The following is a 51608-nucleotide window of genomic DNA, read 5'->3' on the forward strand; positions in this document are numbered from 1 at the left end:
GGCGCTCACTTCAACAACCTTTTGCGCGACAGCTACCACGTGAACGAGGCGAACCTGGACTTCGTGGCCCACGCCCGCAGCATGGGGGCCAATGCGGTGAAGGTCGCCAGCATCGCCGAGCTGGAAACGGAAATGCAGAAGGCCAAGACCGCGACGATCCCGACGGTGATCGTCATCGACACCGACCCGATCCCCGGAACCGGCGCTGGCGGCACCTGGTGGGAGGTCGCCGTGCCCGAAGTCTCTGACCGGGCGGAAGTGAACGAGGCCCGCAAGGGCTATGAAGCGGCCCGCAAGGCCCAGTGGCTTTTGAACTGAGGACAAGATGAGCATCAAGATCGGGATTTCCCCCATCTCCTGGCAGAACGACGACCTGCCGGACCTGACCGCCGCCTACACTATGGAGCAGGCGCTGAGCGAAGCGCGGGAGATCGGCTATACCGGCGTCGAACGCGGGCGGCGGATGCCCAGCGACACCGAGGGACTGCGGTCCTACCTGAACGCAAACGGACTTTTCCTTTGTGGCGGCTGGTGTTCCGGCAATCTCCTCGTCAACGACGTGAAGACGGAAATCGAGGCGGTGCGCCAGCAGGTCGAGCAGTTCGCGGCCCTGAATGCCCCCTGCATCGTCTATGCGGAATGTTCCAACACGGTGCAGGGCAACATCGCCGTGCCGGTGAACAACCGCCCGAAGTTCGCGGCTACGGACGTGCGGGCTTATGGCGCGAAGCTGTCGGAACTGGCGAAGTGGATGGCGGATCAGGGCGTGACGCTCGCCTACCATCACCACATGGGGTCGTTCATTGAATCGGAGGACGACGTGAACGCGCTGATGGAAGGCTCCACGCCGGACGTGAAGCTGCTGTTTGACACCGGGCACCTCCTCTTCGGCGGGGCGGACGTCATGCGCGTGTTGAACACGTGGGCTGACCGGGTACACCATGTCCACTTCAAGGACATCCGGCCCGAGGTCGTGGCGGACGTGCGGAAGAACAACCGCAGCTTCCTCGACGCCGTGATCTCCGGGGCCTTCACCGTGCCGGGCGATGGCTGCATCGACTTCCAGGCGGTGGCCGACAAGCTGAAGGCAATGGACTACAACGGCTGGATCGTGGTCGAGGCCGAACAGGACCCGGCAAAGGCCCCGCCCTATGAGTATTCCAAGCTCGGCTACGAGCACATCCTGAAGGTCTGCGCCCAGGCGGGGCTGACCATCGACACCTCCCGTCCGTAAGGGGAACCCGATGCCCAACCTCCTCCGCCACCCGACCGGCACCCGCGGCAAGGTGCACGAGATCACCGCCGAAAGCGCCGGCTGGGGTTATGTCGGCTTCTCGCTCTACCGGCTGGAGCCGGGCGACGTGGCCGAGGAGGTGACGGGCGACCGCGAGGTGATCCTGGTGATCGTCGAGGGGAAGGCGCGTGTCCAGGCGGCGGGGCAGGACTGGGGCGAGATGGGCGCGCGGATGGATGTCTTCGAAAAGACGCCGCCCCATTGCCTCTACGTCCCGAACGACAGCCAGTGGAAGGCCGTGGCCACCACCGCCTGCACGATCGGGGTCTGCACGGCCCCCGGCAGGGGCGGCTACCCGGCGCAAAGGTTGGGGCCGGAGGGGATCGAACTGACCCCGCGCGGCAAGGGGACGAACACCCGCTACGTCAACAACATCGCGATGGAGGGGCGGGAGGTCGCGGACTCGCTTCTCGTGACCGAGGTGTTCACTCCGGCCGGGCACTGGTCCAGCTACCCCAGCCACCGGCATGACGAGGATGACTTCCCGAACATGACCTACCTGGAGGAGACTTACTATCACCGGCTGAACCCCGGCCAGGGCTTCGGGATCCAGCGGGTCTATACCGAGGATGGGGCGCTGGACGAAACGATGGCGGTGAAATCCCACGATGTCGTGCTGGTCCCGAAGGGCCACCATCCCTGCGGCGCGCCTTACGGGTACGAAATGTACTATCTGAACGTGATGGCCGGGCCGATCCGGAAATGGCGGTTCAAGAACGACCCCGACCACGACTGGATCGCCAAACGCGACGCGTGATCTGTCCACGCAGGACAGGACCTTCACGGCCAATCCTTTCAAGGGGTTGGCCGTTTGCGTTTACGTGGTCTTAACCGTGATCCGCCGCAATCGTCCGGACAAGAGAGGCTCGTCGTGCGACTTCGTCTTCTCCTCGCGTGCGACCCGCGCTAGGCTTGGGGCTGGTCATCAAGGGGTTGCCTATGGTTGGACGTCGCAGTCTTCCCGGTCTTCTGGTCGCGCTTGCCGCCCTGCCCGCCTTGGCCCAGGACCTGCCCGAGCTGCAGCGCGGCGATGTGATCTTCCAGAACTCGCAGTCCGCGCAGTCGCTGGCGATCCTTCTCGCGACGGACAGCCCCTTCACCCATGTGGGCATCGTCGACTTCGACGACAGCGGCAATCCCGTGGTGCTGGAGGCGGTGAGGACCACGCGCGCCACGCCTCTGGCAGACTGGGTTGCGCAGGGCAAGGACGGCGCGGTGGCGGTCTACCGTGTGGAGGGGCTGAGCGAGGATCAGGCGCTGGCCGTGACTGAAGCGGCGCGAAGCCACCTGGGAAAGGGCTATGACCCCTACTTCTACCGGACCGAGGACGCGCTTTACTGCAGCGAGCTGGTGCATGTCGCCTTCCGCGACGGGATCGACGTGGCCCTGGGGCGGGAGCAGCGGCTGGGCGAGCTGAACCTGGACAGCGCTGCGGTGCGCGGGCTGATCGAACAGCGTTGGGCGCAGCACCCGGCCTGCGCGGAGGGCCAGGCCGACAGCGCCGAAAGCTGCCTCGCCGTGATCCAGGACGAGCCGCTCGTCACCCCGCAGGCGGTGGCCGAGGACGAACGGCTGACGCTTGTCTACACGAGCTTCGCGCCCTGACGGGGGCAGCTCGTCGATGACTTCCTCACTCCTCGCGTGCGGCGAAGCCTGCGACGAGGAGACGAAGTCGGACGAGGAGCCGCCCTTTGCCGTTGAAGGTGGCCTGCGGCTCGTCTAATCAGGGGCAAGCCGGAAGGAACCCCCCAGACCATGCGCATCCTGATCACCAACGACGACGGCATCAACGCGCCGGGGCTTGAGGTTCTGACCCAGATCGCCACCGAAATCGCCGGACCCGAGGGCGAGGTCTGGACGGTCGCGCCCGCCTTCGAACAGTCGGGCGTCGGGCACTGCATCAGCTACACCCACCCGATGATGATCGCCGAGCTCGGTCCCCGCCGGTTCGCCGCCGAAGGCTCGCCGGCCGACTGCGTGCTGGCCGCGATCTACGACGTGCTGGATGGCGCGAAGCCGGACCTCGTCCTTTCGGGCGTCAACCGGGGCAACAACGCGGCCGAGAACGTGCTCTACTCCGGCACCATCGGCGGCGCGATGGAGGCCGCGCTGCAGGGCGTCCCCGCCATCGCGCTGTCGCAGTTCTTCGGGCCGGAGAATGCCAAGCTGGCCGATCCCTTCGAGTCCGCCCGTGTCCACGGTGCCGGCGTCGTGCGGGCGCTGCTCGACAAGGGGATCTGGACCACCGGCGACTACCGGACCTTCTACAACGTCAACTTCCCGCCGCTGCCCGCCGCCGCCACCAAGGGCATGATGGTCGCGGCCCAGGGCTTCCGCCGCGACACGGCCTTCAGCGTCGAGCCGCACATATCGCCCTCGGGCCGGAAGTTCCTGTGGATCAAGGGCGGCCATCAGCACACGCCCACCCTTCCAGGGTCGGACGCGGCGGTGAACCTGGATGGCTACATCTCGGTCACGCCGATGCGCGCGGACCTGACCGCGCATGACCTTCTCGCCGATCTTCAGGCGAGCCTCGCATGACCGAAGGACCGGAGGATCGTCCCACCTCCGAGGAACTTGCCGAACGCAAGATGCGCTTTCTCTTTGCCCTCCGCTCGCGCGGCGTGACCGACACCCGGGTCCTGACCGCGATGGAGAAGATCGACCGCGGTCTTTTCGTGCGCAACATCTTTGCGGACCGCGCCTACGAGGACATGCCGCTGCCCATCGCCTGCGGTCAGACGATCAGCCAGCCCTCGGTCGTGGGCCTGATGACCCAGGCGCTGCAGGTGAACCCGCGGGACACGGTGCTGGAGGTGGGAACCGGATCGGGCTACCAGGCCGCCGTCCTGTCGCAGCTGGCCCGTCGCGTCTACACCGTGGACCGCTATCGCCGTCTGGTGCGCGAGGCGTCCGAATTGTTCCGCCAGCTCGACCTGGTGAACATCACCGCGATCACCGCCGACGGTTCGCACGGGCTTCCCGATCAGGCGCCCTTCGACCGCATCCTGGTCACGGCCGCCGCCGAGGACCCGCCCGGCCCGCTTCTGGAACAGCTGAAGCCCGGCGGGATCATGGTCGTCCCCGTGGGCCAGTCGGACGCCGTGCAGGCGCTGATCAAGGTCACGCGGACCCAAAGCGGTTTCGATTACGAAGAACTTCGCCCGGTGCGATTTGTCCCACTGGTCGAAGGGCTCGGCTCCGAGTAGACTGCGCCGCAGAAACCGGGCCAACCCGGACAGGCGATCATCAGGCGGGACCACATGGCGAACACGGGCAGCAGACTTCGGGCGACCCTGGTGCTGGGCGCAAGCGCACTGGCATTGGCGGGGTGCATGGACACCGGCAACCTGGACTGGGACCTGCGGCAAGGCCGGGGCGACACCTCGGAAGCCGCGCGGCAGGCGACGGCCGCCGCCCCCACCCCGGATGCGAACGGCATCATCTCCTACCCGGATTACCAGCTGGCCACCGCCCGGCGCGGAGAGACCGTCGCTTCGATGGCAGGACGGCTTGGGATGCCGCCCGAAGAACTGGCGCGCACCAATGCGCTGCGCTCGACCGATCCCTTGCGCGAAGGCGAGATGCTGCTTCTGCCGAAGCGGGTCGCGGCCACGCCGCAGCCGGCGGTGATCGCCGGGTCCACGCTGCCCTCCGGCGGCGGGGTGGACATCACCTCGATCGCGACGACCGCGCTGGACGAAGCCGGGCCGACCCCCGTCGCCGCGGCGCCCGTGGCGTCGAAACCCATTTCGGGCCAGCCTGCGACCCACCGCGTTGCGCGGGGCGAGACGGCCTTCACCATCGCCCGGACCTACAACGTCTCGGCCAAGGCCCTGGCCGACTGGAACCAGCTTGGCCCGGACATGGCCGTCCGCGAGGGCCAGACGCTCATCATCCCGATCGCCACCGCCCCCGCGCCCGACCCGGAACCGGTGGTGACCGCTCCTGGTGCAGGAAGCCCGACGCCAGAGCCGCCCTCGGCCAAGAAGCCCCTGCCCGACGAGAAGACCGAGGCTGCGGCGACCAAGCCCAAGGCCACGCCGCCCTCGCCCGACCTTGGGGCCGAGAAGACGACTGCGGCGAGGATGGTGATGCCGGTCTCTGGCAAGATCATCCGCGGCTATGACGCGAAGAAGAACCAGGGGATCGACATCGCCGCAGCCGCCGGCAGCCCGGTGAAGGCCGCCGATGCCGGGACGGTGACGGTGCTGTCGTCGGACACGAACGGCAAGGGGATCGTCATCATCCGCCATGCCGGGGACCTTCTGACGGTCTATGTCGGCGTCTCGGGCATGGTGGTGAAGAAGGGCGACAAGGTCGCGCGCGGGCAGGAGATCGGCAAGGTCGCCCCCGGCGATCCGGCCTTCGTCCACTTCGAGGTGCGCAATACGTCGAAACAGAGCTTCGACCCAGTGGGCTATCTGCAGTAAGGCGCGCCCGCGTCAGTCCGGAAGCTTGGCCACCAGCACCTTGTCGATGCGGCGGCCGTCCAGGTCGATGACCTCGAAGCAGTAGCCCTCGGCGTTGAAGCTGGCGCCGAGGTCGGGAATCTGGCCCAGCTGGTGCAGGACCAGCCCCGCGACGGTGTCGTATTCCCCCGCCATCTCGCGCGGGAGGCCGAGACGGTCGCAGAATTCGTCCACCGGCATCCAGCCCGCGACGAGGAGGCTGCCGTCGGCCCGCTCGACGATGGCGGGTTCGTCCGCTTCCGAGGCGGCGACCGCTCCGGTAATGGCTTCCAGCACGTCGCCGGTGGTCAGGATTCCTTCGAAGTGGCCGTATTCGTCATAGACGAGCGCGAAGTGGTGTTCGGATTTCTGCAGGATTTCCAGCACGTCAAGCGCCTCGGTCCGGTCCGAGACCACGGGAACCTCCTGCACCAGCGCCTTGATCGACAGGGTCTCGCGGCGGGAGACGACCTGGAAGGCGTCGGTCAGAAGGACGATCCCCACCACCTCGCCCTCGGCATTGGCGACGGGCATCCGGGGGCGGGCGATCTTGCGGACGGCGGCGACGGCCTCACCCCCGGTGGCGTCCAGCGGAAGCATCTCGACCTCGTGCCGGGGGGTCATCAACGCGCGGGCCGTGCGGTCCGAAAGGCGCATGACGCCGGTGATCATCTCGCGTTCTTCGGTCTCGAGGACCCCGCCCTCATGCGCCTCGGCCAGAAGGACATGCACCTCTTCCTCGGTGACGCGGTTCTCGCTTTCGCCGCCCTGGCCCAGAAGCCAGAGAAGCCCGCGGCCCGACCGTTCTAGGAACCACACCAGAGGCGCCGCCACGATCGACAGAAGCGTCATCGCCGGCGCCATGCGGATCGCGATGCCCTCGGCGTTGCGCAGCGCCATCTGTTTCGGGACCAGTTCGCCAACGATCAGGCTGACGTAGGTGATCACGACGACGACCCCGCCGACCCCCAGAGTGGCGGCCCAGTCCGGGTCCATCCCGCGCCCCTGCAGCCAAAGCTGGAGCCGCAGGCCCAGCGTCGCCCCCGAAAGCGCGCCGGACAGAACGCCGACGGCCGTGATGCCGATCTGCACGGTCGAAAGGAACCGCCCGGGGTGTTCGGCCAGCCGCAGGGCCATGCGGGCACCGCGGCTTTTGCCTTCAAGCGGTTTCAGCCGGGCGGGCCTTGCGCTGACGATGGCAAGCTCGGACATCGCAAGCACGCCGTTCAGAACGATCAGGGCAAGAAGGACCAGAATTTCGGTGAACATGATCTAGGGCTAAGCCGTGACGCCGCCCCCCGCAAGCCCGAACACGCGTCAGAGCCGGATTCGGACACCTTCCCGCGCGGCGAGGTCGCAGAAGAACTGCCAGGCCACCCGGCCCGACCGCCCGCCGCGCGTCGCCTGCCATTCGATGGCCTCGGCGTGAAGCCGTTCCTCGGGCACCTTCACCCCATGCGCCGCGCAATAGCCGCTGATCATTTCCAGGTATTCGTCCTGGGTGCAGGGATGGAAGCCTAGCCACAGGCCGAAGCGGTCGGAGAGTGACACCTTCTCTTCCACCGCCTCGCCCGGGTTGATCGCGGTGGAGCGTTCGTTCTCGATCATGTCGCGGGGCATCAGGTGGCGGCGGTTCGAGGTGGCGTAGAACAGCACGTTCCCCGGCCGCCCCTCGATCCCGCCGTCCAGGACCGCCTTGAGGGACTTGTAGTGCTGGTCGTCATGGCTGAACGACAGGTCGTCGCAGAACAGCAGGAACTGGTATGGCGCGGCCCGCAGATGCGCCAGCAGGCGCTGCACCGACGGCAGGTCCTCGCGGCTAAGCTCGACGATCTTCAGGTCGTGCCCCTCGGCGCGGACCGCCGCGTGGACGGCCTTGACGAGAGACGACTTCCCCATCCCCCGCGACCCCCAGAGAAGCGCGTTGTTGGCGGGCAGGCCTGCCGCGAAGTGACGGGTATTCTCCAGAAGCGTATCGCGCGACCGGTTCACCCCCACCAGGAGCGACAGGTCCACGCGGCTGACATGGGCCACCGGCTCCAGCCGGTCGGGGCCGGTGTGCCAGACGAAGGCCTCGGCCGAGAAATCGGGGGCGGGCATGGGTGCGGGGGCCAGACGCTCCAGCGCCGCCGCGATCCGGTCAAGCGCGTCGGTCACTTGTCCGTCGCCTCGTCACCGTCGGGGATGTCGACCCACAGCCCCTCGGCCCGAAGCTCGGCCTCGCGCGCCTTTTCCATCCGCTTGATGATGAAGATCGACACCTCATACAGCGGGTAGATGCAGGAGAAGAGCATGAGCTGGCTCATGATGTCGGGGGGCGTGACCAGTGCCGCGACGAAAAGGATGATGACGATGGCATACCGACGCATGTTCGCAAGGCCCGCCGACGTCGCCAGCCCCGCCTTGCCCATGAGGGTCAGAAGGACCGGAAGCTGGAAGCAAAGCCCGAAGGCCAGGATCAGCTTGAGGCTGATGTCCAGCGTCTCGTTCACCTTGCCCTGGAAGACGATCTCGATCCCTTCCTTGGGCGCATCGGGGGCGACGATCAGGGCGTCGGCGGGGGCGGTGCCGAAGCCGGGGATCAGTGCGGTCAGGATGGACGAGGTGTCGGCATAGCCCAGGAAGAACTTCATCGCCATCGGGGTGACGATGAAATGGCTGAAGGCGGCGCCAATCAGGAACAGGACGGGCGAGGCGATGAGGAACGGAAGGAACGCCTGCTTTTCCGACTTGTAGAGGCCGGGGGCGACAAAACGCCAAAGCTGGTAGGCAATGACCGGGAAGCTCACCATCAGCCCGCCGACCATCGCGATGTGCATCAAGGTGAAGAAGTATTCCTGCGGCGCGGTGTACTGCATCACCGGGTTCGGGTTGCCCAGTTCCCGCATCGCCTCTTCGATCGGGTGCAGCATGAAGTCGAGGATCGGTTCCGCCACGATGAAGCAGAGGACCATCCCGACCAGGAAGGCGCAGACCGACCAGATCAGGCGGTTGCGCAGCTCGGCCAGGTGTTCGACCAGAGGGGCCGAGCTGTCGTCGATCTCGTCCTTGGCGGTCATTCCTCGTCCTCGGCACTGCTGGTCTCGGGCCGGACCCGGCGGCGCCCGGGCGACCGGCGCACGGCCGAGGCGGGTGGGGCTGCGGGAGTCGTTCCCGGCTGGCCCGGCTGGGACAGGGCGCGCAGCTTGGACGCGGCCTCATCCACGACGGCCTGCCGGGCGGCCTTCTGTTCGTAAAGCGCCGCCGTTGCCGGTCCGACCGGCGCGGCCGGGGCCGCGGGTGCGGCGGCGGCCGCAGGGGCAGCCGGTGCGGCGGCGGGGGCCATCGCGGCGGGCATCGGCGGCGGCGTCAACGGCTTCGTCGGCACCGCGGCGTTCTTCAGCGGGTCCCATTTCTCGAACTTGTCGGCGGCGGTCTTCAGGCCGGTCCCGACCGGATTGCTGACCGCACGCAGACCGTCAGCAGCATCCTTGACACCGCTTTCCTTGGCCGCCTGTTCCATCGCGCGGCTGAATTCGCGCCCCATCGAGCGGATCTTGGCGGTAAAGCGCCCCAGTTCGCGGAACATGCCGGGCAGGTCCTTGGGACCGATCACGATCAACGCGACGATCCCGACCAGCAGCATCTCGGACCAGCTGAAGTCCATTTCTTCTCTCCCGAAGGATCAGGTCGGATCAGACCTTGTCCTTCTCGGGCGTCACGTCCTTGGCAGTGTCCGCGGCGGCCTTTTCGATCTCTTCGTTGCCGTCCTTGATGCCCTTCTTGAAGGCGGTGATGCCCTTGCCGACCTCGCCCATCATGCCGGCGATCTTGCCGCGGCCGAAGAGGACGAGAAGGACGATGGCGATCAGCAGAAGCTGCATGGGTCCGGGAGCGTGCATGGTTTTCTCCTGTGGCAACCCGCACTGGCGGGCGGAAATCGGTGTCTGGTGCCCTCAATATGTCCGATGGCAGGCGGTGTCCAAGGCCGAAGCGGGTTGTGCGGCACAGTCAACTGACAGTATTTTGTCAGTAAGGTGGGCAATACTGCCCCCCTAGGCAGGGAATGCCCATGAAACGCGACGCCCGGCTTTACGACATCGTCCAGTCCCTGCGCGACGGGCGGCTGCACACGGCGTCCGAACTGGCCGCGCGACTCGGGGTCTCCACCCGCACGATCTGGCGCGACATGGAGATGCTTGCAGCCACAGGCCTGCCGGTCGAGGGCGAGCGGGGCCTCGGCTACATCCTGCGCTCACCCCTGATGCTGCCGCCGACGATGCTGACGCCGGAAGAGCTGGAGGCCCTGGTCGAGGGGCTGCGGCATGTGGGCCAGGAGGGCAACCCGCGGGCCAGGGCGGCGCGGAGTCTTCTCTACAAGGTCGCAACGCTCTTGCCGCAGTCGGGGATCGAAACCGACGGCTAAGCCCGGGGGCGCAAGATCCTTCGAAGGGGTTTTTGCGCCGCGCCCACCAAAGGGCCAGCCCCGTGCTCTACACCCCGAATACGAAGCAGCGGTCGCGGCGGATCATCAGCCACAGGACCGTCCCCGGCTTCGGCAGGAACACCCCCGGCACGCTGGCGGTCAGCTTCGCCCCTTCGAAGTCCATCGCGAAATCGACCAGGCTTTCCCGGCCCAGATAGCGGCTGCGGACCACCGTACCGCGCGCGGGGACGCCGTCCTCGGGCGTCGGATTGGGGCCGCGCCCACCCCGGTCGAAGTCGATCCGCAGGTGTTGCGGCCGGATCACGATCTCGACCTCGCCACCGTCGGCATGGCCCGGGGTCAGGAAGGCACCAAAGGGAGTCTCGGTCAGCGCGCCCTTCGACACACCCCGGATCACGTTGATATCGCTGAAGAACGCCGCCGCGGCCTTGTCCACCGGGGCGTTGTAGACGTTGTAGGGTGCCCCCCGCTGCACGACGCGACCCTGCCGCATCAGGGCGATCTCGTCGGCCATCCGCATCGCCTCGTCCGGCTCATGCGTCACCAGAAGAACGGCCGCGCCTTCCTCTTTCAGAAGCTCCAGCGTCCGGTCGCGGATCCCGTCGCGCAGCCGGTTGTCGAGGCCCGAGAACGGCTCGTCCATCAGCATCACCTTGGGCCGAGGTGCCAGTGCCCGCGCCAACGCCACCCGCTGCTGTTCTCCGCCCGAAAGCTCGTGCGGGTGCTTGGGACCGAAGCCCGTCAAGTCGACCTTCTCCAGAAGCTCGCCCACGCGCCGCGCCTTCTCGACCCGGTCGACCCGCAGACCGAAGGCGACATTCTCGGCCACCGTCAGATGCGGGAAAAGCGCAAAGTCCTGGAACATCAAGCCGACCGACCGCCGCTCGGGCGGGACGTGAAGCCCCGGCCCCGCGACGACCTGACCGTCCAGCAGCACCTCGCCCGCATCCGCCCGCTCCACCCCGGCGATCATCCGCAAGGTGGTGGACTTCCCGCAGCCCGAGGGACCGAGGAGACAGGTCACCTGCCCCGCCGCGACCGCCAGCGACACGTCATCCACCACGCGCCGCCCCCCGAAGGAGCGGACCAGGTGGCGGACCTCAAGACGAAGGGGGGCGCTGTCGGGCATGGTGTCCAAGAGTTTCACTCAGGTTTCTCTAGCAGCGCCCCGCCGCCACGACAACCGCCCGCGCCCGGCCGTATGACCGCAAAAATGGCGTAAACTGTCCACGTTTTGCCCAGAATGGTCTGCTACGGCGACACTGTCATCCGTTTCTGGACAGGAAGGTCCGGCCATGCTGTTTCGTCCGCTCGCACTTCTGTGCGCCGTTGCCATACTGGCAGCGCTCTTCCTTCCCTGGGTCGCGACGCCGCTCGGGCCGAACATCGCGCCCTGGGATGCGCTTCCCGCCTTCGACCGCGCCTCGATCGAAGCCTACCTGACCCAGGCGCCGACCGAAGTCCGGATGTTCCTCTTCTCCTTCGTGCTGGCGGCGCTTTTCGTCCTTCTGTCGCTGGTCGGGTTGGAAAAGCGGTCGCTCGCCTTCCTGACCGGCGTCAGCATCGTGGGTCTTGCCGGCGTCCTCGTCTGGCGCGTGCGCGAAACCCTTGGCATCGTCGAGCCGCAATGGACGATGGAAGAAGCCAACCGCCTCTTCGCGCTGGCCAATGACGTGCTCGGCACGGGCGGCTGGGCCTGGATCGGCGGCGGCGTGCTGCTGCTCCTTCTCGGCGTCTTCGACCCCGGTCGGCCGAAACCGCGCCCGGCCGCTACAGCGTCGCGTTGGTAGCCCCGCCGTCGAGCAGGATGTTCTGCCCGACGATGAAACCCGCGTGCTGGGAACACAGGAAGGCGCAGGCCGCCCCGAATTCGGCCGGCGTCCCGTAACGGCCCGCCGGGATCGTGGCCGACCGCTCTTCTATCGCCTGCTCCATGCTGATTCCCCTGGCCTTCACGACGGCCGAATCCAGCGCGATCGCCCGGTCCGTCGCATGGATGCCGGGCAGCAGATTGTTGATCGTGACCCCCTTCCCCGCCACCTGGCGCGACGTTCCCGCAACAAAGCCGGTCAAACCCGCCCGGGCCGAGTTCGACAGGCCCAGCACCGCGACCGGCGACTTGACGGAAACGCTGGTGATGTTGACCACGCGCCCCCAGCCCTGCGCCATCATTCCCGGCAGCACGGCCTGCATCAGCGCGATGGGCGTCAGCATGTTGGCATCCAGCGCCTTCAGAAAATCCTCGCGCCCCCAGTCCGACCACATTCCCGGCGGGGGCCCACCCGCATTGGTGACCAGGATGTCGAACGGGCCCTTGGCCAGCACCGCCGCCCGGCCAGCCTCGGTGGTGATGTCGGCAGCCACGGTCGTCACGTTCACCCGATGCCGCGCCCGGATCTCGGCGGCGGTCGCCTCCAGCGCCTCGGCGCCGCGGGCGTTCATCACCAGGTCCACGCCCGCCTCAGCCAATGCCTCGGCACAGCCGCGCCCCAGCCCTTTGGACGAGGCACAGACCAGCGCCCGCTTTCCCGCAATCCCCAGATCCATGGCCAACTCCTTCTCATGTTCGGGGAAAGCCTAGCAGGCAAAGGAGCAAGGGCAAGCACCCCTGCCCTTTCACCTGGCTCCAAATATCCTCGGGGGGTTTGGGGGGCGAAGCGCCCCCAACACCGAGGAGGAGGCGCAGGCCGACGACGAGACAAAAGGCTTGCGCGTCAGCGCTCATTCTGAAAACCGTCCGAACCCGCGCGCCCGTTGCGGCGAAACCCCGCCCGCGCTATGGGGATGCCCATGTCGAACCGTGCCCCCCTTCCGCCCGAAATCGCCCGCCGCCGGACCTTCGCGATCATCGCGCACCCGGACGCCGGGAAAACCACGCTGACCGAAAAGTTCCTGCTGTTCGGGGGCGCGATCCAGATGGCCGGCCAGGTCCGCGCCAAGGGCGAGGCGCGGCGCACGCGGTCCGACTTCCTGAAGCTGGAACAGGACCGGGGCATCTCGGTCTCCGCCTCGGCAATGTCCTTCGACTTCCGCCAGTACCGCTTCAACCTGGTCGACACCCCCGGCCACAGTGACTTTTCCGAAGACACCTACCGGACGCTCACGGCCGTCGACGCCGCGATCATGGTGATCGACGGCGCAAAGGGCGTCGAAAGCCAGACACGGAAGCTCTTCGAGGTCTGCCGGATGCGCGACCTGCCGATCCTGACCTTCTGCAACAAGATGGACCGCGAAAGCCGCGACACCTTCTCGATCATCGACGAGATCCAGGAAAACCTGGCGATCGACGTGACCCCCGCAAGCTGGCCCATCGGCTCGGGCCGCGACTTCGTAGGGGCCTATGACCTGCTCCACGCCCGGCTGGAGATCATGGACCGCGCCGACCGGAACAAGGGGGCCGAGTCGATCAAGATCAGCGGCGTCGACGACCCGAAGCTCGCCGAACACATCCCCGCCGACCTTCTGGCGAAGTTCCACGAAGAGCTGGAAATGGCGCGGGAACTGCTTCCCGCCTTCGACCGCACGGCCTTCCTCAACGGCTCGATGACGCCGATCTGGTTCGGCTCGGCGATCAACTCCTTCGGGGTGAAGGAACTGATGGACGGCATCGGCGAATACGGGCCGGAACCCCAGCCGCAGAAGGCCGCCGAACGCCAGGTCAGCGCCGACGAGACGCCGGTGACCGGCTTCGTCTTCAAGGTCCAGGCCAACATGGACCCGAAACACCGCGATCGGGTGGCCTTCGTCCGCCTCGCCTCGGGCCATTTCGAACGCGGCATGAAGCTGCACCACGTCCGGTCGAAGAAACCGATGTCGATCACCAACCCGGTCCTCTTCCTTGCCGCCGACCGCGAACTGGCCGAGGAGGCCTGGGCCGGCGACATCATCGGCATCCCGAACCACGGGCAGTTGCGGATCGGCGACGCACTGACCGAAGGCGAGAATCTGCGCTTCACCGGCATCCCCAGCTTCGCGCCGGAACTGCTGCAGTCCATCCGCGCGCTCGACCCGATGAAGGCCAAGCACCTGGAAAAGGCGCTGACCCAGTTCGCCGAGGAAGGCGCGGCCAAGGTCTTCAAGCCAATGATCGGCTCGGGCTACATCGTCGGTGTCGTGGGGGGCCTGCAATTCGACGTGCTGGCCAGCCGGATCGAGCAGGAATATTCCCTCCCCGTCCGCTTCGAGGGATCGAACTTCACTTCTGCCCGCTGGATTTCCGGCGACAAGGCCGAGATCGAGAAGCTCGTGGCCGTCAACAAGGGCCACATCGCGCATGACAGCGACGGGGACCTCGTGTTCCTCACGCGCCTGCAATGGGACATCGACCGCGTGGTGCGCGATTACCCGGGCGTGAAGCTGACCGCGACCAAGGAGATGATGGTCTGAGGTCCGCTTGACCGGCCGGTGGCCGCCCCCTAGCCTCTCGCGCGTGCAGGGCGGGTGACAGCATGACGGACGATCCTGAGGGGCCTTCGGACGAGCCGACCGAAACCTATGCCGGCGCCCCCGAGAGCCTGATCGAGATCTGGAACCAGCGCAGGCGCCGCCTGAAGCTCGCCGCGCGGGACTGGTTTCCTCCGGCCGACCTGGACCTTGCCCCCCTCCTCTCCGCCCGGATCCCGGCCGACCTTCCCGCGCTGGAAGGCCCGCAGACGCTTCACGCCAAGAAGCTGCACCAGATGCGCGTCGAGCTTCGGGGCAAACCCGAGCTTGCCGCGGTGAACGCCATCCTCATCGCGCATCTGCGCAAGAAGCGCTTTCCCGCCCATGCCCCTGCCCTCTTCCGCCGCATCTGGACCGAGGCGGGGGCGGCCCTCATGCCCGAACTGCCTGGGCGTTGGCTGATCTCCTCGGCCATCACCTTCGGCGACCATGGCGAGACCGAGGCGCAGCGCCGCGTCGGGCTGTCGATCAACATGATCTTCTCGCTGATGAAGCTTTACGAATTCGAGCGCTTCCATTCCGGCCTGGCCGCCGACACGCCCTTTCCGATCCGACACGTCCGCAGGCGACGGCTGCCGCTGGACATGCCGCATTTCAACCTGGCCTCCGGGGGCCTGGACATCAACCTCCTGGCCCAGGTCTGGAACGAGGCGCGGCAGGTGCCGGTGGTCGGGCCTCTCGCCTGCCACCTCCTGCAGCGACTGAACGAGGATCCCGGAACCCTGTTCCGCCGCATCGGGATGATGCGTGCGGACAAGCACCTTGCGCAGCTGGACCGCACCGTTCCGCCCCTCGATCCCTCGGCGGAACCCGAGGCCTAGTCCCCCGCCGCGCGCCAGCCGTGGTCGGGCGACAGCTTGGCCAGTGTCACCCGCCGCGTCGCCGCAGGGGGGCTATCGCAGCCGATGGCGGCAATGCGAAGCCGGACAGGTCCTGCCGGAAAGCCGCGACCCAACCGCACGACGGCAAGCTCTCCCGGGTCAAGCGGCGGCGTCTGGCCCAGGACCACGCCCGCTCCCTCGACGCGAAACCGGACGCGGCGGCAGCCGGCTTCCGGGGCGGCGAGCAGCAGCCCGTAGCTTCGTTGCGCTGAAACCGAGGTAAGGCTGATCGTGGTCGGGCAGGCATTCCAGCCACAAGTCGCAGGATCGGCGGCAAGCGGTGGGGACAGGGCCAGGACGAGCCCGGCTGCAAGCAGGGACTTGGACATAATGCACCATGATGAAAGAACTTTGGTCGGCGAATGTCCGGAACCTTGCAGGAAATGCCGCGAAAACCCAGTGGACCGGGGCCGACTTGACCCTGCGGTGAATTTCCGCTATGCGCCTTCGGCGGCCAAACGGGCCGAGACGCCGGGGCGCCCGGAAACTTGCGTCCCAACATTCATGCGGTCCGATACCGCATTCATAGGACGCTAATGACCAAATTTTCCGACCTCGCGCTGGATCCGCGCGTGCTGCAGGCCATCACTGAAGCTGGCTACGAGACCCCCACCCCTATCCAGGCGCAGGCTATTCCCGAGGCCCTTACCGGCCGTGACGTGCTTGGCATCGCCCAGACCGGGACCGGCAAGACGGCCAGCTTCACGCTGCCCATGATCACGCTTCTGGGCCAGGGCCGCGCCCGCGCCCGGATGCCGCGCAGCCTGGTGCTGGCGCCGACCCGGGAACTCGCCGCCCAGGTGGCCGAGAATTTCGACGTCTACGCCAAGCACACCAAGCTGACCAAGGCGCTGCTCATCGGCGGCGTCGCCTTCGGCGAACAGGACAAGCTGATCGACCGCGGCGTCGATGTGCTGATCGCCACGCCCGGCCGCCTGCTCGACCATTTCGAGCGTGGCAAGCTTCTGCTGACCGGCGTGCAGATCATGGTGGTGGACGAGGCCGACCGGATGCTCGACATGGGCTTCATCCCGGACATCGAGCGGATCTTCCAACTGACCCCGCCGAAGCGGCAGACGATGTTCTACTCGGCCACGATGGCGCCCGAGATCGAGCGGATCACCAAAACCTTCCTCAAGGACCCCGCGAAGATCGAGGTCGCACGGCAGGCCACGACCTCGCTGACGATCACGCAAAGCCTGATCGAGGTGAAGCCGGTCCGGAAGGACCGCAGCTTCGGCGACAAGCGTGCCGTGCTGCGCGCGCTGATCCGCGCCGAGGGCGAGGCTTGCACCAACGCGATCATCTTCTGCAACCGGAAGATGGATGTGGACGTGGTGGCGAAGTCGCTGAAATCGCATGGCTTCAATGCAGCCCCCATCCACGGTGACCTGGAACAGTCGCAGCGGATGAAGACGCTGGACGCCTTCCGCGACGGGTCGTTGCACCTCTTGGTGGCCTCTGACGTGGCCGCGCGCGGGCTGGACATCCCGGCGGTCAGCCACGTGTTCAACTTCGACGTGCCCTCCCACCCCGAGGATTACGTCCACCGCATCGGCCGCACCGGCCGGGCCGGGCGTCTGGGCAAGGCCTTCACCATCGCCGTGCCGTCGGATGACAAGTATCTCAAGGCCATCGAAAGCCTGATCAAGGCGGAAATCCCGCGGGGGGCTCTGCCGGAAGGGTTTGAACCCGATACCCGCGAAGGCAAGCCCGACCAGCGCCCCGCGCGTGAAGAGCGCAAGGGTCGCGAACGGGGGGGCCGGGGCCGCGACCGCGAGCGTCCGGTCAAGGCGCATGACGAAGTGGCGGCGATGGAGCCGCTGGTCGCCACCCCCAAGGCCGAAGTGCCCGACGAGCCGGTCCGCGAAGAACGTCGGGAAGAGCGTCGTGAAGACCGCCGCGAGCGCGAGCCGCGCGGCGACCGGTCCGAGCGCAACGCAGACCGCCGCCGCGATGACCGGGGCGACCGCGCAGAGCGCGGCGACCGCCGCGAGCCGCGCGAAGACCGTCGGGACGACCGTCGCGAGCCCCGCGAGGATCGTCGCGATGACCGTCGGGACTATCGCCGCGACCGCGACCTGGGCCCCGCCGTCATCGGCATGGGCGACCATGTGCCGGACTTCATCCTGCGCAGCTTCGCCCTGAAGCAGGCGACGGCAGACGAGGTTCTGGAAACGATCCCCGACCTGCGCGCGGAAGCGGACGCCCAGAGCGAGTGACCCTTCGCCCTTGGCCCCCTCCCCGGCGGGGAGAGGGCAAAGGGGGGCGGTGTCCTACTCGGCGACCAGGCGGCTGATCACCACGTTGACCTCGGGCTTCTTGCCGATCTCTTCCATCGCGACCTGACGGACAACGCGGCGGATCTCCTCTTCCAGCTTGTCGTCGTCGGCCAGGACCTTGCGCCCAAGGCGGCCGATCACCTCGTCGAGGTCGGCCTCCATCGTCTCGGCCAGCGGGCGTTCGCCCCGGCCGGTGGCCGAAAGGCCCATGAGTTCGACCCAGGGCTCGCCCATCGGGCTGTCGCTTTCGTCCAGGATCAGGGTCACCGTGACATGGCCGTTCAGCGCCATGCGGATGCGGTCCCGGATCACCCCGTCCATCGCGCCGACCATCGCCGTGCCGTCCAGGTAGATGCGACCGGTCTCGATGTATTCTGCCACTTCCGGCACGTCGCCGGTCAGGTTCAGCATGGTGCCGTTCACCGCAACCGCCGCCGCGATGCCGCTTTCGGTGGCGATGCGGACATGTTCCGTCAGGTGCCGGTGTTCGCCATGCATCGGGATCAGCATGTCGGGCAGGACCAACCGGTGGACATGTTCCAGGTCCGGGCGGTTCGCGTGGCCCGAAACGTGGTACTTGCCGTTCTGGTCGTCCAGCACCTGCACGCCCAGCTCTGAAAATGCGTTCCAGACCCGGATCACGTCGCGTTCGTTGCCGGGGATCGTGCGCGAGGAGAAGAGGAAGGTATCGCCCTCCTTCATCTCCAGCCCCAGATACTTGCCCCGGCTCAGCTGCGCGCTCGCCGCGCGGCGTTCGCCCTGGCTGCCGGTGACAAGAAGCATGAGGTTGCGGCGAGGGACTTCCAGCGCCTCTTCCGGCGTAACGGTCTTGGGGAAGCCGGTCAGGACCCCGGTCTCTTCCGAGGCGGAAAGCATCCGCTTCATCGACCGCCCCAGCACGCAGATCGTGCGGTCGGCGGCCCGGGCGGCCTCGGCCAGGGTCTTCAGGCGCGCGACGTTCGAGCCGAAAGTGGTTGCCACGACCATGCCGGTGCAGCTGCGAATGAGCTGGGTCAGCGGTTCGGCCAGCGTCGCCTCGGACCGGCCCTCATGCGTGGAGAAGACGTTGGTGGAATCGCAGGTCATGACCTTGACCGGCTTCTCGGCCACGATCTCACTGATGCGGGCGTCATCCCAGCCCTCGCCCACCACCGGGGTATGGTCGATCTTGAAGTCGGCCGAGTGGAAGATGCGCCCCGCCGGGGTGTCGATCACCAGGGCCGAGCTTTCGGGGATCGAATGCGACACCGGGACAAACTGCACCTTGAACGGCCCAGCCTCGACGACCGCCGGGCGCGGCTCCACGGTGACGATCTGGTCGATGGGCAGGCCCGCCTCCTCGAACTTCATCCGCCCGATGGTGGCGGTGAACTTGCGGGCGTAGACCTTCTTGCCAAGCTCGGGCCAGAGCGGGGCCAGCGCTCCGATGTGATCCTCATGCGCATGGGTGATGAAGATTGCCTCGAGCCGGTCGAGCTTGTCATGAAGCCAGCTTACGTCCGGGAGGATCAGGTCAACGCCGGGCGAGCTGTCCATATCCGGGAAGGTCACGCCGAGGTCGACGAGGATCAGCCGCTCCTTCCCCGGAAGGCCGTAGCCGAAGACATAGGCGTTCATGCCGATCTCGCCGGCGCCGCCGAGGGGAAGGTAGATGAGGCGGTTCATGGATGTTCCTTGTTGTAGTCGTGGATCAGGACGAGGCCGTGCATGGTCAGGTCGTCCTCGATGGAATGAAATAGCTCGGTTCCCTGCGCGAACAGGGAGGCCAGCCCTCCGGTTGCAATCACTTTCATCGGACGGTCGCGTTCGCGCCGCACTTCGCGCACGATGCCTTCGACAAGGCCCACATAGCCCCAATACACGCCGGATTGCATGCAGGCCACCGTATTCGTGCCGATGGCTTTCAGGGGCTTGGCCACATCGACATGCGGCAGCGCGGCGGCGGCCATGTGGAGCGCCTCGAGCGACAGGTTCACCCCGGGCGCGATGACCCCACCGATATAGGCGCCGTCAGTGTCGACGACGTCGAAAGTGGTGGCGGTGCCGAAGTCGACGACGATCAGGTCCCCGCCGTGGCGGTCGAAGCCCGCGACGGTGTTCACCAGCCGGTCCGGCCCGACCGTGGTGCCCTGGTCGACCCTTGGCGCGACCGGCAGCCTGCAATCGGGTTTGCCCACGACCAGGGGACGGCAGCCGAAGTAGCGGTCGCAGAGGACGCGCAGGTTGAAGACTACGCGCGGGACGGTCGAGGAGATGATCGCCTCGGTGACGGTGACCGAGGTGCTGGTCAGGGTCATCAGCGACGAGAGCCAGACGAAATATTCGTCCGCCGTGCGCTTGTGGTCGGTGGCGATGCGCCAGGTGGCGAGGAAGCGGGCCCCGTCCCAGATCGAGAAGACGGTGTTGGTGTTGCCGCAGTCGATGGCGAGAAGCATGGACGGGGTCTCGACGGTTTGGCGGCGGACCGGGGGTTTCACACCCCCGGACCCCCGTGGGATATTTGGGCAAAGATGAAAGCCTGGAGCGTCAGAAGAACACCTCGGCGGCGGGTATGGCAAGGGTTCCGGCCGGGGTGCGGAGGATCAGGTTGCCGGTGGCGTCGATGGTCTCGAAGGTGCCCTCGCGGGTCTCGGTCCCGGTGCGGGCGCGGATGGGTTGGCCAAGGCGCGCGGCATGGGACAGCCAGGCGGCGCGGAGGGGGGCGAAGCCTTCGGTGGTGAAACTGGCCTCCCAAGCCGCGTAGGCGGGGGCGAGGGCGTCGAGAAAGGCTTGGGGCGTGATCTTCAGGCCGGTTTCCTGCAGGAGCGATACGGGAGGCACGGCCCCAGGTTCGACCTGCGATGGGTCCGGCGCGGCGATCAGGTTGACGCCGATGCCAATGCAGAGGGTGGCTCCGGGGGTGTTCAGGCTCTGGGATTCGAGCAGGATGCCCGCGATCTTGCCGCCGTTGCAGAGGACGTCGTTCGGCCATTTCAGCTGGAAACTGCCGGGGAGGCCGGTCAGTTGAACGAACGCGTCGCGCAGGGCCAGCGCGGCGGCGAAAGAGCGAAGCGCCACCGTCTCGGGCGGCTCCTGCGGTCTCAGGACCAGGGTGCCGTGGAAATTGCCCTCCGGGCTCGACCAGGGCCTTGCGCGGCGGCCCCGTCCGGCGGTCTGGACCCCGGCGAGGATCCAGGTTGGTCCCGGCAGGTCAGTAGCCCGCCGGAAGCCCTCGGCATTGGTGCTGTCGATCTCGGGCAGGGTGATGCGCCCTGCCCCGCCGTCACCGGACAAGCGCTTCGGCGGCCTGCGCCGCAGGGGCCTCGATGCCGAAGAGGTTCACGATGCCCAGCACCATGATCGCGGCAACGGCCACCAGCATCCCCCATTGCACCGGGGCCATGCGGCTGTCGACCGGCTCCTGCTCCGCGCCGAAGTACATGAAGTAGACGATGCGCAGGTAGTAGAAGGCCCCAATGACCGAGGCAATGGCTCCGGCCACGGCGAGCCAGACCCAGCCCGCATCGACGGCGGCTTTCAGCACGTAGAACTTGCCGAAGAAGCCGACCATCGGCGGAACGCCCGCGAGAGAGAACAGAAGGACCAGCATGGCCAGCGCCTTCAGCGGCTCCTTCTTCGCGAACTGGTTCAGGCCCGCGATGTCCGAAACCGGGCGGCCGTCACGCTCCATCGACAGGATGAAGGCGAAGGTGCCGACGTTCATCGTGACGTAGATCGCCATGTAGATCATCGTCGCCTGCACCCCGTAGGCGGTGCCGACGCAAAGGCCGATCAGCGCATAACCCATATGGGCGATCGAGGAATAGGCCATCAGGCGCTTGATGTCGCGCTGGCCGATCGCGGCCACGGCACCGAGGAACATCGACACGACGGCGAGAGCCGCCAGCACCTGGCCCCATTGGCCCGGGATGCCACCGAAGGCGTCCTGCACGAGGCGCGCGATCAGCGCCATCGCGGCCACTTTCGGCGCGGTAGCGAAGAAGGCGGTCACCGGCGTGGGCGAGCCTTCGTAGACGTCGGGCGTCCACATGTGGAAGGGCGCGGCGGAGACCTTGAAGGCCAGACCGGCCAGCATGAAGACGAGGCCAAACAGCAGCCCCAGCGGCACGCCGTCCTGTACGGTGGACAGGATACCCGCGAACTGGGTGGTGCCTGCATAGCCGTAGACCAGCGACGCGCCATACAGCAGCAGACCCGAGGAGAGCGCGCCGAGCACGAAGTACTTCAGGCCCGCTTCCGACGACCTGGCGCTGTCACGGCGGATCGAGGCGATCACGTAAAGCGCCAGCGATTGCAGCTCCAGCCCCATGTAGAGCGTGATCAGGTCGGCCGACGAGACCATGACCATCATCCCCACCACCGACAGGGTGACGAGCAGGGGGTATTCGAAGCGCAGCAGCTCGCGCCGGGTCATGTAGTCCTGGCTCATCACCAGGACCGCGGCGGCGGAGAGAAGGATCGTGACCTTGGCGAAGCGCGCGAAGGGGTCGTCGACGAAGAGGCCGTTGAAGACCAGCCTCTCCCCCGCCCCGCCCGCGCCGATGTAAAGCGCCAGCGCCACGAAGAGGCCCGCCGTCGCCCAGACGAGCGTCGCCGCCAGCTTGTCCTTGGTGGTGTAGACCGCGACCATGAGCGCGGTCATGGCGTAGCCCGCCAGCACGATCTCGGGCAGGAGGGTCTGGAAATCGGCGGAAGTCATTCCGAATGTCCTTCGTTCAGGGCCAGGTCGGCGCCCTCAGCGGGCAGCGCGGCCTGGTAGTCGGTGACAAGGGCTTCGACCGAGGGCCCGATGATGTCGGTCACGAGGCTCGGGTAGACGCCGAGGATCAGGGTCATGGCGATGAGGGGGGCGAAGATCGCCTTCTCGCGGCGGTCCATGTCGGTGATGGACTTGAGCGCCTCCTTGATCAGGTCGCCGAAGACGACCCGGCGGTAGAGCCAGAGGGCGTAACCGGCCGAGAGGATGACCCCGGTGGCGGCGACGGCGGCGACCCAGGTGTTGACCTGGAAGATGCCCATCAGCGTCAGGAATTCCCCGACGAAACCGCTCGTGCCGGGCAGGCCCACGTTTGCCATCGTGAAGAACATGAAGACCAGCGCGTAAGCCGGCATCCGGTTCACGAGGCCGCCATAGGCGTCGATCTCGCGGGTGTGCATCCGGTCATAGATCACGCCCACGCAAAGGAAGAGCGCGCCGGAGATGAAGCCGTGGCTCAGCATCTGGAAGATCGCGCCGTCCACGCCCTGCTGGTTCGCGGCGAAGATGCCCATCGTCACGTAACCCATGTGGGCGACCGAGGAATAGGCGATCAGTTTCTTCATGTCGGTCTGCGCCAGAGCCACCAAGGAGGTGTAGACAATGGCGATGGCCGACATCCACAGGACCAGGGGCGCCATCACGTCGGACCCCACCGGGAACATCGGCAAGGAGAAACGCAGGAAGCCGTAGCCGCCCATTTTCAAAAGGATCGCGGCCAGCACCACGGACCCCGCCGTCGGGGCCTGCACGTGCGCGTCGGGCAGCCAGGTATGGACCGGCCACATCGGCATCTTCACCGCGAAGGACGCGAAGAAGGCCAGGAACAGCATCGTCTGCAACCCGCCCACGACCTGGAAGCCGAGGAGGCTGAAGGTCTCGGACCCGAAGTCATGCGCGAGGAGCTTCACGATATCGGTCGTCCCCGCATCCAGATACATCGCGATCATCGCGACCAGCATCAGGACGGACCCGAGGAAGGTGTAGAGGAAGAACTTGAACGCCGCGTAGATGCGGTCCTTGCCGCCCCAGATGCCGATGATCAGGAACATCGGGATGAGGCCAGCCTCGAAGAACAGGTAGAAGAGCACCAGGTCGAGCGCGCAGAAGACGCCGAGCATCAGCGTCTCAAGCACCAGGAAGGCGATCATGTATTCCTTGACGCGCGTCTCCACCCCCCAGCACGACCAGATGGTGATCGGCATGAGGAAGGTCGTCAGCATCACGAAGAGGATCGAGATCCCGTCGACGCCCATCTTGTAGCTGAGGCCCAGGATCCACTTGCGTTCCTCGACGAACTGGAAGCCGGTGTTCGACGGATCGAAGCGGAACAGGATGAACAGCGAGATGACGAAGGTCGCCGTAGTGGTGAAGAGCGCAAGCCACTTCGCCCCCTGCCGCGCCGCCGCGTCGTCGCCCCGCATGAACAGCGCGAGGATGATCGCCGCGACCAGCGGCAGGAAGGTGATGATCGAGAGGAGTTGGTTTTCCATTATGCGCGCCCCTTACTTCGCGCCGCCGAAGAGCGTCATCCAGGTAACCAGGGCAACAATCCCCAGCACCATCGCGAAGGCGTAGTGGAACAGGTAGCCGGACTGCGCGCGGCCTGCGAGGCGGGTGAAGAAGGGGATGATCCCCATCGCCACCCCGTTGATCGACCCGTCGATGACGTTGCCGTCGCCCTTCTTCCACAGGAAGCCCCCCAGCCACTTGGCGGGGCGGACGAAGATCACGTCGTAGAGCTCGTCGAAGTACCACTTGTTCAGGAGGAACAGGTAGAGCGGGCGCTGCTGCGCGGCCAGGCGGCGCGGCAGGCTCGGGTCGCGGATGTAGAAGAGCCAGGCCACGGCGAAACCGATCAGCATCGCGATGAAGGGCGAGACCTTGACCCAGGTCGGCACGAGGTGGGCCGCGTTGATGATCGTGGTCGGCGCATGTTCGGCCTTGGCAGCCTTCTCGGCGTCGAGACGGGTGTCGACCACGGCCTGCTCTTCAGGGCTGAACGGCAGCATCAGGAGCGCGCCCTTGGGAGCGACGCCTGCGGCATGGCCTTCGGCGGCAGAGTGATCCTCGGCCGGAGCGGCTTCGGTCGCGGCGGGTTCAGCCGGTGCGGCCTCGGTGGCAACGGCGGTACCTTCGGCCGGAGCGGCCTCGGTGGTCGCGGTTTCCGTGGTGGCAGCCTCGGTCCCGTGCTCGGCGGCGGCGGTTTCGCCATGCGCCTCGCCATGGGCGACCTGCTCCATCCCGAACCATTCCCGGACGGCGGTCTCTTCCCCGAAGAACACCTTGTACCAAAGCATGCCGGAGAAGATCGCGCCCAAGGCCAGGACCCCCAGCGGGATCAGCATGACCATCGGGCTTTCGTGCGGCTCGTGATGGCCGTGGCCGTGGTCGTCGTGCCCATGCGCGTCGTGGCCGTGGCCGTGTGCGTGCGCATCATGCCCGTGACCATGCGCCCGGCTCTCGCCGAAGAAGGTCAGGAACATCAGCCGCCAGGAATAGAAGCTGGTGAAGCAGGCCGCGACCACCAGGAGCCAGAAGGCGAAGCCCGAACCGACCCAGGCGCTCTCGATCACCGCGTCCTTCGACAGGAAGCCGGCAAAGCCGTAATGCGTGAGCGGGATGCCCACGCCGGTGATGGCAAGCGTGCCGATCAGCATGGCCCAGAAGGTCAACGGGATCTGTTTCCGCAGGCCGCCGTAGTTCCGCATGTCCTGCTCATGGTGGGTCGCGTGGATCACCGAGCCGGCGCCGAGGAACAGCATCGCCTTGAAGAAGGCGTGGGTGAAAAGATGGAACATCGCCACAGAATAGACGCCCACCCCGGCGGCCACGAACATGTAGCCGAGCTGCGACATGGTCGAATAGGCGATCACGCGCTTGATGTCGTTCTGCACGAGGCCGATGGTCGCCGCGACGAAGGCCGTGCAGGCGCCAAGGACGGTGATGAAGGCCATCGCCTGCGGCGCGTATTCATAGACCGGCGACATCCGGCAGACGAGGAAGACCCCCGCCGTCACCATGGTCGCAGCGTGGATCAGGGCGGAGACTGGCGTCGGGCCCTCCATCGCGTCCGGCAGCCAGGTGTGCAGGAAAAGCTGCGCCGATTTCCCCATCGCGCCGATGAAGAGAAGGACACCCACCAGGTTCGCCGCGTTCCATTCCCCCCAGAGGAAGGTGAGGTTGGTCTCGGCCAGCGCTGGGGCGGCGGCAAAGACGTCGTCGAAGCGGATGCTGTCGGTCAGGTAGAACAGCGCGAAGATCCCCAGCGCAAAGCCGAAGTCGCCGACGCGGTTGACGATGAAAGCCTTCATCGCCGCCGCGTTCGCGCTGGCCTTGCGGTAGTAGAAGCCGATCAGCAGGTAGGAGGCGACGCCCACGCCCTCCCAGCCGAAGAACATCTGGACGAGGTTGTCCGAGGTCACCAGCATCAGCATCGAGAAGGTGAAGAACGACAGGTAGGCGAAGAAACGGGCCTTGTAGTGCTCGCCCTCGTGCCAGTTGTCGTCATGGGCCATGTAGCCGAACGAATAGAGGTGGACCAGCGCGGACACGCTGTTCACCACGACCAGCATGATCGCGGTCAGCCGGTCCAGCCGGATCGCCCATTCCGACCCCATCGTCCCGGATTCGATCCAGCGCATGATGACGATGCGCTGCGTCTCGCCGTCGAAGGTCAGGAAGATCTGCCAGGACAGCGCGGCGGCAAGGAAGACCAAAGCGGTGGTGATGACCTGACCGGCACGCTCACCAATCAGCCGCCAGCCGAAGCCGCAGATGATGGCCCCGACCAGAGGGGCGAAGAGGATGATCGTTTCCATCCGGTCAGCCTTTCATCACGTTGACGTCTTCCACCTCGATCGTGCCGCGGTTGCGGAAGAACACGACCAGGATTGCCAGACCGATCGCGGCCTCGGCGGCGGCGACGGTCAGGACGAACATGGTGAAGACCTGCCCCACCAGATCGCCCGAGAAGGAAGAGAAGGCGACGAGGTTGATGTTGACCGCCAGAAGCATCAGTTCGATCGACATCAGGATGACGATCACGTTCTTCCGGTTCAGGAAGATCCCGAAGATCCCGATGACGAACAGCGCCGCGGCCACCGTCAGGTAATGTTCAAGTCCCACCATCTCTCGTTCCCTCTTGGGCTCTACCGGCCCCGATTTCTTTGGCCCGCGGGCCGATTCCGTAGGGTGGGGTTCAACCCCACCTTGATCAGAGCCCCTGCCCCGGCTTGACGTCCTTGAGCTCCATCGCCTTGGCCGGATCGCGCCACATCTGCTGGAGCACGTTCTGCCGCTTGACGTCCTTGCGGTGCCGCAGCGTCAGCAGGATCGCCCCGATCATCGCGACCAGCAGGATCAGGCCGGACAGCTGGAACAGCAGGAAGTAGCGGTCGTAAAGGATCATCCCCAGCGCGCGGGTGTTCTCCATCTCGGTCGGCGCGGGGGCCACGGCCTGGCGCAGACCCTCGGCCCCGTCGGCCACCTGCCAGACGCCCACGCCGATCGCGACCTGCATCAGAAGGACCACGCCGATCAGAAGGCCCAAGGGCATGTAGCGCGCCAGCTCCCCCTTCAGCGCGGCGAAGTCGATGTCGAGCATCATCACCACGAAGAGGAACAGCACCGCCACGGCGCCGACGTAGACGATCACCAGAAGCATCGCCACGAACTCGGCCCCGAGCATCACGAAAAGGCCCGAGGTCGAGAGGAACGCGAGGATCAGCCACAGCACCGAATGGACCGGGTTGCGGCTGAGGGTGACCATCAGGCCCGCGGTCACCGTGGTCACGGCGAACATGTAGAAGGCAAAGCTGAAGACGGTCATGCGTCTTTCTCCTCAGGCGTTTCGGCGAAGACGGACTGGGCCACTTCCAGCGCCTTCTGCATGGCGGGGACGCCGCCGAACATGGACATCTGCCAGATCACTTCCGCGATCTCGCGCTTCGTGGCCCCGGCCGCAAGGCCGTTCTTGATCGTCATCCGCAGCTGCGGCTCACCCACGGGGCCAAGGACCGTCAGGGCCGCGATGGTCACCAGGAACCGGGTCCGCGCATCCAGGCCTTCCGGGTTGAAGGTCTTGCCGAACCACATCTCCAGCAGTTCCTTCGGCATGGCCGGGAAGAACTTCTCCATCGCCTTCGCGTCGAAATTCTCCATGCGTGGGCTGAAAGCCTGGGCCATCTTCTGGCCCTGCTCCATCCAGGCGGAAAACATCTTGGCGAAGTCGTCGGTCATCAGCGATACGGCGCGTCGATTTCAAGGTTGCGGGCGATCTCGGCCTCCCAGCGGGCGCCGTTCTCCAGAAGCTTGTCCTTGGTGTAGTAAAGCTCTTCCCGCGTCTCGGTCGAGAATTCGAAGTTCGGGCCTTCGACGATGGCATCCACTGGGCAGGCTTCCTGGCAGAAGCCGCAGTAGATGCACTTGGTCATGTCGATGTCATAGCGCGTGGTGCGGCGCGAGCCGTCCTCACGCGGTTCGGCGTCGATGGTGATCGCCTGGGCCGGGCAGACGGCCTCACACAGCTTGCAGGCGATGCAGCGTTCCTCGCCGTTGGGATAGCGGCGCAGGGCGTGCTCACCCCGGAAGCGGGGGGACAGCGGCCCCTTCTCATGCGGGTAGTTCACCGTCGATTTCGGCGCGAAGAAGTACTTCATCCCCAGGCCGAAGCCCTTGATGAAGTCCATCAGCAGGAAATACTTCGTGGCGCGGGTCCAGTCGATATTGGACATGGGTCAGCCTCCAATCGCCCAGCGGGCCCAGAAGCCGCCAAGCACTTCGAATTTTGCCAGGAACGCCACGATCACCACCCAGGCGAGCGACATGGGCAGGAAGACCTTCCAGCCAATCCGCATCAGCTGGTCATAGCGGTAGCGGGGGACGATGGCCTTCACCATGGCGAAGAGGAAGAAGAAGAACCACATCTTCGCCACCATCCACCACCAGCCGTCGGCCAGCCCGGGGATCGGCGACAGCCAGCCGCCGAAGAACAGAAGGCTGATCAGCGCGCACATCAGGAAGATCGCGATGTATTCGCCGGCCATGAAGAGGAGGTAGGGGGTCGAGGAATACTCCACCATGAACCCGGCGACGAGTTCCGATTCCGCCTCGGGCAGGTCGAAGGGCGGGCGGTTCGTCTCGGCCAGCGCCGAGATGAAGAACAACGCCACCATCGGCAGGTGCGGCAGCCAGTACCAGTTGAACAGACCCCAGTCCCCGTCCTGCGCGGCGACGATGGCGCCGAAGTTCATGGCACCCGTCGAGATGATCACGCCGATGATGATCAGGCCCAGCGAGACCTCGTAAGAGATCATCTGCGCAGCCGACCGCAGACTTCCAAGGAAGGCGTATTTCGAGTTCGACGCCCAGCCGCCCATGATCACGCCGTAAACCTCCAGCGAGGAGACGGCGAAGACGAAGAGGATCGCCACGTTGATATTGGCCAGGACCCAGCCGTCATCGAAGGGGATCACCGCCCAGGCGAGGATCGCGAGGACAAACGACAGCATCGGCGCCAGGAAGAAGACCGGACGGTCGACGCCCGCCGGAATCACGATTTCCTTGACGACATACTTCAGCGCGTCGGCCACCGATTGCAGCAGGCCGAAGGGGCCCACCACGTTCGGACCCCGGCGCATCTGCACCGCCGCCCAGATCTTCCGGTCGCCGTAGACGAGGAAGAGCAAGCTGATCATCACGAAGCCCACGATCAGAAGGCTTTGTGCCGCGATCAGCACTGCCGTTCCGAACCCCGTGGCAAAGAACCCGTCCATGTCAGTCCCTCATCCTCATTCCGCCCAGTCTTACCGACCTGGTATGCCAAGCCTGTCGCAGTCCGCCACCGCCGCTTCCGCTTCGATGGTGCGCAGGCCCTCGGGCCGGTCGGCAGACAGCAGGTACACCGCATCCCCGATCCAAACCCGCCCGTCCTTCTTCACGATGGTCCGCACCTGGCGTGCGAAGCCAAACCCTTGATCCAGCGCATATTGCGCGGCAGCGCAGCGGCCATAGGCCTCGACATCCGACCCGCCGTCCCCGCCGCGCATGGCGACGGTGACGCTGACCAGGTCCCTGTCGAGGAGGATCGTCGAGACCCCCTCGTAGACCGGCGTCTGCCCACGCTCCTCTGTCACCTCTCCGGCGGGCGCGCAAGCCCCAAGCGCCGCTGTCGCGGTGCCAAGGGTCGCCAGGAGGGAGAGGCGCTGCGCCATGTTACTCCGCCGCAATCGGGGCCGCTGCCCGGGCCTTGGCCATCGCCGAAAGCTCTGCCATCACGGCCGAGGCGCGGGCGATCGGGTTCGTCAGGTAGAAATCCCCAAGCGCATTGCGGAAGGTGGCCTTGGCCGGGGCCTTCACCGGCAAGGGCTGCCATGCGTTCTCGGGCACCTCGTCTATGCGGCCGAGGTGCGGGTGCTGGGCGACCAGCTTCGACCGCAGGGCGGCCAGCGAATCCCACGGGAGCTGCTGACCCACTTCCGCCGACAGCGCCCGCAGGATCGCCCAGTTCTCCTTGGCCTCACCCGGCGCGAACCCGGCGCGGAAGGCGAGCTGGGGACGGCCCTCGGTGTTGACGAACAGCCCGTTCTCTTCCGTGTAGGCCGCGCCCGGCAGGATGATGTCCGCCCGGTTGGCACCCCGGTCGCCGTGGCTGCCCTGGTAGATCACGAAGGGACCCGGCGCGATCTCGACCTCGTCGGCGCCGAGGTTGTAGATCACCTCCACGCCCTCGGTCGCGGCGGCCAGACCGCCTTCGGTCACCGCGCCCACGTCCATCGCGCCCACGCGCGAAGCCGCCGTGTGCAGGACCATGAACTTCGCCCCCGCGCCGGTGGCATAGGCCATCGCCTGGCTCAGGACCGCCTCGCCGTCCGCCTCGTTGATCGCGCCCTGGCCGATGATGACCAGCGTGTTGTCCTTCTGGGTCACGCGGCCCACCAGGTCCACCAAGGCGGCCCGGTCGGTGCCCATGTGCTTGTAGTCATAGGTCAGGTCAACCGCTTCGCCGAACAGCCCAACCATCGCCCCATTGGCCCAGGCCTTGCGGATGCGGGCGTTCAGCACCGGGCTTTCCACGCGCGGGTTGGTCCCGATCAGCAGGATCACCTTGGCAGTATCGATGTCCTCGATCTTTGCCGTGCCGACGTAAGCCGAGCGGTTGCCGATGGGCAGCTTCGCGTTGTCCGTCCGGCACTCGACATGGCCGCCAAGCGATTCGACCAGCGTTTTCAAGCTGTAGGCGGCTTCCACCGGCACCAGGTCACCGACCAGACCAGCCACCTTCTTGCCCTGCATGGCGGCGGCGGCCTTGGTCAGCGCCTCGCCCCAGGTCGCTTTCCGGAGCTTCCCGTTCTCACGCACGTAAGGCACGTCCAGACGCTGCCGACGCAGACCGTCCCAGACGAAGCGGGTCTTGTCGCTGATCCACTCCTCGTTCACGCCGTCATGGTTGCGCGGCAGGAAGCGCATGACTTCGCGGCCCTTGGTGTCGACGCGGATGTTCGAGCCAAGCGCGTCCATCACGTCGATGGATTCGGTCTTGGTCAGTTCCCACGGACGGGCGGTGAAGGCGTATGGCTTCGAGGTCAGCGCGCCCACGGGGCAGAGGTCGATGATGTTGCCCTGCAGGTTCGAATCCAGCGTCATGTTCAGGTAGCTGGTGATTTCGGCATCCTCACCCCGGCCGGTCTGCCCCATCTGGGTGATCCCGGCGACCTCGGTGGTGAAGCGGACGCAGCGGGTGCAAGAGATGCAACGCGTCATCGCGGTCTTGACCAGCGGGCCAAGGTTGAGGTCCTCGGAGGCGCGCTTCGGCTCGCGGTAGCGGCTGAAGTCGACGCCGTAAGCCATCGCCTGGTCCTGCAGGTCGCACTCGCCGCCCTGGTCGCAGATCGGGCAGTCGAGCGGGTGGTTGATGAGCAGGAACTCCATCACCCCCTCGCGGGCCTTCTTCACCATCGGCGACTTGGTCTTGACCACGGGCGCCTGCCCTTCCGGGCCGGGCCGCAGGTCGCGCACCTGCATCGCGCAGGAGGCAGCGGGCTTCGGCGGGCCGCCCACGACCTCGACCAGGCACATGCGGCAGTTGCCGGCGATCGACAGCCGCTCGTGGTAGCAGAAACGCGGGATCTCGATCCCGGCGACTTCCGCGGCCTGGATGATGGTCATTGCGCCATCGACCTCGACCTCGATCCCGTCGATGCTGATTTTCTTGAGGTTGGTCATCAGCTTGCCTTGCCTTCAGCTAAAGTGGTTTGCGCGCCGCCTGCGTCCGTCGCCGCATTGACGAAGGACCGGACGGGGCGATGGGCCGTGCCCTTGTCGAGCACGACCATGGAATCATGGACGTGGATGCCGGTGACCTTGCCCGCCGTCGCCGGATGCTGCACGTCGGCTTCATGGTACCAACGGTGCATGTCGTCAATCATGGCGCGCACGGTCGCATAGAAATTCGCGGCCCGCATGTTGCCGCCGTAGGCGCGCCAGTAGGCGGTGTGCAGGTCTTCGATGATGTAGGTGCCGCCATCCGACAGCCGGGGGAACAAGGTCTCCAGACTGGCCCGGATATGCGCCATCACGTGGCTGCCGTCGTCCAGCACGACATCGACCCCACCCATCTCATCGACCACCCGGTTCAGGAAGTCGGGATCATCCTGCGACCCGATGCGCACCTGAGCATGCTGGCCGTCGAAGCGGGCACAGGTCGGATCGATGTCGATCCCGTAGATCACGGCCTCGGGGCCGAAGAACTTGCGCCAGAGCTCAAGGCTGCCGCCCCCGAAGACCCCTATCTCCAGAAAGCGCAGCGGGCGGTTCCGCCACGGGGCGAAGTAGCGTTCGTAAAGCGGCAGGTAGTGGTGCCACTTGTCGACGCCCTCGCCCTTGTGCTGGGCGAAGATCGAGACCAGGTCTCCGGTCGCACCGAACTTGGCTTCGATGTCGGCGATGATGCCGGCCCGAAGCCCGACGGCTGCGGGCGGCACGAAAGCTGATGTTCTCAGATACCGACTGCTCATCATTCCGCCGCCACTTGTGCGCAGCCGCGGGTCTGCCACAGCCGGGCCTGTTCCAGGTACTTCCAGCCGAATGCATGGTCGCTGTCGCCATGCGCTTGCAGGTGCTTCAGCCGCTCCAGCGCCTCGTCCAGCGTGGGCTTGTGGCCCGCAGGCACCCACCACATCACGAAATGCATCCGGCCCAGCACTTGGAACCACTCGGCCCGCCGTTCATAGAACGCCCGGTGGACGGTGTTGAAGACGAAATGCTCCAGCGTCTCGACACTTTCCCAGACGGTGAGGTTCGACACGAACTGCGGATCGCCGTCGATCTTGGCTTCCGTGTTCCCCGTCCCCGGCTCACCACTGCCTTCCATCATCCAGACGAAGCCCGGCATCCTTTTGCCCAACCCGTTCACCCGGTCGAGCGCGGCCATGAACTCGGCCACGCGCGGGTCGTCGGTGGGGGCCAGAAGGCGCCCCACGTTCAACTCGGCCAGGTGACGGGCTTCGGTCATTTCTTCGACCTCAAGAGATAGCCGATCAGGCTGTTCTTCGCGATTTCCGCTTCGCCGATGGCGCAATAGGCGGCTTCATTGCCCGGTTCGGCGCCCTTGGTCTTCAGCCAGTCCGCCGCTTCGGCCTTGAACTTGGCCTTCTCTTCCTTCGAGGTGACGAAAGCGCGCACCACGTCCGCCTCATACCCCTGCTTCAACGCATAATCGCGCAGCTTGTTCAGCTCGCCCAGCGCGCGGAGATTGCGCGGCTCGATCGTCGGGCAGTTGTCCGCGATGGCGTCGCCGATGAAGCCCTGCAGGAGCTTCTCGCGGATCTCGGGATTCTCGTTGATCGGCACCAGCGCGACGGCGGGCGTGGCGGCAAGGGTCAGGGCGATGAGGATCGTGCGAAGCATGTTGGCCTCCTTGGCTGCTCGTGACGCCCAGATGCGCCCAAACAGCCCTGATAGACCATGACAAAAGCCCTGCTTCAGGCCCTTGTGACCGAAGGTGACGGCATATGTCATGCGCAACCCTCCGGATAGACCCATTCGCCGGTCGACCGGTCGAAGCGGTCGTAGATCGAGACGTTGACCCGCCCCCCGCAGGCCGCATCCGCCGCCTTCCGGGCCAGCGCGCCCTCCCACATCTGGAACGGCTGGCCGCCATTCGAGACCCGCACAGGCTCACGCGACGAAGGCTGGGGAGCCGTCGCCACACAGGCCGCCTGTGCAAGGACCGAAAGGGCCAGCGCCATCCGCATCACTCCGCCGCGACCGCCGAGACACGGCCCGTGCGCTTGGCCTTGATCCGGTCCTCGATCTCGTCCCGGAAGGCGCGGATCAGGCCCTGGATCGGCCAGGCGGCGGCATCCCCGAGAGCACAAATGGTGTGGCCCTCGACCTGCTTCGTCACCGACAGCAGCATGTCGATCTCCTCGACCTCCGCTTCGCCGCGGACCAGGCGGTCCATCACGCGCATCATCCAGCCCGTGCCCTCGCGGCAGGGGGTGCACTGGCCGCAGCTTTCGTGCTTGTAGAACTTCGACAGCCGCCAGATCGCCTTGATGACGTCGGTGGACTGGTCCATCACGATCACCGCCGCCGTCCCCAGACCGGACCGCTGCTCGCGCAGCCAGTCGAAGTCCATGATCGCGTCGTCGCACTGGGCCTGGGTCAGCAAAGGCACCGAGGACCCACCCGGGATTACCGCCTTCAGGTTCTTCCACCCGCCGCGCACGCCGCCGCAGTGACGGTCAAGGAGTTCCTTCAGTGGGATCGACATCGCCTCTTCGACGACGCAGGGCTGCATCACGTGACCCGAGATGCCGAAAAGCTTGGTCCCGGTGTTGTTCGGCCGCCCGAAGGACGCGAACCAGTCCGAGCCGCGGCGCAGGATCGTGGGGACCACGGCGATGGATTCGACGTTGTTCACCGTGGTCGGGCAGCCATAGAGGCCCGAGCCCGCCGGGAACGGCGGCTTCATCCGGGGCATGCCCTTCTTGCCTTCCAGGCTTTCCAGCAGGGCCGTCTCTTCGCCGCAGATATAGGCCCCTGCCCCGTGGTGCAGGTACAGGTCGAAGTCCCAGCCCGACTTGGCGGCGTTCTTGCCCAGCAGCCCCGCGTCATAGCATTCGTCGATCGCGGCCTGCAGCGCCTCGCGCTCGCGGATGTATTCGCCGCGGATGTAGATGTAGCAGGTGTTCGCCCCCATCGCGAAAGACGCGATCAGGCAGCCCTCGATCAGCGTATGCGGATCGTGGCGCATGATCTCCCGGTCCTTGCAGGTCCCGGGTTCGGATTCGTCGGCGTTCACCACCAGGTAGGACGGCCGCCCGTCCGACTGCTTCGGCATGAACGACCATTTGAGGCCGGTCGGGAAGCCCGCACCGCCCCGGCCGCGGAGGCCCGAGGCCTTCACCTGCTCGATGATCGTGTCGCGCCCGCGCTTGATGATCTCGGCGGTGCCGTTCCAGTGCCCGCGCTTCATCGCGCCCTTCAGGCTGCGGTCATGCATCCCGTAGAGGTTGGTGAAAATCCGGTCCTGATCCTTGAGCATTTGGTCTTCCTAACCCCGGCGTCCGCGCCAGATCTGATACGTCACCACCAGCGCCCAGACGAAGGCCGCGATGGCTGCAAGGTCGAAGAGGAACGCGAAGCGCGTCTCCAACCCGAGGTGTCCGCCCAAGACTTGGGCTCCCATCCACAAGATCATCGTCGTCGCCAGCACGATGCCCACCAGCCGCGCCTGGCGGGCTCGGTGAAGATCGGCTGGATCGGGACGGGTCTCGCGCATGGGTGTTCAGTAATTGTTGGTCCGGGCGCGCTCGCGGAACGCCGCAAGCCCTTCCGAGACGATGATCTTTGCCTGCGCCACCCAGCGGTCGCGGGTGACCCGGCCCTTGAAGCCCTTGAGGTTGGCGTCAACCCAAGCGACGTCGGCGTCGGACCAGCCGGCGATCTGGTCGAAGTGGAAGAAGCCCATCTCGTTCACCAGCTTCTCCATCGCCGGGCCGATGCCTTCGATTTCCTTCAGGTTGTCGGCGACGCCGCCGCGCGGGGCCGCGAGCCGGGCCGGACCGTCGGTGCTGGCCGCAACGGGTGCCGCCGCAGGGGTCGAGACGAAGGCGACCGGAGCCGCTGCCACCGGCGCCGCGGCATGGGCGACGGGGACCGCGACGGTGCGCGGGGCCGAGCTGCCCCAAGGCAGGCCCATGATCATGCCCGCCAGCAGCGCCACGCCACCGGCCATCGCCACGGCGGGGGTCAGGTCGAACTGTCCGATCACCACCAGCGCGCCAAAGGCCACCAGGCCCATCGCCGCCCCGATCAGCCACCCGCCAAGCCAGGGTGTATTCATAGCTTCTGCATTACGCATTCCATGTCCCTCCCGTTGCTCTGGCCCGCGCGGGGCCGGTGTTGGCCTTAATAGTCATTGGTCCTGGCGCGTTCGCGGAACGCCTCAAGCCCGTCGGTGGCGATGATCCTCGCCTGTTCCACCCATCTGTCGCGCGTGATGCGCCCCTTGAAGTTCTTCATCTCGGCGTCGATCAGCGCCACGTCCGCTTCGGTCCAGGCGGCGATCTGGTCGTAGTGGTAGAAGCCCAGGCTGTTCACCAGCTTCTCCAGCGCCGGGCCGATGCCCTCGATCTCTTGCAGGTCGTCGGCCGTGCCGCCGCGCGGTGCCTGCAGCCGCACCAGTCCCTGCGGCGGCGCTGCCTTGGCCGCCTTCGGTTTCGTCGTCTTGCCAGTCTTGGGCTCGGCCTTGGCCTTCGCGGCCTTGGGCTTCGCTTCGGTTTTCGCATCGGCCTTGGGCTTGGCTGCCGCCTTGGCCTTGGGCTTCGGTGCCGCCTTCTGGACCGCAGAGGCCTGCGGCTCGGCACCCACCATCAGCGAGGTGGGCAGGATCACCGGCGGGGCCTGCACTTCGGCCAGCGGCGTCACGACGGCCGCGGGACGCTGCGGCACCACGGCGGCCTCGGGCCGCACCGGCACGGCGCGGGCGGCTGGTGCGCTGGCCCCCTCGATCCCCGCGATCCGGGCACCGATGTCGGCCTGGGCCGGCACCACCTTGCGGATCCGGGCCGCCTCTTCCTTGTCTTCGTAGCGGTTCACCGCCACGGCCAGCCGGTAAAGAAGCAGCATGACGATCAGCGCGATCGCGACCGAGAACAGCCCGGCCGGGATGAAGTGGTAGAAGAACCAGTAGTGCAGGACGGCAAACGAGATGACGGCCGAGAGCAGAACCAGCCCCCAGCCACCCACACCGATCGTCGTGTCGTCGTTGCCGTCCATCATCCCCTGTCACCCTCTACAGTCCAGCCGCCCGTGCCAGGCTGTCGAGCCACCGTTCCTTACACCTGCGCCTTCGCTGCCGCTTCCGCCTCGGCCACCGTGCCGCCGTTCGCCAGCACCCGCGCCTGCACCACCCACTTGTCGCGCGTCACGCGGCCCTTGAACCCTTCCAGGTTCTCGTCGACCCAGGCCACCTCGCCCTCGGTCCAGTTGGCGATCTGGTCGAAGTGGAAGAAGCCAAGCCGGTTGCACAGCGCTTCCAGCTTCGGGCCGATCCCGACGATCAGCTTCAGGTCATCCGCCTTGCCGTCCTTCGGCGCGGACAGAGCGGCCGGCTTGATGCCGCCCGCCTGGCCCGGCGCCTTGGCCTCCGGCGTGGCCGCTGGAGTCGCGTTCGGCGCGTTGCCGTCCTGCTTCGGCTTGCCCTTGGACGAGGCCTTCGCCTCTTGCACCGTCATGCCCGTGGCATCGGCCACCGCACCCGCGCCGGGCTTCGGCTCGGCCTGGACGCCTTTCGCCGGGGTCGCCTTGGCGGGCTTGCCCAGCCACGGCGTCAGCAGCGGCACTTCGGTCCCGTCGATCCGTTTGACCGTATCGCGGATGTCCACGGCCAGCTGCGCGCTGGCATTGTACTGCTTCCGCCCCGACTCGAATTCCTTGAGGCTGGTGAGCCCCCCGCTCGGCTCCGAGGCATACCGGCCGTTCTGCGGACCCGGCACCGGCACTTCGCCCTTCGAGAAGCGCCCGATCAGGTCGCGCAGCTTCTCGGCGGTCAGGTCCTCGTAATAGTCCTTGCCGATCTGGGCCATGGGCGCATTGGCACAGGCCCCCATGCACTCGACCTCTTCCCAGCTGAACTTGCCGTCAGCGCTCAGCGTGTGCGGGGTCTTGGCGATCAGCTCCTTGCAGACGGAGATCAGCTCCTCGGCGCCGCAGATCATGCAGCTTGTCGTGCCGCAGATCTGCACATGGGCCACGGACCCCACCGGCTGCAGCTGGAACATGAAATAGAAGGTCGCAACCTCCAGCGCCCGGATGTAGGCCATGCCCAGCATGTCGGCCACGTATTCGATCGCGGGACGGCTCAGCCACCCCTCCTGCTCCTGCGCGCGCCACAGAAGCGGGATGATCGCCGAGGCCTGCCGGCCCTCGGGATACTTGGAGATCTGGCCCTTGGCCCAGGCCAGGTTCGCCGGCGTGAAGGCGAAGCTTTCGGGCTGATGGGGGTGAAGACGACGCAGCATCAGAACATTCCAGCGATAAGGGCGGGGGCGGCGATCATGCCCACGGGCAGGACCACGATCCCCAGCAGAAGAAACGGAGCAATCCCCAGCGCGATCACCGATCGACCTCGCCGAACACGATGTCCATCGTGCCGATGATGGCACTGACGTCGGCAAGCTGGTGGCCCTTGCAGATGTAGTCCATCGACTGCAGGTGCAGGTAGCCCGGAGCGCGGATCTTGGCGCGGTAGGGCTTGTTGGTCCCGTCCGACACCAGGTAGACCCCGAACTCGCCCTTCGGAGCCTCGACCGCGGCATAGACCTCGCCCTCGGGGACGTGGAAGCCTTCGGTGTAAAGCTTGAAGTGGTGGATCAAGGCCTCCATCGAGGTCTTCATGTCCCCGCGCTTCGGCGGCGTGATCTTGCCCCGCGCAAGGATATCGCCCTTCTCCACCCGCAGCTTGGCGCAGGCCTGGCGGATGATGCTGGTCGACTGACGCATCTCCTCCATCCGGCAGAGGTAACGGTCGTAGCAGTCGCCGTTCTTGCCGACGGGGATCTGGAACTCGAACTCGTCGTAGCACTCATAGGGCTGCGCGCGCCGCAGGTCCCAGGCCAGGCCCGACCCGCGCACCATCACGCCGGAATAACCCCATTTCTGGATGTCATCCTCGGTCACGATGCCGATGTCGGCATTGCGCTGCTTGAAGATGCGGTTTTCGGTCAATAGGCCGTCGATGTCGTCCAGCACCTTCGGGAACTGTTCGGCCCAGGCATCGATGTCGTCGATCAGCTGCAGGGGCAGGTCCTGGTGCACGCCACCGGGGCGGAAATAGGCCGCGTGCAGGCGCGATCCCGAGGCGCGTTCGTAGAAGACCATCAGCTTCTCGCGTTCCTCGAAGCCCCAAAGCGGCGGGGTCAGCGCGCCCACGTCCATCGCCTGCGTGGTCACGTTCAACAGGTGGTTCAGAACGCGACCGATCTCGGAATAGAGAACCCGGATCAGACTGGCCCGACGCGGGACCACCGTGCCCGTCAGCCGCTCGATCGCCAGGCACCAGGCATGCTCCTGGTTCATCGGCGCCACGTAGTCGAGGCGGTCGAAATAGGGCAGGTTCTGCAGGTAGGTCCGGCTTTCCATCAGCTTCTCGGTCCCGCGATGCAGCAGGCCGATATGCGGGTCGCAACGCTCGACGATCTCGCCGTCAAGCTCCAGCACCAGGCGCAGCACGCCGTGTGCCGCCGGGTGTTGCGGACCGAAGTTGATGTTGAAGTTGCGGATGCGCTGTTCGCCGGTCTCGAAATCGGTCGAGCCGTCGTCGTAGGTGTTCCTGCGGATATCGCCGTCCATCAGTTGGCTCCCTTACGGTCGCGGGCCATCAGTTTGCTCCCCTACGGTCGCGGGCCATCATGGCTTCTCTCCCGGCGCGCCGGCGCGTGCCTTGTCGTCGCCCGGAAGGATGTAGTCGGCACCCTCCCACGGGGACATGAAATCGAACATCCGGTATTCCTGCACCAGCTTCACCGGCTCATAGACCACGCGCTTCAGCGCCTCGTCATAGCGGACCTCGGTGTATCCGGTGGTCGGGAAGTCCTTGCGCAGCGGATAGCCGCGGAAGCCGTAGTCCGTCAGGATGCGGCGCAGGTCGGGGTGGCCCGAGAAGAGGATCCCGAACATGTCGAACACTTCCCGCTCGAACCAGTTGGCCGAAGGGTGAAGGTCGACCAGCGACGGCACCATCTCGTCCTCGCGGACCGCGACCTTCACGCGGATGCGCTGGTTCCGGTACATCGACAGGAAGTGGTAGACCACGTCGAACCGCTGGGCGCGCTCGGGGTGGTCGACGGCGGTGATGTCCACCAGCGTCGAGAAGCGGCACGAGGCATCGTCGCGCAGGAATTCCACCAGCGCTTCCAGATCGGCGAGGTTCGCCACGACGGTCAGCTCGCCATAGGCGATCTGCGTCGACACGACCGCGTTGGCCTGTTTCAGCTCGATGATCCCGGACAGTTCCTGCAGGGCTTCGCTCATGATTACCTCACCAGAGTGCCAGTGCGGCGGATCTTCCGCTGCAGCTGCAGGATGCCGTACAGAAGCGCCTCGGCCGTGGGCGGGCAGCCCGGCACGTAGATGTCGACCGGGACGATCCGGTCACAGCCGCGCACCACCGAATAGCTGTAGTGATAGTAGCCCCCGCCATTGGCGCAGGAGCCCATGCTGATCACGTAGCGCGGCTCCGGCATCTGGTCGTAGACCTTGCGGAGCGCCGGGGCCATCTTGTTCGTGAGCGTGCCCGCGACGATCATCAGGTCCGACTGGCGCGGCGAGGCGCGCGGCGCGGTCCCGAAGCGCTCCAGGTCATAGCGCGGCATCGAGGTATGCATCATCTCGACCGCGCAGCAGGCGAGGCCGAAGGTCATCCAGTGCAGTGACCCGATCCGGGCCCAGTTGATGATGTCTTCCGTCGACGTAAGGATGAACCCCTTGTCCGAAAGCTCGCGGTTCAGCGCCTGGACCGCAACCTCATGGTCGCCGCCTGCCGTGTTGGCCCCTGCCATCACTCCCATTCCAGCGCCCCTTTCTTCCATTCATAGGCAAACCCGACGGTCAGCACCGCCAGGAACAGCATCATCGACCAGAAGGCCGCCATGCTGAGTTCCCCGAAGGCCACGGCCCAGGGGAAGAGGAACGCCACTTCCAGGTCGAAGATGATGAACAGGATCGACACCAGGTAGAAGCGCACGTCGAATTTCATCCGCGCGTCGTCGAAGGCGTTGAAGCCGCATTCGTAGGCGCTGACCTTCTCGGGGTCAGGGTTCCTGACGGCCAGGACGGCAGCGGCCAGGATCAGGACGAGGCCCAGGCCGATGGCGACTGCCATGAGGATGAGGATCGGCAGATACTCTCGAAGGATCAGGTCCACGAGAAGACTCCTTGAATGCTGGCGGCGCGCGTGCATGCGAACGCATACCGCGCCCGCTTTGTCTCCCCGCCCGTTTACTCTGCACCCATGTCGGGGTCAACCGAAGGCGGGAAGGATTCCGGCCCAAGCGGTTGCAGAAATTTGGGGATGGCGAGAGGGTTGCGGATGACAGCTAGCCATGCGGCCCCCGGTGTTCAAGGGGTCGGTTCCCCTTACCTTGACCCCTGCCCCAAAGCGGCCTTTCCTGCCGCCAGACCTGAAAGGACCCGCCCCATGCGCCTAGCCCTTCCTGCCCTTCTGATCGCCCTCGCCGGCACCGCCTCGGCCCAGACCTGCGAGATCGACCTCGCCGCCGTCGAGGCCCGCATCGCCGAGCTGGAACCCTCGCACGGCATGGTCCTGTCGGACATCGGTTGCGACGCGCCCACGAACCCCGCCCATATCCTGATGTGCGATGCGGCCGAAGCGACCGATGCGACCCTGTGGCGCATGGGCCGGCTGGACGACCTCGCCTGGGTCTATGCCGTGGAGAACGCCACCGGCCAGGACATCGACGAGACCGACCCGCCCCGCGACGAGGACTTCCTCGCCCGCCGCGACGCCTGCACCGACACGGCCTGCCTCTGCGACGTGCTGGTCGAACACACCAACGACAGCCTCGGCGGCACCTCGCCCTATCCGCAGTGACGGACGGCTATTGAATCGAGCGCTGACGCGCGAGGCTTTCCTCTCGTCGTCGGACTGCGCCTCCTCCTCGTCGGATGGAGGCGCTGCACAGAAAATTCAGCGCGTGACGGGGTGGAAGGCGTAGGCGTCGCCTGCGCGCTCCAGCCGCCCGATCCCGGGATGTGGCAGATGCGCCCCGGCGACCAGCCAGCCTTCACCGACGACCCGGTCGAAAAGCCGCGCCCGCGTTTCACGGGCCAGCGCCTCGTCCTCGTCGAACTTCCACGTCACCTCGGGCCGCGCCAACTGGACCGTGTGATGCACCAGGTCCCCCCAGATCAGCAGTCGCCCTTCGACCAGGAACGCCATATGCCCCGGCGAATGGCCCGGAGCGTTCACCGCCACCACCCCCGGCAGGGGACCATCGCCCTGCTCCAGCGGCACCAGACGTGGCAGCACCGGGATCATCCGCGGTTCCGCGCGAAAGGCCATCAGCTCTTCGGTCGCCACCAGCACCCGATGCGCGTTGGGGAAGGCCAACCCGCCATCCCCGTCCACCAGCCCCGACATGTGGTCGATATGGGTGTGCGTCAGCGCCACCACATCCACCTCCTGCGGCCCGCTCCCCGCCTCGGCCAGCGCCCCGCCCAGGCGTCCAAGGCCCTTGTGCCATGCGTTTCCCGCGCCCGCGTCGATCAGAAGCTTCCCCTGCTGCCCCTGCACCAGGAAGGCCCGGACCGGCAGCGGCAGCCGCCCCTCGACCAGCGCGTCCGGCCCCAGCTCCACACCCCGAAGGCAGTCCGCGCCCATCGTCGTCTCGCCGTCCAGAAGCATCGTGACCGACAGCTCCCCCAGCTCCACCGTCAGGCTCAGCTCCGTTTCACGAACCACTCTCATTCGCACCACGTCCCGCGCAAACCGCCACCATACTGCCGCGCATGACCCGCCCGGATCATGAGCCGCGCCACGTCCACCCCGTCCAGCTCCAGCCGCACCAGCATCCGGCCATACTGGTCCGTCCCGTCCTGCGTCAGCGACAGCCGGTCCGCCTTCTGGATCATCGTGCGCAAGGCCCAGCTCGCCTTCTCGGCCGCTACGAACTCCTCCAGGCATTGCGGAGAATACTTCTCGGGCGTGTCGATCCCCAGGATCCGCGCGCTGACCATCCCGTCCTCGGGGCAAATGAGCGATACCGTATCCCCGTCGATCACCCGGATGATCCGGCAGTCGCCCTGATCGCTCGCCACCGTCTTCATGCCGGCGTTCACGAGATCCGCAATGGTCGGCACCAGGATCAGACCGCCCAGCGCCACCGCGATCACGCCCTTCAGGTAGAAGCGCGGGCTGACCAGCCGCCGGACCGTCCGCGTCACCGCGCCCGCAGGCCGCGCCGGGCGGAGAAGCCAGCCCATCAGTCCGCCGCCACGTTTGCCACGGGGCCCAGCGCCTCGGCCCTCGCCGCGATAGCCGCCTCTTCGGTCAGGATGCGGGAGATCTGCGCCACGTCGCCTTCCGAGAAGGTCAGCGGCAGCCGCATGTCGATCAGCCCGGCGAGCACCCGGTCGGTCTGCGGCAAGACTTCGGGACTGGCATACTGCCAATGCGCATAGCGGCTGGTGAACCCCTGCGGGTCGGCCGCGCCGAACCACTTCAGCTCCACCCCCCGCGCCGCCGCCCCCGCGACGAAGCGGGCAACCCGCGCCGCCTCCCATCCCGGCAGCAGGAACTGGAAGCTGGAGCCCACATAGTCCTCATGCTGCGGCCTTGGGATCAGCCTGACCCCCGGCGCTCCCGCCAGCCCCGCCTCCATCCCCTGATACAAGGCCCGCCACCGCGCCCGGCGGTCGTCCAGCATCGCGATCTGGGGTCGCAGGATCGCCGCCCGCAGGTTGTCCATCCGGCTGGAGACGTTCGGGACCTCCAGCTTCAGGCGCTCGAACACCTCCGGGGGCGGCGCCGCCCGGTGCCGCGCAAAAAGCATGTAGGACCCGGAGAGAAGCACCGCCCGCGCCGCAAGCTCGGCATCGTCGGTGACCAGAAGCCCGCCCTCGCCCGAGTTCATGTGCTTGTAGGTCTGCGTCGAATAGCAGCCAATGGCCCCATGCCGACCCGAGGGCACGCCCTTCCACTTCGCCCCCATCGTATGCGCGCAATCCTCGATCACCCGCACGCCCAACCGGTCGCAAAGCGCCATCAGCGCGTCCATGTCGCAGACATGCCCCCGCATGTGGGACAGAAGCAGCACCCGCGCGCCCGAGGCCTTAGCCTGCGCCTCCAGATGCGCAAGGTCGATGGTCAGATCCTCGGTCACGTCGACGAAGACCGGCTTCGCCCCGATGGAGGCGATCGCCCCCGGCACCGGGGCAAGCGTGAAGGCATTGGACAGGACCGGCTCACCCGGCCTCACTTGCAGCGCGCGCAAGGCGCAAGCCATAGCCGCCCCGCCCGAAGCCAGCGCGAGGCAATAACGCGCGCCCACGTAGGCTGCGAATTCCTCCTCCAGCAAAGCCGTCTCGGCCACCTCGCCCGCCACCGTGTTGTAGCGGTGCAGCCGCCCATGCCGCAGCACAGCCATCGCCGCATCGATTCCGGCCTCGGGGATCGGCTCCTGCTGGGTGAAGCTTCCGGTGAAGCGTTCAGTCATGCCTTTTCGGACCTTTTCAACATCACGAACAACAGCGTCGTCAGCGCCAGGAACCCCGCCGCCACCCAGAAGGCCACGTCGGTCGACCGCCAGACACGGTCTTCCGCCCAGAAATGCCCGAAGATGAAGGCGAAGAACACCGTCCCGAACAGCATTGCGACATTCGTGACCGCCGAGATCCCGCCCTGAAGCTCGCCCTGCGCATCCTCGGGCACGCGCTTGGTCAGAAGCGTGGTCATCAGGGGATGCACGAAGCCCTCGGGCCCGTGCAGGATCATCAGCGCGATCACCCCCCAAAGCGCGCCGACGAAGCCGTAGCCCAGCACCACCAGCGTCGCGCAGACCAGACCGAAGAGCGCCACATTCCACTCGCCGAACCGCTTGGTCGCAGGTCCGGTCAGAAGCCCCTGGAAACCGCCCGCGATCAAACCGAAGACCGCCAGCGTCGCGCCCACCATCGCCTCGGACCAGCCGAACTTTGCGATACCCCAAAAGGTCCAGATCGCCGGGTAGACGCTGGTCGAAAAGAAGAAGAGGCCCATCACCAGGACCATCGGCAAGACGCCCTTGTAGGTCGCAAAGACCCGGAACGCCCCGAACGGGTTGGCGCGCCACAGCTCGAACTTGCGGCGGTTCTCGGGCGCGAGCGATTCCGGCAGGACGATCCAGCCGTAGATGAAGTTGATGATCGAGATGCCGGCGGCCACCCAAAAGGGCACGCGAGGACCAAGCTCGCCCAGCAGCCCGCCGATGGCCGGGCCGATGACGAAGCCCACGCCAAAGGCCGCGCCCATGTAGCCATAGGCCTTCGCGCGGTCGTCGGGCGCAGTCACATCGGCGATGAAGGCGCTGGCGATGATCCAGCTAGCCCCGCAGACCCCGGCGATGATCCGGCCCACGAACAGCCACTCCAGGGTCGGCGCCAGCGCCATCAGGATGAAGTCCATCCCCAACCCGAAGATCGCCAGCAGAAGAAGCGGTCGCCGCCCGAAACGGTCGGCGAGGTTCCCCATCAGCGGCGCAAAGACGAACTGGGCCAGGCTGAAGGCCGCGAACATCCAGCCGCCGATCACGGCCGCCTGGGCGATGTCGACATGGCCCACGTCCTCGATCAGTTTCGGCAGGACCGGCATGATCAGCCCGAAACCCACCATGTCCAGGAACACGGTGATCAGCACGAAGGTCACCGCGTGGCGGCTGACCGTCCGGGGGGCTGCGTCGGTGTGGCTCATGGGGCGCGACCCTATGGGTCGGGGCGGGGACTGTCAAACTGGCGCACGGGCCGGCACCGGTCGCACCAAGTGCCTTTCACCTGGCAGCAAATATCCCCGCCGGAGGCACGCCCGAGCCGGTTGGCCGCAGGCCAGAGGCGAGACAAAAGGCTTGCGCCGTAAGGCGCTCAAGTTGGCACCCTTCGTCCGGGGAGCAGACTGTCGAAAGAGGTGCCTTCCCTCCCCGCAGGGGGGCAATGGGGGCGCAGGAACGCCAGGAGTCCAATCCTTAACGAACCCCTAACGTCCGCGACTAACCCTTTGTTTTTAAAAGACCATCGGCGCTTGTCCACCGTGGACACATCACGCCAGCAACCGCCCCGCAAGCCCCGGCAGGTCCTCGAACCGGTCCAGCAGAGCCGCCGGGGAGAAGCGTTCCACCCCCCGCCCCTCCGGCCCGAAGGTGACCAGCGCGACCGGCACCCCCGCCGCCACGCCCGTCTTCGCGTCGGTCTCGGTGTCCCCCACCAGCATCGACCGCCCCACGACCCCGCCAGCCCGCTCCACCGCCGCCCGGTAGGGGGCCGCATCCGGCTTCCTCACCGGCAGCGTATCCGCCCCCACCAGCGCCCCGAACACCTCCCGCACCCCCAGGGCCTGCAGCAACCCCTCCGCCAGCCCCTCCGGCTTGTTCGTGCAGATCGAGACCGCGAATCCCGCCCGTTTCAGCGCCTCCACCGCCTCCATCGCGCCGGGATAGAGCCGGGTATGGACCGCAATCGCCGCCCCGTAAGCCTCCAGAAGCCGCGGATAGGCCGCATCCACGTCGGCCTCGGTCCAGTCCTGTCCCAGCCGGGTGAACCCCAGCCGCAGCATCGCCCGCCCCCCGTGGAACGCCGTCAGAGCGTCCTCGGGCCCCAGGCAGGCCCGCGGAAGGCAGGCATTCGCGGCCGCCAGCAGGTCCGCCGAGGTGTCCGCCAAAGTTCCGTCCAGATCGAACACTACACAGCGCATGTTGGCAGTCCTGTAACCTGTCGTGAGCGAGGGGCACTTGCCACCCCCCGCCACGGGGGTAAAACGGGCGCCAAAACATTGGAAGGGGCAGAATGCAGGTTTCAGTCATCGTTTTGGCCGCAGGTCAGGGCACCCGGATGAACTCCGACACGCCCAAGGTGCTGCACCAGGTCGCCGCCGCCCCCCTCCTCCACCACGCCCTTGCCACGGCCCACCAGCTGGAACCCTCCCGCATCGTCGTGGTCACTGGCCACGGCGGCGAGGCCGTCGCGGCCTCAGCCACCGCCTATAGCGAGGCCGTGGAAACCGTCGTCCAGGACCCCCAGCTCGGCACCGCACACGCGGTGGCCCAGGCGGCCCCCCTCCTCTCCGACGCCGACGGAGAGGCCATCGTCCTCTACGCCGACACCCCCCTCATCCGCGAGGAAACCCTCCGCGCCATGCTGGACGCGCGGGCCAAGCACGCCGTCGTCATCCTGGGCTTCCACGCCAAGGACCCCGGCCGCTACGGCCGCCTCCTGACGGACGGAGACGAACTTCTGGCCATCCGCGAATTCAAGGACGCGACCGAGGCCGAGCGCGCGATCACCCTCTGCAACTCCGGCGTCGTCTGCGCCGATGCAAGGACACTCTTCTCCCTCATCGCCGAGGTGAAGAACGACAACGCCGCGCAGGAATACTACCTGACCGACATCGTCGAGCTTGCCCGCAAGCGCGGCCTCTCCGCCGGGGTCGTCCTGTGCGATGAGGCCGAGACCCTGGGCGTGAACACCCGAGCGCAACTGGCCGAGGCCGAAGCCGCCTTCCAGGCCCGCGCCCGCGCGGACGCGCTGGAGAATGGCGTCACCCTCACCGCGCCGGAAACCGTGTTCTTCGCGCTCGACACCCACATCGGCCGCGACGCGATCATCGGCCCCAACGTCCTTTTCGGTCCCGGCGTCACCGTGGAATCCGGGGCGGAGATCAAGGGCTTCTGCCACCTTGAAGGCTGCCACATCAGCCGCGGCGCGACGGTTGGCCCCTTCGCAAGGTTGAGACCCGGCGCGGAACTGGCCGAGGATGTCCACGTCGGCAACTTCGTGGAAATCAAGAACGCCATCCTCGACGAAGGCGTGAAGGTCGGCCACCTGACCTACCTTGGCGACGCCCATGTGGGAGAGCATACCAACATCGGCGCGGGCACTGTCACCTGCAACTACGACGGCGTGATGAAGCACCGCACCACCATCGGCAAGCGCGCCTTCATCGGCTCGGACACCATGCTGGTGGCCCCGGTGACGGTGGGCGACGGGGCACTGACGGCATCAGGGTCGGTCATCACCGAGGACGTGCCGGCCGAGGCCGTGGCAATCGGTCGGGCGCGGCAGGTCACGAAAGCCGGCCTCGCCACCCGAATGTTCGAAAAGTTAAAAGCAATTAAAGCTGCGAAGGCAAAGGGGCATTAGGAATGTGCGGTATTGTAGGGGTCTTGGGCAACCATGAGGCTGCCCCGCTGCTGGTCGAGGCGCTGAAGCGGCTCGAATACCGCGGATATGACAGTGCCGGGATTGCCACGGTCAACGCGGGCAGGCTCGACCGCCGCCGGGCGGTGGGGAAACTGGTGAACCTCTCGGACCTTCTGGTCCACAATCCTTTGGCCGGAAAGGCCGGGATCGGCCACACCCGCTGGGCCACCCATGGCGCGGCGACGGTCACGAACGCCCACCCCCACCGGGCCGGGGGCGTCGCGGTCGTCCACAACGGCATCATCGAGAACTTCCGCGAGCTGCGCGCCGAGCTTGCCGCCGACGGCTATGTCCAGGAATCCGAGACAGACACCGAGACGGTCGTCCTTCTGGTGAACCGCGCGATGGACCGAGGTGCCTCGCCGGTCGAGGCCGCCAAGGACACGCTGTCCCGCCTGCACGGGGCCTTCGCGCTCTGCTTCCTGTTCGAGGGCGAGGACGATCTGATGATCGCGGCCCGCAAGGGCTCACCCCTTGCCATCGGCTGGGGGGACGGCGAGATGTTCGTGGGCAGTGACGCCATCGCGCTGGCCCCGATGACCGACCGGATCACCTATCTGGAGGAAGGCGACTGGGCGATCCTCACCCGTACGGGCGCCGAGATCTACGACGCCCGCAACACCCGCGCCAACCGGGCCGAGACGCGGATCCAGCTGGACGCGACGCGGATCGAAAAGGCCGGATACAAGCACTTCATGGCGAAGGAGATCGCCGAACAGCCCGTGGTGATCGCCGACGCGCTGAAACACTACACCTCCGCGGATGGCCTGCTGCAGCTGCCGGAGGCGCTCGATTTCAAAGACATCGACCGCGTGACCCTGGTCGCCTGCGGCACGGCCTCCTATGCTTGCCACGTCGCGAAATACTGGTTCGAACAGATCGCGGGAATGCCGGCCGACATCGACATCGCCAGCGAGTTCCGCTACCGCGACCCGGTCCTGTCGCCCACCTCGATGGCCATCTTCGTCAGCCAGTCCGGCGAAACGGCCGACACGCTTGCCGCCCTGCGGCACGTCAAGGAGAAGGTCGCCAAGGTCGTTTCGGTGATCAACGTCCCCACCTCCTCCATCGCGCGGGAAAGCGACCTTGCGCTGCCGATCCTGGCAGGCGTGGAGGTGGGCGTCGCCTCGACCAAGGCGTTTACCTGCCAGCTGACCGTCCTTGCGCTGATGGCGCTGAAGGCGGCACAGGACCGGGGCCGGATCGACGCCGCCACCCTGCGTGATCGGCTGGAGACGCTTCGGTCCGTTCCCGGCCTGATGAACGCCGCTCTGGGGCTTTCGGACCCCATCGCGAAGCTCGCCGAGGAACTGGGCACCGCGCAGGACATCCTGTTCCTTGGGCGCGGCCCGATGTTCCCGCTGGCCCTGGAGGGTGCGCTGAAACTGAAGGAAATCAGCTACATCCACGCCGAAGGTTATGCGTCGGGTGAACTGAAGCACGGCCCCATCGCGCTGATCGACGCAGCCGTCCCGGTGATTGTCCTGGCCCCCAAGGATGCGCTGTTCGACAAGACCGTCTCGAACATGCAGGAGGTCATGGCACGCAGCGGCAAGGTGCTTTTGCTGTCCGACGCCGACGGGGTCGAGGCTGCTGGTCAGGGCACCTGGAAGACGCTGACCCTGCCCTCGGTCGACCCGCACTGGGCACCGATCCTCTATGCGGTCCCGGCGCAGCTTCTGGCCTATCACACGGCCATCGCCAAGGGGACGGACGTGGACCAGCCCCGCAACCTGGCCAAGTCCGTGACGGTGGACTAGGACACGATTTCTTCGAAGAAATCGGTGCGGGGTTTTGGTGAACTCCGCGCCCCTGATCCACCGCAGCGCGGGGTCCGTATCCTTCCGCAAACGGAGCCCGCTCATGCAGCGCAGATCATTCCTTCTCGGCCTTTCCGCCCTCCCCCTCGCTGCGTGTGCAGCGATCCCGGCCCCTCCCGTCGAACAGGGTCCGCCGATCACCCTCGTCTCGGCCTTCCAGGGCCGCACTACGGGCCGGGGCCATTTCCGCGTCTGGCTGACGGGGGACGAGCGCCGCTTCACCGCCAGGCTCAACGGCACCGTCACCGGCCCGGACGGCGCGCGCACCCTGACCGTGGTCGAGGATTTCCTCTACGACGATGGCCAGAAGGACCGCCTGACCTGGGTCTTCCGCGAAACCGGCCCCGGCCGCTGGACCGGCAAGCGCGAGGATACGGTGGGCGAAGCGACCGTGGTTGAAGAGAACGGCCAGATCCGCCTGTCCTACATCGCCGACTTCAAATCCTCCTCTGGCGTGAACCGGCTGGGGTTCGAGGACATCCTCTATGCCGCCCCGGACGGCAGCATCGTAAATGACGCCGTGGTGTCGAAGGCCGGGATCGCCGTCGCCTCGGTCCGCTTCCTCATCCGGCGCTGACTTGCCCTTGCGCCGCAGGGCTGGCAGGTAGGGCCGAAAGGGAGGCCCAGATGACCCCGCTTCAGGAACTTCAGGCCCTGGCCGACCCGGCGAAGGCCGCAGCGATGGCAGCCTACCACAAGGCGGCGCGCGTCTACCTCGGCGTGCCCGTTCCGCAGATCGAAGAGCTGACCGACCGCTGGCGGGCGGAGCTCACGCTGGAGGACCGGCTGGCGCTGGCGGCAGACCTCTGGCGGACCGACATCCACGAGGCGCGGGTGGCGGCGGCGAAACTTCTGACCCAGGCGCGCATCCGCCCCGACCTGGCCGCGTGGGAGCTGATCACGTCCTGGGTGCCGGATTTCGATGGCTGGGCGCTGGCCGATCACGCCAGCATCGCGGGGCAGAAGCGTCTTGTGGCGGAGCCCTCACGGCTGGACGTGGTGGAGAGCTGGGTCGCCAGCCCTCACATGTGGACCCGCCGGTCCGCACTGGTGATGACGCTGCCCTGGACCAAGCAGAATTTCCCTAAGGAACAAGACCTTGCGATCCGCGCGCGGGTGCTGGGCTGGTGCGCAGCCCTGGCCGAGGATCGGGACTGGTTCATCCAGAAGGCCGTGGCCTGGTGGGTGCGGGATCTGTCCAGGCACGACGCGGCAGCAGCGCAGGCGTTTCTGGCGGCGCATGGCGACCGGCTGAAGCCCTTCGCCAGGAAGGAAGCCGCGCGGCATTTGATGCCGCAATAGGAAATGGCGGCCGCAAGCGACCGCCATCCCAGAAGTGCAGATCGGTCAGCGCCCGTCGAACTTGCCGTCGAACTTTTCCCAGATGACTTCGTTCTTCTTGGTGTCGGCGGTTCCGCCCTTCGGCGTCCCCGGGTTCGCACCATCAGCGCCGTTGCCCCAGCCGTTGTTGCCCTTGGGCTGTGGCTCTTCCGGGCAGTCGTAGCAGGTTTCGGTCGGCGGTTCGACGATCACGTCCCCACTTTCCGCAAAGCTCGCCGAGGCGAAGCCCGTCACCATGGCAATAATCGCTCCAGCAGCAGTCAAATTTTTCATGTTCTCTTTTCCCTCCCTAATTGATGGGTGAGATCAGAATACACATATGCGATTAACTTAGAATGAACGCCTTTGTTTCAAACTTGAGCCAATTGTCCCGGACGGTGATACAGTAAGCCAGATTCCTGCCTTATTGTGGGCGCCATCCCGGCTAACTTCATCCAGAGG

57 protein-coding genes (1 of these 57 only partly in view) are annotated in these 51608 nt (G+C 66.5%); 17 read left to right on the top strand and 40 right to left on the bottom strand.

Annotation, left to right across the window (positions count from 1 at the left end):
* The 7 genes from iolD to ACE3Q6_RS09045 form a co-directional block, all read left to right on the top strand.
* Nucleotides 1-318, top strand: partial view of a 3D-(3,5/4)-trihydroxycyclohexane-1,2-dione acylhydrolase (decyclizing) gene (gene iolD / locus ACE3Q6_RS09015; RefSeq protein ID WP_374431235.1) — the final stretch only. 1509 nt of this gene lie to the left of the window's left edge; only the last 318 of its 1827 coding nucleotides appear in the window; the start codon falls outside the window, past its left edge; its stop codon occupies nt 316-318.
* Between the two features lie 7 nt (nt 319-325).
* Nucleotides 326-1234, top strand: coding sequence for a myo-inosose-2 dehydratase (gene iolE, locus ACE3Q6_RS09020; protein WP_374431237.1), 909 nt, complete (start codon nt 326-328; stop codon nt 1232-1234).
* 10 nt (nt 1235-1244) lie between these two features.
* Entirely contained in the window at nt 1245-2051 is an 807-nt protein-coding gene (iolB, locus tag ACE3Q6_RS09025) for a 5-deoxy-glucuronate isomerase (protein ID WP_374431240.1), read from the top strand.
* A gap of 182 nt (nt 2052-2233) precedes the next feature.
* Nucleotides 2234-2899 (top strand): YiiX/YebB-like N1pC/P60 family cysteine hydrolase, encoded by a 666-nt coding sequence (locus ACE3Q6_RS09030; protein WP_374431242.1) that lies wholly within the window; start codon nt 2234-2236, stop codon nt 2897-2899.
* A 150-nt stretch (nt 2900-3049) separates the two neighbouring features.
* Nucleotides 3050-3835 (top strand): 5'/3'-nucleotidase SurE, encoded by a 786-nt coding sequence (gene surE / locus ACE3Q6_RS09035; protein WP_374431244.1) that lies wholly within the window; start codon nt 3050-3052, stop codon nt 3833-3835.
* The gene (locus tag ACE3Q6_RS09040) at nt 3832-4503 is read left to right on the top strand and encodes a protein-L-isoaspartate(D-aspartate) O-methyltransferase (RefSeq protein ID WP_374431247.1); all 672 of its coding nucleotides are present in this window, start codon (nt 3832-3834) and stop codon (nt 4501-4503) included. Before surE ends, ACE3Q6_RS09040 begins: the two co-directional genes overlap by 4 nt.
* A 54-nt stretch (nt 4504-4557) precedes the next feature.
* Entirely contained in the window at nt 4558-5727 is a 1170-nt protein-coding gene (locus ACE3Q6_RS09045; RefSeq protein WP_374431249.1) for a peptidoglycan DD-metalloendopeptidase family protein, read from the top strand.
* A gap of 12 nt (nt 5728-5739) precedes the next feature.
* On the opposite strand, the gene ACE3Q6_RS09050 is transcribed toward ACE3Q6_RS09045, so the two are convergent.
* From ACE3Q6_RS09050 to ACE3Q6_RS09070, 5 genes are read right to left on the bottom strand one after another with little or no spacing between them, the layout of a single operon-like run.
* Nucleotides 5740-7014 (bottom strand): hemolysin family protein, encoded by a 1275-nt coding sequence (locus ACE3Q6_RS09050; protein WP_374431252.1) that lies wholly within the window; start codon nt 7012-7014, stop codon nt 5740-5742.
* 48 nt (nt 7015-7062) lie between these two features.
* On the bottom strand, nt 7063-7902 hold the full coding sequence (locus tag ACE3Q6_RS09055) for an ATP-binding protein (RefSeq protein WP_374431254.1): 840 nt from the start codon (nt 7900-7902) through the stop codon (nt 7063-7065).
* A complete protein-coding gene (tatC, locus tag ACE3Q6_RS09060; protein ID WP_374431256.1) occupies nt 7899-8804 on the bottom strand; it encodes a twin-arginine translocase subunit TatC in 906 nt (301 codons plus the stop codon). Before tatC ends, ACE3Q6_RS09055 begins: the two co-directional genes overlap by 4 nt.
* Nucleotides 8801-9391, bottom strand: coding sequence for a Sec-independent protein translocase protein TatB (gene tatB, locus ACE3Q6_RS09065; protein ID WP_374431259.1), 591 nt, complete (start codon nt 9389-9391; stop codon nt 8801-8803). Before tatB ends, tatC begins: the two co-directional genes overlap by 4 nt.
* A gap of 28 nt (nt 9392-9419) precedes the next feature.
* Entirely contained in the window at nt 9420-9626 is a 207-nt protein-coding gene (locus ACE3Q6_RS09070; RefSeq protein ID WP_374431263.1) for a twin-arginine translocase TatA/TatE family subunit, read from the bottom strand.
* 170 nt (nt 9627-9796) lie between these two features.
* Here ACE3Q6_RS09070 and ACE3Q6_RS09075 point away from each other — a divergent pair, with 170 nt between their 5' ends.
* Nucleotides 9797-10150 carry a helix-turn-helix transcriptional regulator gene (locus tag ACE3Q6_RS09075; RefSeq protein ID WP_374431265.1) on the top strand — a complete coding sequence of 118 codons (354 nt, stop codon included), beginning with the start codon at nt 9797-9799 and terminating at the stop codon, nt 10148-10150.
* A 67-nt stretch (nt 10151-10217) separates the two neighbouring features.
* Here ACE3Q6_RS09075 and ACE3Q6_RS09080 read toward each other — a convergent pair whose 3' ends face one another.
* Complete coding sequence (locus tag ACE3Q6_RS09080) at nt 10218-11300, bottom strand: ABC transporter ATP-binding protein (RefSeq protein WP_374431564.1); 1083 nt, start codon at nt 11298-11300, stop codon at nt 10218-10220.
* A 166-nt stretch (nt 11301-11466) separates the two neighbouring features.
* Between ACE3Q6_RS09080 and ACE3Q6_RS09085 the strand changes: the two genes are divergently transcribed.
* A complete protein-coding gene (locus ACE3Q6_RS09085) occupies nt 11467-11961 on the top strand; it encodes a hypothetical protein (RefSeq protein WP_374431267.1) in 495 nt (164 codons plus the stop codon).
* Here the strand turns inward: ACE3Q6_RS09085 and ACE3Q6_RS09090 are convergent.
* Nucleotides 11942-12718 (bottom strand): SDR family oxidoreductase, encoded by a 777-nt coding sequence (locus tag ACE3Q6_RS09090; RefSeq protein WP_374431272.1) that lies wholly within the window; start codon nt 12716-12718, stop codon nt 11942-11944. The genes ACE3Q6_RS09085 and ACE3Q6_RS09090 overlap by 20 nt on opposite strands.
* Before the next feature lie 243 nt (nt 12719-12961).
* Between ACE3Q6_RS09090 and ACE3Q6_RS09095 the strand changes: the two genes are divergently transcribed.
* Nucleotides 12962-14557 (top strand): peptide chain release factor 3, encoded by a 1596-nt coding sequence (locus ACE3Q6_RS09095; protein WP_374431274.1) that lies wholly within the window; start codon nt 12962-12964, stop codon nt 14555-14557.
* A 62-nt stretch (nt 14558-14619) separates the two neighbouring features.
* Nucleotides 14620-15435 (top strand): hypothetical protein, encoded by an 816-nt coding sequence (locus ACE3Q6_RS09100; RefSeq protein WP_374431276.1) that lies wholly within the window; start codon nt 14620-14622, stop codon nt 15433-15435.
* On the opposite strand, the gene ACE3Q6_RS09105 is transcribed toward ACE3Q6_RS09100, so the two are convergent.
* Nucleotides 15432-15824 (bottom strand): hypothetical protein, encoded by a 393-nt coding sequence (locus ACE3Q6_RS09105; protein ID WP_374431279.1) that lies wholly within the window; start codon nt 15822-15824, stop codon nt 15432-15434. The two genes, ACE3Q6_RS09100 and ACE3Q6_RS09105, sit on opposite strands and share 4 nt — an antisense overlap.
* A gap of 207 nt (nt 15825-16031) precedes the next feature.
* Between ACE3Q6_RS09105 and ACE3Q6_RS09110 the strand changes: the two genes are divergently transcribed.
* Nucleotides 16032-17717, top strand: a complete 1686-nt coding sequence (locus tag ACE3Q6_RS09110) for a DEAD/DEAH box helicase (RefSeq protein ID WP_374431280.1) — start codon at nt 16032-16034, stop codon at nt 17715-17717.
* 54 nt (nt 17718-17771) lie between these two features.
* On the opposite strand, the gene ACE3Q6_RS09115 is transcribed toward ACE3Q6_RS09110, so the two are convergent.
* The 26 genes from ACE3Q6_RS09115 to ACE3Q6_RS09240 form a co-directional block, all read right to left on the bottom strand.
* The gene (locus ACE3Q6_RS09115; RefSeq protein ID WP_374431283.1) at nt 17772-19442 is read right to left on the bottom strand and encodes a ribonuclease J; all 1671 of its coding nucleotides are present in this window, start codon (nt 19440-19442) and stop codon (nt 17772-17774) included.
* Complete coding sequence (locus ACE3Q6_RS09120; RefSeq protein ID WP_374431566.1) at nt 19439-20212, bottom strand: type III pantothenate kinase; 774 nt, start codon at nt 20210-20212, stop codon at nt 19439-19441. The genes ACE3Q6_RS09115 and ACE3Q6_RS09120 overlap by 4 nt, the downstream gene beginning before the upstream one ends.
* A 91-nt stretch (nt 20213-20303) precedes the next feature.
* On the bottom strand, nt 20304-21050 hold the full coding sequence (locus tag ACE3Q6_RS09125; RefSeq protein WP_374431284.1) for a biotin--[acetyl-CoA-carboxylase] ligase: 747 nt from the start codon (nt 21048-21050) through the stop codon (nt 20304-20306).
* Complete coding sequence (gene nuoN, locus ACE3Q6_RS09130) at nt 21040-22476, bottom strand: NADH-quinone oxidoreductase subunit NuoN (RefSeq protein WP_374431285.1); 1437 nt, start codon at nt 22474-22476, stop codon at nt 21040-21042. The genes ACE3Q6_RS09125 and nuoN overlap by 11 nt, the downstream gene beginning before the upstream one ends.
* A complete protein-coding gene (locus tag ACE3Q6_RS09135) occupies nt 22473-24026 on the bottom strand; it encodes an NADH-quinone oxidoreductase subunit M (protein WP_374431287.1) in 1554 nt (517 codons plus the stop codon). Before ACE3Q6_RS09135 ends, nuoN begins: the two co-directional genes overlap by 4 nt.
* Nucleotides 24027-24038: 12 nt before the next feature.
* Nucleotides 24039-26354 carry an NADH-quinone oxidoreductase subunit L gene (gene nuoL / locus ACE3Q6_RS09140; RefSeq protein ID WP_374431289.1) on the bottom strand — a complete coding sequence of 772 codons (2316 nt, stop codon included), beginning with the start codon at nt 26352-26354 and terminating at the stop codon, nt 24039-24041.
* A 4-nt stretch (nt 26355-26358) separates the two neighbouring features.
* Nucleotides 26359-26664: an NADH-quinone oxidoreductase subunit NuoK gene (nuoK, locus tag ACE3Q6_RS09145; RefSeq protein WP_103258174.1), complete on the bottom strand. Its 306-nt coding sequence runs from the start codon at nt 26662-26664 to the stop codon at nt 26359-26361.
* Nucleotides 26665-26749: 85 nt separating this feature from the next.
* A complete protein-coding gene (locus tag ACE3Q6_RS09150; protein WP_374431292.1) occupies nt 26750-27364 on the bottom strand; it encodes an NADH-quinone oxidoreductase subunit J in 615 nt (204 codons plus the stop codon).
* Nucleotides 27361-27774, bottom strand: coding sequence for a carboxymuconolactone decarboxylase family protein (locus ACE3Q6_RS09155; RefSeq protein ID WP_374431294.1), 414 nt, complete (start codon nt 27772-27774; stop codon nt 27361-27363). Before ACE3Q6_RS09155 ends, ACE3Q6_RS09150 begins: the two co-directional genes overlap by 4 nt.
* Nucleotides 27774-28268: an NADH-quinone oxidoreductase subunit NuoI gene (nuoI, locus tag ACE3Q6_RS09160; protein WP_374431296.1), complete on the bottom strand. Its 495-nt coding sequence runs from the start codon at nt 28266-28268 to the stop codon at nt 27774-27776. The genes ACE3Q6_RS09155 and nuoI overlap by 1 nt, the downstream gene beginning before the upstream one ends.
* Before the next feature lie 3 nt (nt 28269-28271).
* Nucleotides 28272-29309, bottom strand: a complete 1038-nt coding sequence (nuoH, locus tag ACE3Q6_RS09165; RefSeq protein WP_374431298.1) for an NADH-quinone oxidoreductase subunit NuoH — start codon at nt 29307-29309, stop codon at nt 28272-28274.
* Between the two features lie 30 nt (nt 29310-29339).
* Complete coding sequence (locus ACE3Q6_RS09170; RefSeq protein WP_374431300.1) at nt 29340-29747, bottom strand: hypothetical protein; 408 nt, start codon at nt 29745-29747, stop codon at nt 29340-29342.
* A gap of 1 nt (nt 29748) precedes the next feature.
* The gene (gene nuoG, locus ACE3Q6_RS09175) at nt 29749-31758 is read right to left on the bottom strand and encodes an NADH-quinone oxidoreductase subunit NuoG (protein ID WP_374431302.1); all 2010 of its coding nucleotides are present in this window, start codon (nt 31756-31758) and stop codon (nt 29749-29751) included.
* Complete coding sequence (locus tag ACE3Q6_RS09180; RefSeq protein WP_374431304.1) at nt 31758-32516, bottom strand: class I SAM-dependent methyltransferase; 759 nt, start codon at nt 32514-32516, stop codon at nt 31758-31760. The genes nuoG and ACE3Q6_RS09180 overlap by 1 nt, the downstream gene beginning before the upstream one ends.
* A gap of 32 nt (nt 32517-32548) precedes the next feature.
* Nucleotides 32549-33046: a DUF3291 domain-containing protein gene (locus ACE3Q6_RS09185; RefSeq protein ID WP_374431307.1), complete on the bottom strand. Its 498-nt coding sequence runs from the start codon at nt 33044-33046 to the stop codon at nt 32549-32551.
* On the bottom strand, nt 33043-33441 hold the full coding sequence (locus ACE3Q6_RS09190; protein ID WP_374431309.1) for a DUF5333 domain-containing protein: 399 nt from the start codon (nt 33439-33441) through the stop codon (nt 33043-33045). Before ACE3Q6_RS09190 ends, ACE3Q6_RS09185 begins: the two co-directional genes overlap by 4 nt.
* 107 nt (nt 33442-33548) lie before the next feature.
* Nucleotides 33549-33782: a hypothetical protein gene (locus tag ACE3Q6_RS09195; protein ID WP_374431311.1), complete on the bottom strand. Its 234-nt coding sequence runs from the start codon at nt 33780-33782 to the stop codon at nt 33549-33551.
* A 5-nt stretch (nt 33783-33787) separates the two neighbouring features.
* Nucleotides 33788-35083 (bottom strand): NADH-quinone oxidoreductase subunit NuoF, encoded by a 1296-nt coding sequence (nuoF, locus tag ACE3Q6_RS09200; RefSeq protein ID WP_374431313.1) that lies wholly within the window; start codon nt 35081-35083, stop codon nt 33788-33790.
* A 9-nt stretch (nt 35084-35092) separates the two neighbouring features.
* On the bottom strand, nt 35093-35320 hold the full coding sequence (locus tag ACE3Q6_RS09205) for a DUF5337 domain-containing protein (RefSeq protein WP_374431315.1): 228 nt from the start codon (nt 35318-35320) through the stop codon (nt 35093-35095).
* A 6-nt stretch (nt 35321-35326) separates the two neighbouring features.
* Nucleotides 35327-35884: an NADH:ubiquinone oxidoreductase gene (locus ACE3Q6_RS09210; protein WP_374431317.1), complete on the bottom strand. Its 558-nt coding sequence runs from the start codon at nt 35882-35884 to the stop codon at nt 35327-35329.
* A gap of 65 nt (nt 35885-35949) precedes the next feature.
* Entirely contained in the window at nt 35950-36822 is an 873-nt protein-coding gene (locus ACE3Q6_RS09215; protein ID WP_374431320.1) for a hypothetical protein, read from the bottom strand.
* A 56-nt stretch (nt 36823-36878) separates the two neighbouring features.
* Nucleotides 36879-38063, bottom strand: coding sequence for an NADH-quinone oxidoreductase subunit E (locus ACE3Q6_RS09220; RefSeq protein ID WP_374431322.1), 1185 nt, complete (start codon nt 38061-38063; stop codon nt 36879-36881).
* Between the two features lie 94 nt (nt 38064-38157).
* Complete coding sequence (locus tag ACE3Q6_RS09225; protein WP_374431324.1) at nt 38158-39393, bottom strand: NADH-quinone oxidoreductase subunit D; 1236 nt, start codon at nt 39391-39393, stop codon at nt 38158-38160.
* Nucleotides 39394-39450: 57 nt separating this feature from the next.
* The gene (locus ACE3Q6_RS09230; protein WP_374431325.1) at nt 39451-40074 is read right to left on the bottom strand and encodes an NADH-quinone oxidoreductase subunit C; all 624 of its coding nucleotides are present in this window, start codon (nt 40072-40074) and stop codon (nt 39451-39453) included.
* A 2-nt stretch (nt 40075-40076) separates the two neighbouring features.
* Nucleotides 40077-40610, bottom strand: a complete 534-nt coding sequence (locus ACE3Q6_RS09235; RefSeq protein WP_170972004.1) for an NADH-quinone oxidoreductase subunit B family protein — start codon at nt 40608-40610, stop codon at nt 40077-40079.
* The gene (locus tag ACE3Q6_RS09240) at nt 40601-40966 is read right to left on the bottom strand and encodes an NADH-quinone oxidoreductase subunit A (protein WP_374431329.1); all 366 of its coding nucleotides are present in this window, start codon (nt 40964-40966) and stop codon (nt 40601-40603) included. Before ACE3Q6_RS09240 ends, ACE3Q6_RS09235 begins: the two co-directional genes overlap by 10 nt.
* A gap of 273 nt (nt 40967-41239) precedes the next feature.
* Here ACE3Q6_RS09240 and ACE3Q6_RS09245 point away from each other — a divergent pair, with 273 nt between their 5' ends.
* Nucleotides 41240-41653, top strand: coding sequence for a hypothetical protein (locus ACE3Q6_RS09245; RefSeq protein WP_374431331.1), 414 nt, complete (start codon nt 41240-41242; stop codon nt 41651-41653).
* Between the two features lie 96 nt (nt 41654-41749).
* Here the strand turns inward: ACE3Q6_RS09245 and ACE3Q6_RS09250 are convergent, their stop codons facing one another.
* From ACE3Q6_RS09250 to ACE3Q6_RS09270, 5 genes are all read right to left on the bottom strand, one after another.
* Nucleotides 41750-42529, bottom strand: coding sequence for an MBL fold metallo-hydrolase (locus tag ACE3Q6_RS09250; protein ID WP_374431333.1), 780 nt, complete (start codon nt 42527-42529; stop codon nt 41750-41752).
* Nucleotides 42526-43044, bottom strand: coding sequence for a thermonuclease family protein (locus tag ACE3Q6_RS09255; protein WP_374431335.1), 519 nt, complete (start codon nt 43042-43044; stop codon nt 42526-42528). The genes ACE3Q6_RS09250 and ACE3Q6_RS09255 overlap by 4 nt, the downstream gene beginning before the upstream one ends.
* Entirely contained in the window at nt 43044-44276 is a 1233-nt protein-coding gene (locus tag ACE3Q6_RS09260) for a DegT/DnrJ/EryC1/StrS family aminotransferase (protein ID WP_374431337.1), read from the bottom strand. The genes ACE3Q6_RS09255 and ACE3Q6_RS09260 overlap by 1 nt, the downstream gene beginning before the upstream one ends.
* Nucleotides 44273-45508: a TCR/Tet family MFS transporter gene (locus ACE3Q6_RS09265; protein WP_374431338.1), complete on the bottom strand. Its 1236-nt coding sequence runs from the start codon at nt 45506-45508 to the stop codon at nt 44273-44275. The genes ACE3Q6_RS09260 and ACE3Q6_RS09265 overlap by 4 nt, the downstream gene beginning before the upstream one ends.
* Nucleotides 45509-45850: 342 nt before the next feature.
* The gene (locus tag ACE3Q6_RS09270) at nt 45851-46501 is read right to left on the bottom strand and encodes an HAD family hydrolase (protein ID WP_374431341.1); all 651 of its coding nucleotides are present in this window, start codon (nt 46499-46501) and stop codon (nt 45851-45853) included.
* A 92-nt stretch (nt 46502-46593) separates the two neighbouring features.
* Between ACE3Q6_RS09270 and glmU the strand changes: the two genes are divergently transcribed.
* From glmU to ACE3Q6_RS09290, 4 genes are all read left to right on the top strand, one after another.
* Nucleotides 46594-47946, top strand: coding sequence for a bifunctional UDP-N-acetylglucosamine diphosphorylase/glucosamine-1-phosphate N-acetyltransferase GlmU (glmU, locus tag ACE3Q6_RS09275; protein ID WP_374431344.1), 1353 nt, complete (start codon nt 46594-46596; stop codon nt 47944-47946).
* A gap of 2 nt (nt 47947-47948) precedes the next feature.
* Nucleotides 47949-49766 (top strand): glutamine--fructose-6-phosphate transaminase (isomerizing), encoded by a 1818-nt coding sequence (glmS, locus tag ACE3Q6_RS09280; protein WP_374431346.1) that lies wholly within the window; start codon nt 47949-47951, stop codon nt 49764-49766.
* Nucleotides 49767-49869: 103 nt separating this feature from the next.
* Nucleotides 49870-50403: a DUF3833 family protein gene (locus ACE3Q6_RS09285; protein ID WP_374431348.1), complete on the top strand. Its 534-nt coding sequence runs from the start codon at nt 49870-49872 to the stop codon at nt 50401-50403.
* Nucleotides 50404-50453: 50 nt separating this feature from the next.
* Nucleotides 50454-51128, top strand: a complete 675-nt coding sequence (locus ACE3Q6_RS09290) for a DNA alkylation repair protein (RefSeq protein ID WP_374431350.1) — start codon at nt 50454-50456, stop codon at nt 51126-51128.
* Nucleotides 51129-51173: 45 nt separating this feature from the next.
* Here ACE3Q6_RS09290 and ACE3Q6_RS09295 read toward each other — a convergent pair whose 3' ends face one another.
* Nucleotides 51174-51440 (bottom strand): hypothetical protein, encoded by a 267-nt coding sequence (locus ACE3Q6_RS09295; protein ID WP_374431352.1) that lies wholly within the window; start codon nt 51438-51440, stop codon nt 51174-51176.
* Nucleotides 51441-51608 lie beyond the last annotated feature (168 nt).

It is taken from the genome of Tabrizicola sp., assembly GCF_041913445.1.
GTDB lineage: Bacteria > Pseudomonadota > Alphaproteobacteria > Rhodobacterales > Rhodobacteraceae > Tabrizicola.

Coding starts and splice junctions, on each gene's coding strand:
- iolE (WP_374431237.1), top strand. CDS start 326: ATGAGCATCAAGATCGGGATTTCCCCCATCTCCTGGCAGAACGACGAC.
- iolB (WP_374431240.1), top strand. CDS start 1,245: ATGCCCAACCTCCTCCGCCACCCGACCGGCACCCGCGGCAAGGTGCAC.
- ACE3Q6_RS09030 (WP_374431242.1), top strand. CDS start 2,234: ATGGTTGGACGTCGCAGTCTTCCCGGTCTTCTGGTCGCGCTTGCCGCC.
- surE (WP_374431244.1), top strand. CDS start 3,050: ATGCGCATCCTGATCACCAACGACGACGGCATCAACGCGCCGGGGCTT.
- ACE3Q6_RS09040 (WP_374431247.1), top strand. CDS start 3,832: ATGACCGAAGGACCGGAGGATCGTCCCACCTCCGAGGAACTTGCCGAA.
- ACE3Q6_RS09045 (WP_374431249.1), top strand. CDS start 4,558: ATGGCGAACACGGGCAGCAGACTTCGGGCGACCCTGGTGCTGGGCGCA.
- ACE3Q6_RS09050 (WP_374431252.1), bottom strand. CDS start 7,014: ATGTTCACCGAAATTCTGGTCCTTCTTGCCCTGATCGTTCTGAACGGC.
- tatC (WP_374431256.1), bottom strand. CDS start 8,804: ATGACCGCCAAGGACGAGATCGACGACAGCTCGGCCCCTCTGGTCGAA.
- tatB (WP_374431259.1), bottom strand. CDS start 9,391: ATGGACTTCAGCTGGTCCGAGATGCTGCTGGTCGGGATCGTCGCGTTG.
- ACE3Q6_RS09070 (WP_374431263.1), bottom strand. CDS start 9,626: ATGCACGCTCCCGGACCCATGCAGCTTCTGCTGATCGCCATCGTCCTT.
- ACE3Q6_RS09075 (WP_374431265.1), top strand. CDS start 9,797: ATGAAACGCGACGCCCGGCTTTACGACATCGTCCAGTCCCTGCGCGAC.
- ACE3Q6_RS09080 (WP_374431564.1), bottom strand. CDS start 11,300: ATGCCCGACAGCGCCCCCCTTCGTCTTGAGGTCCGCCACCTGGTCCGC.
- ACE3Q6_RS09085 (WP_374431267.1), top strand. CDS start 11,467: ATGCTGTTTCGTCCGCTCGCACTTCTGTGCGCCGTTGCCATACTGGCA.
- ACE3Q6_RS09090 (WP_374431272.1), bottom strand. CDS start 12,718: ATGGATCTGGGGATTGCGGGAAAGCGGGCGCTGGTCTGTGCCTCGTCC.
- ACE3Q6_RS09095 (WP_374431274.1), top strand. CDS start 12,962: ATGTCGAACCGTGCCCCCCTTCCGCCCGAAATCGCCCGCCGCCGGACC.
- ACE3Q6_RS09100 (WP_374431276.1), top strand. CDS start 14,620: ATGACGGACGATCCTGAGGGGCCTTCGGACGAGCCGACCGAAACCTAT.
- ACE3Q6_RS09105 (WP_374431279.1), bottom strand. CDS start 15,824: ATGTCCAAGTCCCTGCTTGCAGCCGGGCTCGTCCTGGCCCTGTCCCCA.
- ACE3Q6_RS09110 (WP_374431280.1), top strand. CDS start 16,032: ATGACCAAATTTTCCGACCTCGCGCTGGATCCGCGCGTGCTGCAGGCC.
- ACE3Q6_RS09115 (WP_374431283.1), bottom strand. CDS start 19,442: ATGAACCGCCTCATCTACCTTCCCCTCGGCGGCGCCGGCGAGATCGGC.
- ACE3Q6_RS09120 (WP_374431566.1), bottom strand. CDS start 20,212: ATGCTTCTCGCCATCGACTGCGGCAACACCAACACCGTCTTCTCGATC.
- nuoN (WP_374431285.1), bottom strand. CDS start 22,476: ATGACTTCCGCCGATTTCCAGACCCTCCTGCCCGAGATCGTGCTGGCG.
- ACE3Q6_RS09135 (WP_374431287.1), bottom strand. CDS start 24,026: ATGGAAAACCAACTCCTCTCGATCATCACCTTCCTGCCGCTGGTCGCG.
- nuoL (WP_374431289.1), bottom strand. CDS start 26,354: ATGGAAACGATCATCCTCTTCGCCCCTCTGGTCGGGGCCATCATCTGC.
- nuoK (WP_103258174.1), bottom strand. CDS start 26,664: ATGGTGGGACTTGAACATTACCTGACGGTGGCCGCGGCGCTGTTCGTC.
- ACE3Q6_RS09150 (WP_374431292.1), bottom strand. CDS start 27,364: ATGACCGTCTTCAGCTTTGCCTTCTACATGTTCGCCGTGACCACGGTG.
- ACE3Q6_RS09155 (WP_374431294.1), bottom strand. CDS start 27,774: ATGACCGACGACTTCGCCAAGATGTTTTCCGCCTGGATGGAGCAGGGC.
- nuoI (WP_374431296.1), bottom strand. CDS start 28,268: ATGTCCAATATCGACTGGACCCGCGCCACGAAGTATTTCCTGCTGATG.
- nuoH (WP_374431298.1), bottom strand. CDS start 29,309: ATGGACGGGTTCTTTGCCACGGGGTTCGGAACGGCAGTGCTGATCGCG.
- ACE3Q6_RS09170 (WP_374431300.1), bottom strand. CDS start 29,747: ATGGCGCAGCGCCTCTCCCTCCTGGCGACCCTTGGCACCGCGACAGCG.
- nuoG (WP_374431302.1), bottom strand. CDS start 31,758: ATGACCAACCTCAAGAAAATCAGCATCGACGGGATCGAGGTCGAGGTC.
- ACE3Q6_RS09185 (WP_374431307.1), bottom strand. CDS start 33,046: ATGACCGAAGCCCGTCACCTGGCCGAGTTGAACGTGGGGCGCCTTCTG.
- ACE3Q6_RS09190 (WP_374431309.1), bottom strand. CDS start 33,441: ATGCTTCGCACGATCCTCATCGCCCTGACCCTTGCCGCCACGCCCGCC.
- ACE3Q6_RS09195 (WP_374431311.1), bottom strand. CDS start 33,782: ATGGCGCTGGCCCTTTCGGTCCTTGCACAGGCGGCCTGTGTGGCGACG.
- nuoF (WP_374431313.1), bottom strand. CDS start 35,083: ATGCTCAAGGATCAGGACCGGATTTTCACCAACCTCTACGGGATGCAT.
- ACE3Q6_RS09205 (WP_374431315.1), bottom strand. CDS start 35,320: ATGCGCGAGACCCGTCCCGATCCAGCCGATCTTCACCGAGCCCGCCAG.
- ACE3Q6_RS09210 (WP_374431317.1), bottom strand. CDS start 35,884: ATGAATACACCCTGGCTTGGCGGGTGGCTGATCGGGGCGGCGATGGGC.
- ACE3Q6_RS09215 (WP_374431320.1), bottom strand. CDS start 36,822: ATGATGGACGGCAACGACGACACGACGATCGGTGTGGGTGGCTGGGGG.
- ACE3Q6_RS09220 (WP_374431322.1), bottom strand. CDS start 38,063: ATGCTGCGTCGTCTTCACCCCCATCAGCCCGAAAGCTTCGCCTTCACG.
- ACE3Q6_RS09225 (WP_374431324.1), bottom strand. CDS start 39,393: ATGGACGGCGATATCCGCAGGAACACCTACGACGACGGCTCGACCGAT.
- ACE3Q6_RS09230 (WP_374431325.1), bottom strand. CDS start 40,074: ATGAGCGAAGCCCTGCAGGAACTGTCCGGGATCATCGAGCTGAAACAG.
- ACE3Q6_RS09235 (WP_170972004.1), bottom strand. CDS start 40,610: ATGGGAGTGATGGCAGGGGCCAACACGGCAGGCGGCGACCATGAGGTT.
- ACE3Q6_RS09245 (WP_374431331.1), top strand. CDS start 41,240: ATGCGCCTAGCCCTTCCTGCCCTTCTGATCGCCCTCGCCGGCACCGCC.
- ACE3Q6_RS09250 (WP_374431333.1), bottom strand. CDS start 42,529: ATGAGAGTGGTTCGTGAAACGGAGCTGAGCCTGACGGTGGAGCTGGGG.
- ACE3Q6_RS09255 (WP_374431335.1), bottom strand. CDS start 43,044: ATGGGCTGGCTTCTCCGCCCGGCGCGGCCTGCGGGCGCGGTGACGCGG.
- ACE3Q6_RS09260 (WP_374431337.1), bottom strand. CDS start 44,276: ATGACTGAACGCTTCACCGGAAGCTTCACCCAGCAGGAGCCGATCCCC.
- ACE3Q6_RS09265 (WP_374431338.1), bottom strand. CDS start 45,508: ATGAGCCACACCGACGCAGCCCCCCGGACGGTCAGCCGCCACGCGGTG.
- ACE3Q6_RS09270 (WP_374431341.1), bottom strand. CDS start 46,501: ATGCGCTGTGTAGTGTTCGATCTGGACGGAACTTTGGCGGACACCTCG.
- glmU (WP_374431344.1), top strand. CDS start 46,594: ATGCAGGTTTCAGTCATCGTTTTGGCCGCAGGTCAGGGCACCCGGATG.
- glmS (WP_374431346.1), top strand. CDS start 47,949: ATGTGCGGTATTGTAGGGGTCTTGGGCAACCATGAGGCTGCCCCGCTG.
- ACE3Q6_RS09285 (WP_374431348.1), top strand. CDS start 49,870: ATGCAGCGCAGATCATTCCTTCTCGGCCTTTCCGCCCTCCCCCTCGCT.
- ACE3Q6_RS09290 (WP_374431350.1), top strand. CDS start 50,454: ATGACCCCGCTTCAGGAACTTCAGGCCCTGGCCGACCCGGCGAAGGCC.
- ACE3Q6_RS09295 (WP_374431352.1), bottom strand. CDS start 51,440: ATGAAAAATTTGACTGCTGCTGGAGCGATTATTGCCATGGTGACGGGC.